This is a genomic window from Ensifer adhaerens (genome assembly GCF_002940685.1).
GTDB classification, from domain to species: Bacteria; Pseudomonadota; Alphaproteobacteria; order Rhizobiales; family Rhizobiaceae; genus Ensifer; species Ensifer adhaerens_E.
In genome coordinates, this window is record NZ_PNFP01000003.1 from 170,491 (window position 1) to 228,161 (window position 57,671).

Annotated in this window: 44 protein-coding genes, 2 pseudogenes and 1 riboswitch (2 of these 47 only partly in view); of the genes and pseudogenes, 32 read left to right on the forward strand and 14 right to left on the reverse strand. The window is 62.6% G+C overall.

Translation table 11 applies throughout. From position 1 onward, the window contains the following. The 7 genes from C1A35_RS06910 to C1A35_RS06940 form a co-directional block, all read left to right on the forward strand. Nucleotides 1-835, forward strand: partial view of an ABC transporter ATP-binding protein gene (locus C1A35_RS06910; protein ID WP_104663614.1) — the 3' portion only. 248 nt of this gene lie to the left of the window's left edge; only the last 835 of its 1,083 coding nucleotides appear in the window; its start codon lies off the left edge, out of view; it ends in the stop codon at nt 833-835. 49 nt (nt 836-884) lie between these two features. After that, entirely contained in the window at nt 885-2,051 is a 1,167-nt protein-coding gene (locus tag C1A35_RS06915) for an ABC transporter substrate-binding protein (protein ID WP_104663615.1), read from the forward strand. Between the two features lie 549 nt (nt 2,052-2,600). Then, nucleotides 2,601-3,362: a GGDEF domain-containing protein gene (locus C1A35_RS06920; RefSeq protein ID WP_104663616.1), complete on the forward strand. Its 762-nt coding sequence runs from the start codon at nt 2,601-2,603 to the stop codon at nt 3,360-3,362. Between the two features lie 423 nt (nt 3,363-3,785). Next, nucleotides 3,786-5,171 (forward strand): TolC family outer membrane protein, encoded by a 1,386-nt coding sequence (locus tag C1A35_RS06925; RefSeq protein WP_104663617.1) that lies wholly within the window; start codon nt 3,786-3,788, stop codon nt 5,169-5,171. 33 nt (nt 5,172-5,204) lie between these two features. After that, nucleotides 5,205-7,382, forward strand: coding sequence for a type I secretion system permease/ATPase (locus tag C1A35_RS06930; RefSeq protein WP_104663618.1), 2,178 nt, complete (start codon nt 5,205-5,207; stop codon nt 7,380-7,382). Nucleotides 7,383-7,443: 61 nt separating this feature from the next. Beyond that, nucleotides 7,444-8,724 (forward strand): HlyD family type I secretion periplasmic adaptor subunit, encoded by a 1,281-nt coding sequence (locus tag C1A35_RS06935; RefSeq protein WP_104663619.1) that lies wholly within the window; start codon nt 7,444-7,446, stop codon nt 8,722-8,724. 39 nt (nt 8,725-8,763) lie between these two features. Beyond that, nucleotides 8,764-9,336, forward strand: coding sequence for a ribbon-helix-helix domain-containing protein (locus tag C1A35_RS06940; RefSeq protein WP_234822812.1), 573 nt, complete (start codon nt 8,764-8,766; stop codon nt 9,334-9,336). Nucleotides 9,337-9,405: 69 nt separating this feature from the next. Here the strand turns inward: C1A35_RS06940 and C1A35_RS06945 are convergent, their stop codons facing one another. Then, a complete protein-coding gene (locus C1A35_RS06945) occupies nt 9,406-10,332 on the reverse strand; it encodes a transglutaminase-like cysteine peptidase (protein WP_234822813.1) in 927 nt (308 codons plus the stop codon). A 481-nt stretch (nt 10,333-10,813) separates the two neighbouring features. Here C1A35_RS06945 and C1A35_RS06950 point away from each other — a divergent pair, with 481 nt between their 5' ends. From C1A35_RS06950 to C1A35_RS07005, 12 genes are all read left to right on the forward strand, one after another. Continuing rightward, entirely contained in the window at nt 10,814-17,563 is a 6,750-nt protein-coding gene (locus C1A35_RS06950) for a VCBS domain-containing protein (protein WP_104663621.1), read from the forward strand. Between the two features lie 77 nt (nt 17,564-17,640). After that, the gene (locus C1A35_RS06955; RefSeq protein WP_104663923.1) at nt 17,641-18,006 is read left to right on the forward strand and encodes a hypothetical protein; all 366 of its coding nucleotides are present in this window, start codon (nt 17,641-17,643) and stop codon (nt 18,004-18,006) included. 19 nt (nt 18,007-18,025) lie between these two features. Continuing rightward, a complete protein-coding gene (locus C1A35_RS06960) occupies nt 18,026-19,234 on the forward strand; it encodes an ABC transporter substrate-binding protein (protein WP_158665008.1) in 1,209 nt (402 codons plus the stop codon). Nucleotides 19,235-19,461: 227 nt separating this feature from the next. After that, complete coding sequence (locus tag C1A35_RS06965) at nt 19,462-20,511, forward strand: LacI family DNA-binding transcriptional regulator (protein ID WP_104663623.1); 1,050 nt, start codon at nt 19,462-19,464, stop codon at nt 20,509-20,511. Between the two features lie 3 nt (nt 20,512-20,514). After that, nucleotides 20,515-21,480 (forward strand): ABC transporter permease, encoded by a 966-nt coding sequence (locus C1A35_RS06970; RefSeq protein ID WP_234822814.1) that lies wholly within the window; start codon nt 20,515-20,517, stop codon nt 21,478-21,480. Beyond that, a complete protein-coding gene (locus C1A35_RS06975; protein WP_104663925.1) occupies nt 21,480-22,382 on the forward strand; it encodes a carbohydrate ABC transporter permease in 903 nt (300 codons plus the stop codon). Before C1A35_RS06970 ends, C1A35_RS06975 begins: the two co-directional genes overlap by 1 nt. A gap of 49 nt (nt 22,383-22,431) precedes the next feature. Beyond that, nucleotides 22,432-23,853 carry an extracellular solute-binding protein gene (locus tag C1A35_RS06980; protein WP_104663624.1) on the forward strand — a complete coding sequence of 474 codons (1,422 nt, stop codon included), beginning with the start codon at nt 22,432-22,434 and terminating at the stop codon, nt 23,851-23,853. After that, on the forward strand, nt 23,843-25,045 hold the full coding sequence (locus C1A35_RS06985; protein ID WP_104663625.1) for an ADP-ribosylglycohydrolase family protein: 1,203 nt from the start codon (nt 23,843-23,845) through the stop codon (nt 25,043-25,045). Before C1A35_RS06980 ends, C1A35_RS06985 begins: the two co-directional genes overlap by 11 nt. 17 nt (nt 25,046-25,062) lie before the next feature. Continuing rightward, nucleotides 25,063-27,162, forward strand: coding sequence for an ADP-ribosylglycohydrolase family protein (locus tag C1A35_RS06990; RefSeq protein ID WP_104663626.1), 2,100 nt, complete (start codon nt 25,063-25,065; stop codon nt 27,160-27,162). A 30-nt stretch (nt 27,163-27,192) separates the two neighbouring features. After that, complete coding sequence (locus C1A35_RS06995; protein ID WP_104663627.1) at nt 27,193-28,242, forward strand: ABC transporter ATP-binding protein; 1,050 nt, start codon at nt 27,193-27,195, stop codon at nt 28,240-28,242. Further along, nucleotides 28,239-29,456 (forward strand): CaiB/BaiF CoA transferase family protein, encoded by a 1,218-nt coding sequence (locus C1A35_RS07000; RefSeq protein ID WP_104663628.1) that lies wholly within the window; start codon nt 28,239-28,241, stop codon nt 29,454-29,456. The genes C1A35_RS06995 and C1A35_RS07000 overlap by 4 nt, the downstream gene beginning before the upstream one ends. After that, a complete protein-coding gene (locus tag C1A35_RS07005) occupies nt 29,453-30,304 on the forward strand; it encodes an HpcH/HpaI aldolase/citrate lyase family protein (protein WP_104663629.1) in 852 nt (283 codons plus the stop codon). Before C1A35_RS07000 ends, C1A35_RS07005 begins: the two co-directional genes overlap by 4 nt. Nucleotides 30,305-30,403: 99 nt before the next feature. Here C1A35_RS07005 and C1A35_RS07010 read toward each other — a convergent pair whose 3' ends face one another. The 6 genes from C1A35_RS07010 to C1A35_RS07035 all read right to left on the reverse strand — a co-directional run bounded on the left by C1A35_RS07010 (nt 30,404) and on the right by C1A35_RS07035 (nt 37,693). Next, the gene (locus C1A35_RS07010) at nt 30,404-31,705 is read right to left on the reverse strand and encodes a DUF882 domain-containing protein (protein ID WP_104663630.1); all 1,302 of its coding nucleotides are present in this window, start codon (nt 31,703-31,705) and stop codon (nt 30,404-30,406) included. A gap of 273 nt (nt 31,706-31,978) precedes the next feature. Further along, nucleotides 31,979-32,794 carry a carbohydrate ABC transporter permease gene (locus C1A35_RS07015; RefSeq protein ID WP_104663631.1) on the reverse strand — a complete coding sequence of 272 codons (816 nt, stop codon included), beginning with the start codon at nt 32,792-32,794 and terminating at the stop codon, nt 31,979-31,981. Continuing rightward, entirely contained in the window at nt 32,791-33,735 is a 945-nt protein-coding gene (locus C1A35_RS07020) for a carbohydrate ABC transporter permease (RefSeq protein WP_104663632.1), read from the reverse strand. The genes C1A35_RS07015 and C1A35_RS07020 overlap by 4 nt, the downstream gene beginning before the upstream one ends. After that, a complete protein-coding gene (locus tag C1A35_RS07025) occupies nt 33,732-34,754 on the reverse strand; it encodes an aldo/keto reductase (protein ID WP_104663633.1) in 1,023 nt (340 codons plus the stop codon). The genes C1A35_RS07020 and C1A35_RS07025 overlap by 4 nt, the downstream gene beginning before the upstream one ends. Before the next feature lie 67 nt (nt 34,755-34,821). Further along, on the reverse strand, nt 34,822-36,162 hold the full coding sequence (locus tag C1A35_RS07030) for an ABC transporter substrate-binding protein (protein ID WP_104663634.1): 1,341 nt from the start codon (nt 36,160-36,162) through the stop codon (nt 34,822-34,824). Nucleotides 36,163-36,520: 358 nt separating this feature from the next. After that, nucleotides 36,521-37,693, reverse strand: a complete 1,173-nt coding sequence (locus C1A35_RS07035; protein WP_199772881.1) for an MFS transporter — start codon at nt 37,691-37,693, stop codon at nt 36,521-36,523. Nucleotides 37,694-37,880: 187 nt separating this feature from the next. Between C1A35_RS07035 and C1A35_RS07040 the strand changes: the two genes are divergently transcribed. Both C1A35_RS07040 and C1A35_RS07045 read left to right on the forward strand, forming a co-directional pair. Next, entirely contained in the window at nt 37,881-38,783 is a 903-nt protein-coding gene (locus C1A35_RS07040; RefSeq protein ID WP_104663635.1) for a LysR family transcriptional regulator, read from the forward strand. A 168-nt stretch (nt 38,784-38,951) separates the two neighbouring features. Continuing rightward, entirely contained in the window at nt 38,952-39,389 is a 438-nt protein-coding gene (locus C1A35_RS07045; protein ID WP_199772882.1) for a winged helix-turn-helix transcriptional regulator, read from the forward strand. Between the two features lie 28 nt (nt 39,390-39,417). Here the strand turns inward: C1A35_RS07045 and C1A35_RS07050 are convergent, their stop codons facing one another. From C1A35_RS07050 to C1A35_RS37255, 4 genes are all read right to left on the reverse strand, one after another. Continuing rightward, nucleotides 39,418-40,047 (reverse strand): flavodoxin family protein, encoded by a 630-nt coding sequence (locus tag C1A35_RS07050; RefSeq protein ID WP_104663636.1) that lies wholly within the window; start codon nt 40,045-40,047, stop codon nt 39,418-39,420. Nucleotides 40,048-40,435: 388 nt separating this feature from the next. After that, a complete protein-coding gene (locus C1A35_RS07055) occupies nt 40,436-41,182 on the reverse strand; it encodes a GntR family transcriptional regulator (RefSeq protein WP_104663637.1) in 747 nt (248 codons plus the stop codon). A gap of 251 nt (nt 41,183-41,433) precedes the next feature. Beyond that, a complete protein-coding gene (locus C1A35_RS07060) occupies nt 41,434-42,507 on the reverse strand; it encodes a porin (protein WP_104663638.1) in 1,074 nt (357 codons plus the stop codon). Nucleotides 42,508-43,188: 681 nt separating this feature from the next. Next, nucleotides 43,189-43,593, reverse strand: a complete 405-nt coding sequence (locus C1A35_RS37255) for a hypothetical protein (protein WP_369126476.1) — start codon at nt 43,591-43,593, stop codon at nt 43,189-43,191. 376 nt (nt 43,594-43,969) lie between these two features. Here C1A35_RS37255 and C1A35_RS07070 point away from each other — a divergent pair, with 376 nt between their 5' ends. Then, nucleotides 43,970-44,470 carry a DUF1801 domain-containing protein gene (locus C1A35_RS07070; protein ID WP_234822816.1) on the forward strand — a complete coding sequence of 167 codons (501 nt, stop codon included), beginning with the start codon at nt 43,970-43,972 and terminating at the stop codon, nt 44,468-44,470. Between the two features lie 194 nt (nt 44,471-44,664). Here the strand turns inward: C1A35_RS07070 and C1A35_RS07075 are convergent, their stop codons facing one another. Next, a complete protein-coding gene (locus tag C1A35_RS07075) occupies nt 44,665-45,366 on the reverse strand; it encodes a DUF899 domain-containing protein (RefSeq protein ID WP_104663641.1) in 702 nt (233 codons plus the stop codon). Nucleotides 45,367-45,550: 184 nt separating this feature from the next. On the opposite strand from C1A35_RS07075, the pseudogene C1A35_RS07080 reads away from it, so the two are divergent. The 9 genes and pseudogenes from C1A35_RS07080 to C1A35_RS07125 form a co-directional block, all read left to right on the forward strand. Further along, nucleotides 45,551-45,856: pseudogene (locus C1A35_RS07080) on the forward strand (ArsR/SmtB family transcription factor); the annotation flags it as partial. A 208-nt stretch (nt 45,857-46,064) separates the two neighbouring features. After that, a riboswitch (cobalamin riboswitch) is annotated at nt 46,065-46,256 on the forward strand. A gap of 150 nt (nt 46,257-46,406) precedes the next feature. After that, nucleotides 46,407-47,423: an ABC transporter substrate-binding protein gene (locus C1A35_RS07085; protein WP_104663642.1), complete on the forward strand. Its 1,017-nt coding sequence runs from the start codon at nt 46,407-46,409 to the stop codon at nt 47,421-47,423. A gap of 50 nt (nt 47,424-47,473) precedes the next feature. Continuing rightward, nucleotides 47,474-48,472 (forward strand): FecCD family ABC transporter permease, encoded by a 999-nt coding sequence (locus tag C1A35_RS07090; RefSeq protein ID WP_104663643.1) that lies wholly within the window; start codon nt 47,474-47,476, stop codon nt 48,470-48,472. After that, nucleotides 48,469-48,978: pseudogene (locus tag C1A35_RS07095) on the forward strand (ABC transporter ATP-binding protein); the annotation flags it as partial. The gene C1A35_RS07090 and the pseudogene C1A35_RS07095, both read left to right, overlap by 4 nt. Nucleotides 48,979-49,241: 263 nt before the next feature. Continuing rightward, nucleotides 49,242-49,679 (forward strand): pseudoazurin, encoded by a 438-nt coding sequence (locus tag C1A35_RS07100; RefSeq protein WP_104663645.1) that lies wholly within the window; start codon nt 49,242-49,244, stop codon nt 49,677-49,679. Next, entirely contained in the window at nt 49,676-50,485 is an 810-nt protein-coding gene (locus C1A35_RS07105) for a class I SAM-dependent methyltransferase (protein ID WP_104663646.1), read from the forward strand. The genes C1A35_RS07100 and C1A35_RS07105 overlap by 4 nt, the downstream gene beginning before the upstream one ends. A gap of 274 nt (nt 50,486-50,759) precedes the next feature. Then, entirely contained in the window at nt 50,760-52,877 is a 2,118-nt protein-coding gene (locus C1A35_RS07110; RefSeq protein WP_104663647.1) for a carboxy terminal-processing peptidase, read from the forward strand. A gap of 876 nt (nt 52,878-53,753) precedes the next feature. Continuing rightward, nucleotides 53,754-54,425 carry a response regulator transcription factor gene (locus C1A35_RS07120; protein WP_104663649.1) on the forward strand — a complete coding sequence of 224 codons (672 nt, stop codon included), beginning with the start codon at nt 53,754-53,756 and terminating at the stop codon, nt 54,423-54,425. Then, nucleotides 54,425-55,813 carry a sensor histidine kinase gene (locus C1A35_RS07125; RefSeq protein WP_104663650.1) on the forward strand — a complete coding sequence of 463 codons (1,389 nt, stop codon included), beginning with the start codon at nt 54,425-54,427 and terminating at the stop codon, nt 55,811-55,813. Before C1A35_RS07120 ends, C1A35_RS07125 begins: the two co-directional genes overlap by 1 nt. A gap of 53 nt (nt 55,814-55,866) precedes the next feature. Here C1A35_RS07125 and C1A35_RS07130 read toward each other — a convergent pair whose 3' ends face one another. After that, the gene (locus C1A35_RS07130; protein ID WP_104663651.1) at nt 55,867-56,385 is read right to left on the reverse strand and encodes an RNA polymerase sigma factor; all 519 of its coding nucleotides are present in this window, start codon (nt 56,383-56,385) and stop codon (nt 55,867-55,869) included. Continuing rightward, on the reverse strand, nt 56,382-56,591 hold the full coding sequence (locus tag C1A35_RS07135; RefSeq protein WP_104663652.1) for a YgaP family membrane protein: 210 nt from the start codon (nt 56,589-56,591) through the stop codon (nt 56,382-56,384). The genes C1A35_RS07130 and C1A35_RS07135 overlap by 4 nt, the downstream gene beginning before the upstream one ends. Nucleotides 56,592-56,884: 293 nt before the next feature. On the opposite strand from C1A35_RS07135, the gene C1A35_RS07140 reads away from it, so the two are divergent. Next, a protein-coding gene (locus tag C1A35_RS07140) for a TolC family outer membrane protein (RefSeq protein ID WP_104663653.1) crosses the window boundary here: on the forward strand, nt 56,885-57,671 show its 5' portion. 512 nt of this gene lie beyond the right edge of the window; the window shows 787 of its 1,299 coding nt (coding positions 1-787); it begins with the start codon at nt 56,885-56,887; its stop codon lies off the right edge, out of view.

The following is a 57,671-nucleotide window of genomic DNA, read 5'->3' on the forward strand; positions in this document are numbered from 1 at the left end:
TGGCATGGGGCTGGTCTTCCAGAACTATGCGCTGTGGCCGCACATGACGGTCGAACAGAACATCGAGTTCGGGCTGAAGCTGCGCAAGGTCCCCAAGGCCGAACGCGACGCGATCATCGGCGAGGTCCTGAAAAAGCTCGCGATCGACCGCTATCGCACGCGCCTGCCGTCGCAGCTCTCCGGTGGCCAGCAGCAGCGCGTCGCGCTCGCCCGTATGCTCGCGCTCAAGCCCGACATCATCCTGCTCGACGAACCGCTGTCCAACCTCGACGCCAAGCTGCGCCTGGAAATGCGGGCGGAACTCAAGCGGATCCACCAGGAACTCGGCTCCACCATCGTCTTCGTGACCCATGACCAATGGGAGGCGATGACGCTTGCAACCACCATCGCCGTCATGAGTGAGGGCCAGCTGCAGCAGCTTGGCACGCCCGACGACATCTACGAGCGCCCGGCCAACCGCTTCGTCGCCGAATTCGTCGGCAACCTGCCGATCAACATCATCGAACTCGGCAGCGGTCGATCCGGCGCGCTGGTCGGCTGGATGCGCGACCGCCTGGCCGCAAGGACACTGCCGCAGCCGGCGGGCTCCGTCGGCATCCGCCCGGAATCGGTCCGCCTGACGCGCTCCATCGTGGAAGGCGCAAGGGAAGCACGGGTCGTCGAGGTGGTGCCGACCGGCGGAAGCTGGATCGTCGAGCTTTCGGTGGACGGCGAGCAGTTCTTCGCGATCGCCGGCGAGCTGCCGGACGCGACGCGGGGCGACCAGGTGTTCTTCCACGTCGAGCCCCAGCACCTGCACATCTTCGATGTCGATGGCCGGCGTATCGCCGCCTGAGACGATGCCATCCCATCCCGACACAGCAATTGACCGTAAGGAGGATAAAATGCTGTCAATACAAGAAGGTAGACTGCCAAAATCCGTTCGCCGCGCCATTCTGGCCGGCGTATCGCTGGTGGCGCTCGTCGCACCGGCGGCGGCTCAGGACGCAGCCGAGATCGGCATTTCCGATGCCGACTACACGCTTGAGGCCCTGATCGAGGCGGCAAAGAAGGAAGGGCCGATCACCGTCGTCGACGCGACCGGCAAGATCGTCTCCATGGCCGAGAACTTCACAGCGAAATACGGCATCCAGGCGACCGGCGTGAAGCTGAGCGGCCAGGATCAGCAGCAGGTCATCCTGCGTGAAGCCGCAGCCGGAAGCGTCCGCTCCGACGTCTTCAACATGAGCAACCTGCCGTCTGTCACCTCGGAGATCATTGCGCAGGGCGCCGGCGTAAGCTGGATGCCGCCGGACCTGATGGCCGTCGTGCCGGTCCAGTATCAGACGCCCGCCATCACCAGCCTCAACCCCTGGGTCTGGGCCTACAACACCGACGTCCATGGCGACAAATGCCCGATCGACAACGTCTGGGCGCTGACGACGGAAGACTGGAAGGGCCGTGTCGCCATTCCGGATCCCCTGCTGCGCAACGAAACGATGTTCTGGTTCAACCAGATCCAGGCGCATGACGACGACGACATGCGCAAGGCCTATGAGGCCTTCTTCGGCAAGCCGCTTGAAACGGAAGAAGCGAGCGCGACGGCCGAATGGGTCAAGCGCCTTGCCAAGAACAAGCCGAGCGTGACCCGCAGCGACACGGATGTCGGCCCGATCATCGGTGCGGCCGGGCAGCAAAAGCCGTTCATGGGCTTCCTGAGCTCCGCCATTTTCCGCGACGCGAAGAAGAATGGCTACGGCATGGGCATCTGCGCCGGCCTGAAGCCCTGGGTCGGTCAGTTGACCCCGCGCGTGGCGGTGATCGCCTCGGGCTCGAAGCACCCGAACGCGGCCAAGCTCTTCGTTCACTTCATGATGACGGAGGAGGGCATGGCGCCGCAGCTCGCCGACGGTAAGATCTCCTCCAACCAGGAAGCGAAAATCCCGAAGGAAGAAGCCTCCGGCGTCATCGACGTCGTGCACGAACTGCACGTCCCGCATTCCGAGACGTCGAAGGACGATTTCGCCAAGCTCCAGGACTGGCAGGATTTCTGGATCGTCAATTCACGATAGGCAGAACAACGCGAGTGCCCGGGCTACCTGCGCCGGGCACCTGTATCCCTCACTCGCCCGCCCTCATCGAGAGCGTCGCGATGCGCTCAAGGCCGATCGCCTAGTGCGCCATTGGGTATCCCGTTTCAGCCTGGCGCGCCTGTTGCTCTTCGGGACCTTCGTCGAAGCGACGGCGATCCTCGTGATGCTGCCGCTTCCGCGCGAGGGCGGGCTCTTGCTGGTCCTTGCATGGCGGAGGTCGAGGCGAACTTCTACCGGAACGCGATCAACTGACGGACCCGCCGCCAGGAACACGCGCGCGACTTGTTCCTGCAGCACGCGGCAACTCGCTGGGGGGTCCCTCCGGTCCCCAGCGAGATTTTTGCGTGAAGCCCTTTGGTCTGATGTGACCGGGCACGGTTCGCCGCGCAAGCACTTACCGTGCACATCCCGTTTTGGAGCATTTTTTTGGGAGAATAGGCGCACTGCATAAAGTTGTAGGTACCATCGAAATGGAATATCCATAAACTCGCGCTAGACCGATCGACATTCGTGAATCGGGAGCGAGGCATGCAAAGAGACGTGCAGTTCAACGGGCAGAAAGATTGGCGGATCGCGCGATATGCCATCGGTGGCATCGTTGGGTTCGCGGTGCTTGCCCAGCTCCTGGTCTATCTCAGCCTGGTCGCCCTGGTCGATCGGCCCTATGCGGCTGCCATGGTCGGCGCAGCGCTGATCTCTCTGCTCATGGGCGTGCCGCTGATTGTCCTGGCGGCGACGCAGTTTCGCCGGGCGCAGCGCCTGCGCAACCAGATCAATCACGTCGTCGCCCATGATGCCACGACGGGCTGCGTGACCGGTCGTGGGCTCGTGCAGCAGGTCAATGGCCTCGAACGCCGCCGCCAGCACACCGGCGAGGAGCTTCACGGCGCGCTCATCCACCTCAGGATCAACAATCTCGATGACGTCGGCGCAGCTTTCGGCCCGGCCTGGAGCGAGGAGCTGCTGCAATTCGTCGCCTCGACGATCAGCACCTCGGTGCGGCGCGACGACATCGTCGCCCGGACCGGGCCTGCAAGTTTCGACGTCGTGCTCGTCGGCGCAACCGAGGCGGATGCGGAGCATGTTTCCAACCGCCTGACAAAGGCCCTGTCGTCGGCGCATTTTTCGGCCGATGGCAGCAAGGTCGACCTTGAACTCAGCGTTGGCGGAGCCCTGTTCGATGGCAGCGTCGATCTGGAACGCCTGCGCCGGGCGGCGGCCTCCGAGGCGGTCATGGTCGCCGCCCAAGGCGTCCAGCGCGTCGATTTCGTACGCCTGCCTTCTGCCTGAGGAGTTGGGGCCGCCGTAGCTCGTGCCGGAGCGGCATGCGACGATCGCTCGCAGCGGCTGATTGCCAGACCTGGATACCGCTTTAAAGTTGCAGAACGCATGCCCCGCTTGTTGCGGCCGGATGTCCGCCACCAAAGCTGCTGTCGCGGGCGCCTTTTTCTTTCAATAGGTTACCGGAGTCTTTCGTTGCGACGTTGCTGTTCCATTTTTGCAACATAGCCGTGCGAAAGCTTGGGGCTTTCCGGGACCACCCCAAAATTGGTCACCGCCTTATATTACCTCTGTATTATCTGTCGACGAATTGGGGCAGTAGCGACGTACGCTTGGATTAGCCGGCATGACGTACTGATTGCGAGGGGGATAGTATTGAAAGCGGGGAAAACTTTTAGGGGCGGGCTGTTTTCTATCCTGCTCGCATCGACCATGTTCGCGAGCGGTGCGGAAGCCATGACGCTGAGGGAAGCGCTTCAGATCGCGATGGAATCGAATCCGGAAATCGGTCAGTCGATCGAGAACCGTGAGGCGATCGAGTTCGAATTGCGTCAGGCGCGTGGTCTGTATCTGCCAAGCGTCGACGTCGAAGCTTCGACGGGCGTGCGCCATCTCGAAGACAGCAGCCGTCGGCTCGGCTCGATCGAGAACGACCCGCTTTATCCATCCGACGTCGGACTGACCATCACGCAGAAGCTCTTCGACGGCGGTGGCCGTCGTGCCGAGCTCGAGCGTCAGGCAGCACGCGTCGACAGCGCGTCTTTCCGTGTGCTCGAGCGCTCGGAAACGATTGGCCTGCAGATCGTTCGCGAATATTTCGAATATATTCTCCAGCAGCAGATCGTTGCGGAAGCACGCAAGAATGTCGGTGTGCACCAGTCGATCCTGTCAGATATCAGCTCGCTGATTTCAGGCGGCGCCTTGACCGAGGCGGATCGCCAGCAGGCAAGCGAACGCCTGCTGGCGGCCAAGGCACGCCTGCAGGAAGCGGAAGAAGCGTTCGATACGGTCAAGATCAGCTTCAACCGCCTGGTCGGACAGCCGCTCACCAACCCATCCATGCCGAAGTCGGTCGCCGGCGCCCTGCCGAAGACGCTCGAGACGGCGATCGGTATCGCCCGCACCAACAATCCGCGGATCAAGGCCGCCGACTCCGACATCAACGTCGCGGACTCGCAGGTCAAGGCGGCGCGTTCGAACATGCTGCCCGAAGTCTTCGCCGAGGGCCGCGTACGCACGGGCAACGATATCGATGGCTCGACCGGCAACACCTGGGACGCACAGGGCCGGATCGTCGCGAAGTGGAACCTCTATCGCGGCGGCATCGATGTCGCCAACGAGCAGGAGCAGATGCGCCGGGCGAGCGAACAGCGGCTGGTCTTCCACCAGGCGCATCGCGAAGTCGAGGAAGCCGTGCGCATTTCCTGGGAGCGCCGCAGCAGCCAGTACGACATCGCCCGCACGCTGAACGCGCAGGCGCAGATGAACGTGCAGCTCGTCGAATCCTATCGCGAACAGCTCAAGGTCGGCCAGCGTTCGCTGCTCGACGTGCTCGGCGCGCAGAACTCGCGTTTCAACGTCAGTGTGCTTGCGAAGACCTCGCAGTATGCTGCGTTGTTTGCCGAGTACCGGCTGCTGGCAGCAACAGGCCAGCTGCTGCCGACAATGAAGATCAAGGCGCCGGCGCAGGCGGAAGCCTACGCGCGCAACGAGTTCAACGTCCCGGATGCCCCGGCTACGGAAACCTATCGCCGTGTGCCTTCGCGTCAGACGAACGACTTGCCGCTCGACTTGCTGGCGCCGATCCGGCAGAAATGATAGTCCTCGTCAGGGCGGACACAACCGGTGGTGATGCAAGGCATTGACAGGCATGTGCAGATTGGCCCGTCTCTGACCGGCTTTTCCGAGGCGTTCAAGGAGATTTGCATCTTCTTGAACCGCCCCTCGTCAGACAGCGTGCTCTATTCGGACGTACCCTTCGACCCTCGCTTGCCGAGCGCCGAGGACGTCTCCCGTATCGCAGAGCGGGTCGGCCTGGAAACGGAGCTCGTTTCCGCGCGCGCGATCGGCAATCGCGATTTCGTCTATCCGCTGCTGCTCGTCTTTCGCGACGGCCGTGCCATGGCGCTTCTGGAAGAGGCGCCCGACGGCACGCTCAGCCTTTCCAACAGAATGGCGCCGCCCGGCGAGGCGGCGGTAAGGCTGGCCGACCTTAAGGTCGACGGGCTCGCCTATGCCGTGTCCTTTTCGGCCACCTATCTCAACACGGCGTCCGGCCGCGGCGTCGGCGAGGCGCGCAGCATCGACCGCCGCCACTGGCTGACCGCCACAATCAAACCGTTCTGGCAAGCCTATGTGCAGGTCGCAATCGCGGCATTCTTCATCAACGTGCTGGCGCTCGCCGCGCCGCTCTTCACGATGAACGTCTATGATCGCATCCTGCCGAACAAGGCGATCGCGACGCTCTGGGTGCTGGCGCTCGGCATCAGCACGGTCATTCTCTTCGACTTCCTCTTGAAGACGGTGCGCGCGGCGCTGATCGACTATGCCGGCCGCAAGGCGGATCTGAAGCTCTCCTACATGCTGTTCGAGAAGATCCTGCATGCGACCATGGCGTCGCGGCCGCCCTCGACCGGTGAATACGCCAACCGGGCGATGCAGTATGAGTTCGTGCGGGAATTCTTTACGTCGAATACGCTGAGCACGATCATCGACAGCCTTTTCGTCTTCGTCTTCATCGCAGCCGTCTATGCGGTGGCGGGCTGGATCGCGGTCATACCGGCGGTCGCCTTCCTGTTTAGTCTCGTGATCGGCTACGTCGCGCAGTACAAGATCGGCAACCGCGTCGCCGCCGCATCGAATGAATCGGCCCAGCGCCAGGCGCTGCTGGTCGAAACCATCAGCGCGATCGAGACGGTAAAGACGCTGCATTCGGAAAAGCAGTTGCTCCGCCGCTGGAACGAGCTTGCCAAGCACTCCTCGAACACATCCGAACAGATCAAGGAGATTTCCTCCTGGGCCTCGCATGCAACGCAATTCGTGCAGCAACTGGTGACGGTTTGCATCGTCGTGGCCGGCGCTTACGCGTTTACCGAGGGCAAGATTTCGTCCGGTGCCATCATTGCCGCCAGCATGCTTGCCGGCCGCGCCGTCGCGCCGCTCGGCCAGATCGCCATGACACTGGCACGGCTGCGCCAGGCCATTCTGTCGCTGCGGATCCTCAATGCCGTTATGGAGCAGCCGGAGGACCGGCCCGACACGATCGGCTTCGTCAACCGCGAGATCCGCAACGGCAGCATCACCTTTGCAAACCTCGACTTCGCCTACCCGGAAACGGACCACAAGGTGGTCAGCGGCATGAACGTCACGATCAAGGCGGGCGAGCGCGTCGGCATCATCGGCCGCATCGGCTCGGGCAAGACGACGATCGGACGGCTTCTGGCGGGCCTCTATCCGCCGAGCGCCGGCCGCATCCTGCTCGACGGCATCGATATCCGGCAACTGCATCCTTCCGTCGTTCGTTCGGCGGTCTCGTTCGTGTCGCAGAACTCCGACCTCTTCTCCGGCACCATCAAGGAAAACCTCCTGATGGCGAACCCGACCGCGAGCGACGAAGAGGTGGTTGCGGCCGCAAGACTTGCCGGCGTCGACGATTTCGTCTCGCATCATCCGCGCGGCTACGACATGCCGGTCGGTGAGCGCGGCTCCCAGCTTTCCGGCGGGCAGCGCCAGGCGGTCGCCATCGCCCGGCTCCTGTTGCGCAAGCCGAAGGTGGTGTTCCTCGACGAGCCATCCGGTGCGATGGACCTCGCCAGCGAACGCGAGTTGATCAACAAGCTATCCAATGTCTTCAGCAGCGACGTGACCCTTTTGATCTCGACCCACCGCCACAGCATGCTAAGCCTCGTCGATCGGCTGCTGGTTCTCGACCGGGGCCGTATCGTCGCCGATGGACCGAAGGCGGCCGTCATCGAGCAATTGCAGCGGCGTTCCGGTCCCGCCGGGCCGACGGAAGGGGCGGGGCTATGATCGACCCCTGTCCATATGATGGCGACGCAATGCCGGTCCCGACGTCGGGGAGGGCGCCGAGATGACTGAGAAACCGCCACTGGCCGCGCGTGCCGGGCTGCTGGTGATCGGCCTGCTGATCAGCTCCTTTGTCGCCTGGGCGGCGATCGCCGAAGTCGACGAGATCGCCCGCGGCGAAGGCAAGGTCATTCCCGTCTCGAAAACGCAGATCATTCAATCGAGCGAGCCCGGTATCGTGCGCGAGATCGCGGTGCAGCCCGGGCAGGTCGTGCGCCGCGGCGATCTGATCCTGCGGCTTGACGATACGGCGAGCGGCTCGTCACTGGGTGAGCTCGAGGCCAAGGCCCGCTCGCTGCGCGCACAGATCGCGCGGCTGGAACTCGAGGAGACCGGCGCCTACGACAGCAAGTACATCTGCCCCGACGATATCGCAAAGGTCGCTCCGGCCATCTGCGCCAACGAGGAGCAGCTGCTCCAGGCCAAGGCCGGCAATTTCAACAACAAGCTGTCGGTGATGCAGGCCCGCGAGGGCCAGCGTCAGAAGGAGCTGGCGGAAGCGGAGGCCAACATCACCCGGCTGAGCGCCAGCCTGCAGGTGACCGAGCGCGAGCTGGGGCTGCTCGAGCCGATGGCCAAGCGCAAGCTCGTCGCGCAGACGGAACTCCTTCGGGTCGAGAAGGAGCTGACCGACACCAGGGGGCAGCTTGCGCTTTGGAAGGAATCAGTCGGCAAGCTCGAGGCGGCGCTCAAGGAGGCATCGCTGCAGGTGACGGAGCTGTCGCTGCAGCTGAAGCAGGAGGCCCTGGCGGAAAAAACCGAGGCGCTTTCGCAGCTTTCGGTGATCGAGGAGACCATTCGCGGCGCGACGAGCCGAGTTGCCAATACCGATATTCGCTCGCCGGTCGACGGCATCATCAATACGCTCGATGTCAATACGGTCGGCGCCTACGTGACGCCGGGTGCGGTGATCGGCGGCGTCGTGCCGACCTCGGAGACGCTGCTCGTCGAGGCGCGGCTTTCGCCGCGGGACGTCGCTTTCGTCCGGGCCGGCCAGCCGGCGCTGATCAAGATTTCGGCCTATGACTTCTCGATCTACGGCGGGCTCGGCGGCGTGGTCGAGACCGTCAGCGCCGACAGCCTCGTCGACCAGAACAGCGGAGAGACCTACTATCTCGTGCGCGTCAAGACCGACATGGCCGCGCTTGTGAAGGATGGACGCGAATATGCGATTATGCCGGGCATGATTGCCTCGGTCGACATCATGACCGGAAAAAAGACGATCCTCGCCTATCTGATGAAGCCGATCAACAAGGCCCGCGAGGAAGCTCTGCGGGAGCGCTGACCCATGAGCGAAACGCGGCCTCCCGCGCCCGAAGAGGACATGAGCACACTGCGGTTCCGCGTCGTTACCGTCGACGGTCAACGCCGCGGCATCAAGCTCGAGGAAATCTATTGGCGTAGTCTCGGCGAGCTTGCAGCACGGCAAGGGCGCCGGCTCGCCGATATCGTTGCGGCCTGCGAAAGGGAGCTCGAAGGTGAAGGCAACCTGACGGCACGTCTGCGCTATGTCGCAACGCGCCACCTTCGCGATCGGCTCGAAGCGGCCAAGACGCGCAGCAGCCTCGCCGCTGTCGGCAGTCAGGTACGCGCCAGCCCATCGCCAGCCTTCGCGCTCACAGGCAGCAAGCACATCGTCGCCTACAACCCGGCATTTCTCGCCTTCGTCCAGACGCGCGTGCTGGGCTCGCAGCAGCCGCAGGCGGCACATGGCTTGAGGCTTTCGTTCGACGTACAGTTCGTCGATCTTGTCCAGCGCTTGAAAGCGGCGCCGGGCGAGCCGCAGCCGGCGGGCTTCACCATCGGCGTGCAGGGGCAGGTCACGCGCGGCAAACTCAACGCCGCACTCGCCCCGCTCGCCGACCAGGACGTGATTATCGGCTTCATCCTGGGTTAGTGGGGCGCAACGCCGTCGCCGTTGGCGAAACCGTCAGGACGCCTGCGGCCTGAAGGGCGGGGCTCGCTCTCAGCGGACAGCGATGCCTTCGCCGGGCATGACATCCGCAAACGGTACGGCGGACGCGACCTTGTCGCCGGTGGTCTTGATGCCGTGGATCCAGGAGCGATCGGCGCTGACCGAAAACAGCGGCTGATAGTTCGGCAAGGCGCTGTCGAGTTTTACCTCGTCGCTGAGGTTGTCGAGAATGAAGTGGCCCTGGCTCGTCGTGATCGCGAGGACGGCGTGATAAAGGTTGCGCCGGACATCGCGCAGAACCACGATCGACATCGCCTCCGACGGCAGGCCCGCCGCCTTCAGGGCGGCCATCTTCAGAATGGCATAGTCTTCACAGTCGCCCTTGCCGCGGGCAAGAATTTCGTCCGGCGTCGCCCAGTAGTCCTTGGACCCGTAGTTTTCCGCGTCCGGTTGATAGCGAACGATCCGGTTCACCGTGCGATTGATGCCGCTGATCTTCTGGCGGAAGGCGAGACCGTCGGCATTTTCCACGGCCTTGCCGAGAATGTCGCGCGCGGCGCAACCGCTCTGCTCAGCGCACTCTTTGAAGTCCGCCGCCACGACTGCCGGGTAGACGGTTTTCCATGTACGGGCGACCGGGATCGATGACACCCGGAACGCAACGGAGTGGAAAACGGCCGATGGTTTCGACTGTGCCGGCATCCGCGCGCCGAGATCCGGGCGGGCCGCCAGCGCTGCTTTCTCCACGTGCTGGCGCTTGAGGACTTCCGAGGCCTGCTTCGACCAGATGTCGATGGTCTGCGTCGCAACGGCAGCGAGCGGGCTTGCCAAGCTCACCATCTGGTGCAGGAGACCGGCGCTGAGCACGCGCGCTTGGCTAGCCTGCGCGGGTGTCGTTGCCAAAACTGACACGAGGCCGATCGCGAAGGCAGAAGTCTTCAGATATGCCCCGCAGTGCTTCCAGCTCGTCTTGTTCATCGCCGTGTCTCTCGGTTTCTTGAGAGCACCGTACAAATGAAAAGAAAAATGCAGGTAAATCCGTATGCATTATTTAGAGTGCCTCAGAAAAATACGTTTTGCCTAAAATTTTATTCAAATTTTATACTTGTGTATTCTTTTGGAGCGGGAAGCTCTTTTACAGGGAAGGCGTCGTGGTCATGGTCGGTGCCCGTCATGACGGTCACATTCGCCTGCTTCCGGCGAGGCGTAGCGGTGCCGCGGAGCCACGGGGGTTTGCGGTTCGCCAAAAGCGGCGACGCTACCACCTTCGCGAGGCGCAGGTCGCCGGAATGAAATTGGTTTCCGGGAGATGACTAGAATTACTAAATTTGTACTAACGTCACCAATTTTGGGTGCTAGCATAATATATTATGCCGTTTCAGGCGAAAGCCCTGCAGGACCGATTGCGCTCTTGGAAGCTTGATGTTTTCGTCCCCCGCAAAGGTCGAGGGGTATTTCCATGGCAACCGAAGGTACCGCAATTTCCAACGAAGCCGCCGCAACGCCGGCAGAGGCAATCGAGTTCCGCAACGCGCCGGATGGCAAGGCTGGCCGCCTGGTCGCGCAGGCCGCTCCGGCAGGGGAGCCGGAACTGATTGACCCGGCAACCGGCGCCGCCGTGAAAGATGCGGGGACCGCACCTCAGACACCGCCGATGCCGACCGAGGTCAGCGCCGACGCTTCGAATGTCGTGCACCTGCCCGCCGGCGCGTCGATCGAGAAGATCAAGGTCGTTGGCACGGATATCGTTTTGGAACAGCCGGACGGTTCCACGATCACCATTCACAATGCGGCATTGAAGGTTCCGACCTTCCTGATCGGCGATGCAGAAATCCCGCGGGAAACCCTCGTGGCGGTGCTCGGAGAAAACGGCATCAACGTCGCCGCCGGCCCGGACGGCAGCATCAGCGTCGTGTCGAACCAGAGCAGCGGCGGCGAATTCGCCGGGGCCAACGGCGACATCGGCGAGGCTGGCCCGGCCATAGGCTTGCTCGCGGCGACCGCACTGCAGTTTCCGACGCTCGAAACGGTCGAGTTTCTGCCTCCAACCCTCGACCCCAACGATGCGCCCTCGATCATTCCTGACGGCAACAGCGACCCCAGTGGCATCTTCGTCAGTGACCGGCAGGTCGATGAAGCGGGCCTCGCCAGCGGATCGCGCGCCGGCGACGGCAGCGCGTCGGTCACGGGCATCTTCACCATTTCCGATCCTGATGGTGCCGGTGACGTCGCCAGCCTGACGATCAACGGTCAGACCTTTGCCATCGGCGGTCTCGTCGGGCAATCGGTTGCAGGCCAGTTCGGCGTGCTGACCATCACGGCCTACGATCCCGCGACCGGTGTCGCGCAATACACCTACGAATTGACGCGTGCGGTCACCGGATCTGGCGTCAACCCGGGCGCCAATGTGGAGCAGGACCGAGACATCTTCACCCTGACGGTTACCGACGGTGACGGCGCGACCGGCACGGCCACGCTACGGGTCGATGTCGTTGACGACATTCCCGTGATCGGCATCACCACTCCGGAACCGGGGCAGGTTGCCGAGGGCCAGACGCTGAACGGCAACTGGACGCTGACGGCGGGTGCCGACGGAGTCGGCACGGTGGACGTGACAGTCGGCGACACGACGCAGACGCTTACTCTGAGCGCAGGCGAAAAGGTGGTGTTCACGATCGCCGAGGGCACGCTGACGGTCAATGCGGACAAGACCTGGTCGTTCAAGGCGGCGAGCAACCTCAACAATGCCAGCGGCCTCGACGTGACGTTCTCGCTGTCGGCGAAGGACGGCGACAACGACACGACGAGCGACAGCCAGACGATCAAGGTGACGGACGGCGACGGCCCGTCGGTTGATCCACGGGCTGCGTCCGCATCGCTGACGCTCGACGACCAAAACCTTGTGAACGGCTCGACGCCGGCCGGTAGCGCCGAGACGAGCAGCGGCACAATCGGCTTTGTCGCGGGTTCGGACGCCATTGCGAAGATTGCATTCGGCGACACCAGCGGGCTGAGCGGTGCGCTGACGTGGGATCGTGTTTCCGATACCCAGATCATTGGCCGGGCAGGCGGTGTGGCGATCGTCACGCTCGACTTGGTGCGCGCCGGCGACAGCGCGGCGGTGACGGCAACTTTGAACGGCAACTACGCCGGCCACCTCGGCATCACCACCGACGACCTGGCCGAACTGGGTCAGGTCAAGGTGATCGCGACCGACACCGATGGCGACAAGGCCGAAGGCACGGTGACGGTCTCGGTCTCCGACGACATGCCCCTTGCTGCTGCGGACGTGGACAGCGTGTCGGAAGACGGGGCGGTTGTTGCCGATGGTAACGTGCTCACCGGTTCCGGCGGTTCAGATGCGAACGGCACGGACGGTGTGAAGGATGTCGCGGGTGCTGACGGCGTATCAGTGACGTCCGTTTCATTTGGCGGCACGGCAGGCCTCGTCGGCGGCTCGACGGCGGGGCAGTACGGCACGTTGGTACTTAATGCCGACGGCAGCTACACATACACGCTCAACAATGCGGTTGCCGGTGTCCAAAGCCTTGCTGCAGGCCAGGTGGTAACGGATACGTTCACCTATGAGATCACCGACGGAGATGGCGACAAGTCGTCGACGACGGTCACGATCACGGTTACCGGCACGAACGACGCACCGATCATCACGTCGGGTGTTCAGAGCGGGGCCGTCACGGAGATCACCGACAAGGCGGATGGCGAGAACAAGGTAACGCACACGCAAGAAGGCACGGTCGGCTTTTCCGACGTCGACACGCTGGATCAGCACGGCGCCAGCTTCAAGGCGAACGGCAACGGTTATCTCGGAACCTTCTCGCTCGACCCGGTGGACCAGGGGAACAATTCGGTCGGCTGGAGCTTCAAGGTCGCCGACCGCGTGCTGGACTCGCTGCAGGCCGGCCAGATCCTGACGCAGACCTATGACGTCACCGTCGCTGACGGCAAGGGCGGCACGGCGACCCAGACGGTGACGATCACAATCACCGGTACCAACGATGCCCCGGTGATCACGTCCGGCTGGCAGGTCGGTGGCGTGATGGAACGCTTTGACGGCTTTCCGGGCGAGAACAAGGTCACGCATACGCAAGACGGCACGATTGGCTTTCGCGACGTCGATACGCTCGACACGCACACGGCGAGCTTCACGGCCGGCGGTAATGGTTATCTCGGTACCTTCTCGCTTGACCCGCTGAACCAGGCAACCGACAAGGTCGGCTGGAACTTCCAGGTCGCCGACAGCGTGCTCGACTCGTTGCAGGCCGGCCAGATCCTGGTACAGACCTACAACGTCACCGTCGATGACGGCCACGGCGGCACGGCGACGGAGACGGTCACGATCGTGATCGCCGGCACGAACGACGTCCCGGTGATCACCTCCGGTGCGCAGAGCGCTACGGTGACGGAACTCGCCGACAACGCGACCGGCGAGACCACGGTGACGCATACGCAGGGCGGCGAGGTGACGTTTACCGACGTCGATACACTCGACACCCACAGTGCCAGCTTCTTGCCGCAAGGCCGTGGTTATCTCGGTACCTTCTCGCTGGATCCGGTCGATCAGACAACTGACAAGATTGGCTGGAACTTCAAGGTCGCCGACGGCGTCATCGACTCGCTGCAGGCCGGTCAGACGCTGACGCAGAAGTACACCGTGTTCGTCAATGACGGCCATGGCGGCATCGCGACCCAGACCGTGACGATCGTGATCACCGGCACCAACGATGCGCCGGTGATCACCTCCGGTACGCAGAGCGCTGCGGTGACAGAGCGTGGCGACGGTGCGGATGGCGAGAATTCCGTGGTGCATGTTCACGACGGCAAGGTTGGCTTTGCCGACGTCGATACGCTGGACACCCACAGCGCCAGCTTCAAGGCCGGCGGCAACGGTTATCTCGGCAAGTTCTCGCTCGAGCCGGTGAACCAGGGGGGCAATTTCGTCAACTGGACCTTCAAGGTTGCTGACGGCGTCATCGACTCGCTGCAGGCTGGTCAGACGCTGACGCAGACCTATGACGTGACCATCAACGATGGCAAAGGCGGTACCGCGACACAGACGGTAACGGTGGTCATCACCGGCACGAACGACGCACCGATCATCACGTCGGGTGTTCAGAGCGGCGCCGTCACGGAGATCGCCGACAAGGCGGATGGCGAGAACACGGTCACGCATTCGCAGGGCGGCACGATCGGCTTCTCCGACGTCGACACGCTGGATCAGCACGGCGCCAGCTTCAAGGCGAACGGCAACGGCTATCTCGGAACCTTCTCGCTCGACCCGGTGGACCAGACGGGTAACTCCGTCGGCTGGAGCTTCAAGGTTGCCGATGGTGTGCTGGACTCGCTGCAGGCCGGTCAGGTACTGACGCAGACCTATGACGTCACCGTCGATGACGGCAAGGGTGGCAAGGCGACCCAGACGGTGACGATCACGATCACCGGTACCAACGATGCGCCGGTGATCACATCGGACAAACAGTTTGGTGCCGTCGCGGAGATCGCCGACAAGGCGGATGGCGAGAACACGGTGACGCATTCGCAGGGCGGCACGGTCGGCTTCTCCGACGTCGACACGCTGGATCAGCACGGCGCCAGCTTCAAGGCGAACGGCAACGGCTATCTCGGAACCTTCTCGCTCGACCCGGTGGACCAGACGGGTAACTCTGTCGGCTGGAGCTTCAAGGTCGCCGACAGCGTGCTCGACTCGCTGCAGGCAGACCAGATCCTGACGCAGACCTATGACGTCACCGTCGCTGACGGCAAGGGCGGCACGGCGACGCAGACGCTGACGATCACGATCACCGGCACGAACGACGCACCGGTGATCACATCGGACGCCCAGAGTGGTGCGGTTACGGAGATCGCCGACAGTACGGATGGCGAGAACACCGTGACGCACATGCAGGGCGGCACGGTGACGTTTACCGACGTCGATACGCTGGATACGCACAGCGTCAGCTTCACGGCGCAAGGCGGGGGCTATTTGGGTACTTTCTCGCTCGACCCCCGAGCCGAGACAAGCGACTCGGTCGGCTGGCGTTTCCAGGTTGCCGATGGCGTGCTCGATACGCTGAATGGCGGCGAGACGCTGACGCAGAAATATGATGTGATCATCGATGACGGCCACGGCGGTACGACCAAACAGACGGTAACGATCACGATCACAGGCACCGATGACGGTGTCAGCATCAACGGGCTGTCGTCCAGCGCCGAGGAGACGGTTTACGAGAAAAATCTCTCGGATGGCTCATCGCCGAATGTGGCTGCACTTACGCAGGTCGGAAGCTTCTCCGTGACGACGCCGGACGGGCTCGCCGGTCTGAAGATCAATGGCACCGCGGTCGTGACGGGGGGCGCCTACGCCGTAGGCACCACGGTGGACACGGCACTTGGACTTCTGACGATCACTGGCTACTCGCCAACGACGGTCAACGGTACGGTGACGGGCGCAACCTTCACCTATAGCTATCTGCTGCAGGACAACAGCTTGGGGCACGATGCCGCTGGAGCCGACAGCGGGGTCTTCGATAACTTCGTCGTCGAAGTGGCCGATGAAGATGGCTCGACGAGCGATGCCACGCTCAACATCCGGATCGTCGACGATGTACCGACCATCCAATCCATCAGCAGCGCCCACATGGGCAACGGTATCGGCGCACTGGAAGGCCTCATCAATGCGACGCCGGGTGCCGACGGGATCAAGATTTACAAGATTGACAGCGTCGGCGGGCTGCCGAGTGGCTGGGCCGCCACGGGGATAGGCACCGGACAGGTGCTGGTCAAGGACAGTCTCGGCACCAGCATCTACCGCCTGACGACCAATACCGACGGCACCTATCAGCTGGAGCAATTGAAGGATCGCCCCGGGGCGGAAAAGACCGTCGACGGCAACAGCGAGATCCCAAACAAGCCGCAGGAAGAATATGAGTTCGACTTCGCGACCTTCGAGGCGCTGGCAAGGTCCGGAGGCTCCGATCCGAAGTTCAATGCCTATTCCGTCAAAGATGGAAATGAGTTTGGCATCGGCAACACCTCATTCACGGCCAACGAGAAGTTCAGCATCACCCTGGACGCTGACGTCACATCGTTTACGCTCCAGCTCGGAAAGGTTCAAACCGGCGGGACCCTCGAGATCAAGGTCCGGGACGGCAACGGTGCGCTGGTTACCCTTCCTGGTCCCATAACCGTGGCCAAGGGCCAGGAAAGCATAACGATAACCTCAAGCGTGCTTGGCAAGTTCGACTATATCGAACTCGTCGGCAAGGGCGACATCGATGTCGCCTTCAAGCCGGTGTTCAGCTACGTCGAGGCTACCTCCACGTCGGATCTGACATTGACCTTCGGAATTACCGGGCAGGACAAGGATGGCGATCTGTCGAACGCCTCGACACTCACCTTCGTGTCCGATGGCTCCGGGAGCATCACGGGCAGCGCCGGGAACGATGTGATCCAGGGCGGGGCTTGCGATGACGACCTTTACGGCCAGGCGGGCAACGATATCATCTATGCAAGCGCCGGCGATGACGACATTGATGGCGGCGCGGGCACGGATCTGCTCAATTTCTCCGATGCGACGAAGGGTATTACCTTCACTCTGGATCAAGGCAGTGACGAAGTAGACCTTTCCAGCGTCGGCCTGGGCGAAATAGACTACCGCGACATGGAAGGCGTCATTGGCTCGGACTTCAATGACAAGCTCTACGGCAGCAGCTATGGCGACATTCTCGCCGGCGGTGCGGGGAACGATACGCTTTCGGGCAACGGCGGAAACGACACGCTCTATGGCGATGCCGGAAACGATACGCTGAGTGGCGGTTCCGGCAACGATACTCTTTACGGCGGCACGGGCGTCGACAGGCTGACGGGCGGCTCGGGCGACGACACTTTCGTGCTCGATGCGAAAGACCTTGAACTCGACATCGCCGACGTCATCACCGACTATGACGGCAACGACGATTTCGTCGATCTGTCCGCTCTGCTCGGCAATCTCCCCGCCAACACGCAACTCGATGGCGACTATGTCCAGGTGGTGCAGGACGGAAAGAACGCCAACCTGCAGGTCGACACTGATGGCAGCTCCGGCAGCGGCGGCTGGCATACGGTTGCCGTGCTGGAGAACTTCCAGGTCTCGAGCGAAGCCGTGAAGGTCCTGTTCAACGACAACGGGACGAAAACGCAGCAGGACGTTTGATAAGCGCAACGTCGATCTCGACAGTTCAGCGGTTCTCGGCAATCATCCGGGAACCGCATATCCAGGGGGAGCTTTTCATGAGCAGAAGCATGCTGGCGGGGGTGATGCTCGCACTGATGCCCGTATCGAGTTTCGCGGCCGATCTTGTCGGCGACTATGCGCCGGCGGCCAGACAGTGCACCGAGCTCAGCCAGTCGACGCTCGCCGCCGACCAGGACGTTGCCACGCTGACAGAGGCAGTCGTGGCGCGCATGGACGAGGCGATCGCCGTCGCCGACGATCCGCGTTGGATCTCCTCGACGCGGCCGGCCTTCGTCTGGGCGTCCGAGACCAAGGTCGCCTGCGGCAAGGCCTATGGTTACCTGCAATCCAGCTGGCGTGACGAGGACTACATTGCCAAGTGCGATTGCTTCTACGCCAAAATGCGGCACTTCATGAATTGAGACGACAGGTATGATCGTCATGCCCCACGTTGTGGTTTCACCGGCACGGCGGGTGCCGTCGTGCCGGCAATGGCTGGCACTCGGCGTGCTCGCGCTTGGCGTTCTCGCCGGTTGTCAGGGCGCGCCCACCGCTCCTGAGGTGCTTGACGTTGAATCGCCGCAGGCAAGGCATGCCCGGCGCGCCGCCGAGCACGCGGTGAAGCCGCAGGAGAGCTTCGCGAGCGGTCCGACGCGCATCGGGCTGATCACCGCCCTGATGGCGCCCTCGGGCGAAACGGTGCGCGAACGTGATATCCGCGACGGGGCGTCGCTCGCCGTGGACGAGGTCGGCGGCGGCCAGCTTTCGCTGCTGGTCGAAAATACCGACGGTTCGCCACAGCAGATCCAGGACGCGGCCAAGCGCCTCGCGGGCCAGAACGCCGCGCTCATCGCGCTTTCGGTCGCGGACGTGCCGGTCAGCACCGTCCGCCAAGGGCTTGGCGCTTCCCGGTCTCCGTTGCTGGTGCTGCGCGGCAACGGCGCCGAGCGCCCGGCGGGCACCTACACGTTCGTTTCCGACCGCATCGACAGTGCGGTCGAGGGCGCCTCCTACGCATTTGCTTCCGGCCGCAAGCGGCTGGTCGTGCTCGTGCCCAGCGATGTCTCCGCCGCCGAACGACAAAGGCTGGATCGCGGCCTGGCGAGCTATGGCGTCAAGCCGGAGCTGGTCGCCGTGACGGGCACCACGACATTTTCCGGCGACGCGGCGACCAAGGCAAAACTCGAGGACATTGATGCGGTTCTCCTCATCGGATCGGAGGGGGGCGAGGTCGGCTCACTGTCGCAGCTCAAGGCCAACGGCTATCTGAAACCGAATGCGATGGTCGTCGGAAGCTCCGGCTGGACGAATGCCGCCTACAAGCGACCCGAATTTGCAGGAAGCCATCTCTGCCTCTTCGGCCCGGAGAACGGTTCGCGGATGACGTCACGCTTCCTTGACCGTTATGAGCGTGCGGCAAGTGCAGATGCGGCCTATGGCTTCGACGTCATCGCCCTTGCAGCCGGCCTGGTGCGCACCCAGGGGGAAAACGCCATCAACCAGGAAAGCATCCGCGCGCCAAACGGTTTCGTCGGTGCGGCCGCCACCTTCCGGTTCACGCGGGACGGCTCGGTGCAGCGAACCTGCGCGATCTACCAGGTGACCGCCGGCAGCGTGAAGCTTCTGGACCCGGCACCCCGCTCGTTCTGACCGGACCTTCTTCGTGCGTACGGGCGCGGCGGTAGCGGCCTGCCGCGCTTTTTCGTGTCGCGACCGTTTTGCGGTCACGGCTGATGGATAGCTTCCTTCAACGTTCTTTTGCAGATGCGGCCATCGGCGCTCGGGGTCCTCTCTTGCCAAGTCGTGAAAGTTCATGGTAACGTTCCCACGAGCTTGAAAGCCACCGTCATAAGGCGGCTTTCTGCCCGGGAGGAAACATGAAGAACGGACCCAGACAACGGGCCACCATCATCGACGTTGCGGAACGGGCGGGGGTCTCGAAGAGCACGGTTGCGCGTGTTCTGGCCGGGTCCGCCAGCATTTCCGACGAGGCACGCGATCGTGTGCTGAAAGCCGTTGCGGTCACCGGTTACGAGCGTAATCACCTGGCCGTCGGCATGCGCTCCGGGCGCAGTGGCCTGCTCGGCCTGGTCATTCCCGATATCACCAACCCATTCTGGGCCGAAGTCGCCCGCGGCGCGCAGGACCGTGCGGCGAAGGACGACATTTCGCTTCTGGTCTTCTCGTCGGACTGGGATGCCGGGAAGGAAGCGACGCATCTGCGTGCCCTGCGGCGAGCCCGCGTCGACGGCGCGATCATCAATCCGGTCGCCGACAATTTCGATGATCTCGACCGCTTCGGCTTGCCCTTCGTCTTCATCGGGTCGAGCGCCGAGCGCTTCCCCGATACCTTGAGCGTCGGCTCGGACATTGCCCAGGCGGTCCGTCTCGGCATGGATATCCTCGTCGAGCGCGGGCACCCGGCGCCGGCCCTGATGCTCGGCCCGCGGTCGCGTCTCGCACGTGCCCGCTTCCTGCGCGCCGTGCACGAGCATTGCGTCGCGCGCGACCTCGATCCCGACATCTTGCTGGCCGAAGAATCCGACTACACGGTCGAGGGCGGACGAAAGGCCATGGGGCGCTTGCTTGCCGGGCCGTGGAGAGGCAGTCGCGCCGTCTTCGTCGCCAACGATCTGATGGCACTCGGTGCCATGATCGCCGTTCGCGAGGCGGGGCTCCGGTGCCCGGAGGATATTTCCATTCTCGGCTTCGACGGCATTCCGGCGGGTGCTTTCTCCTGGCCCGGTCTGACGACGATTGAAAAGCCCGGCCGGCAGATCGGTATTCGCGCGGTCGAATGCCTGCTCGATCAGATTTCGGGCCGTCCGGAACAGGGGCGGATTTTTCTGCCGTGCCGGCTGGTCGAGCGCGGCTCACTCGCTGATGTTTCGGTCTCGGCACCCGCGCGCGCGGCGGCAGGGAGGTAAACAGTGACGGTAAGCAACGAACTCGTGGCGGACGCAGCCATGCCACAAGATGGGAACGTTCCCACAATTCAGCGGCGGAGCGTCGCCAAAGGCATGCGCCAATGGTGGCCCTATTACCTGATGATGGCGCCCGGCCTGATCTTCTTCGTGATCTTTCACTATTTTCCGATCTGGGAAGCCAAGATCGCCTTTGAACAGCTGCGCATCATCCCGCCGAACATCTGGGTCGGGATCAAGCATTTCCAGACGCTGTTCTCCTCGCCGATCTTCTGGCAGGTGCTGGTCAACACGCTGATCATCTCGACGATGAAGATCGTCTTCGTCTTCCCGGTCCCGATCATCGTTGCGCTCCTGCTCAACGAGATCCGGGGCGGCGCCTTCCGGAAATTCATCCAGTCGGCGATCTACCTGCCGCATTTCCTGTCCTGGGTGGTCATCGCCGGCGTGTTCATCGCGGTGCTTTCGCCGAGCGACGGCGCGGTCAACGACATCATCGGCTTCTTCGGACTGCAGCCCGTCTCCTTCATGACCGACACCGGCTCGATCCGCTGGGTGCTGGTCTTCTCCGAGATCTGGCGCTCGGCCGGCTGGGACAGCCTGCTCTATCTCGCCGCCATCATCGCCATCGACCAGGAACTCTATGATGCGGCCGAAATCGATGGCGCCAACCGCTGGCAGAAGATCCGCTACGTCACCATTCCCGGCATCGTGCCGACGATCGCGACGCTGTTCATCCTCAACGCCGGCATGTTCCTGAACGCCGATCTCAACCAGGTGATCAACTTCTCCAACGACGTGGTGCGCAGCAAGATCGATATCATCGACACCTATGTCTACCGCATCGGCCTGCAGACCGGCGAGTATTCGCTGGCAACGGCCGCCGGCCTCTTCAAAGCGGTGCTCGGCATGCTGATGATCGTCGCCGCCCACCTTCTGTCCAAACGTCTTACCGGCAAGGGGGTATGGTGATGGCCGCCCACAACGTCCGCAGAACGCCGCTCGAGCGGCTCGAATATGCGATCATCGTCTCGACGCTGATGTTCCTCGTCGTGCTGACGGTCCAGCCGCTGCTCAACCTGCTCGCCATCTCCTTTTCGGATCCGGGCAAGGTTGCCGGCATGAGCGGCCTGACGGTCGTCCCCAACGGGTTTTCGACAGAGGTCTGGAACCTGCTGATCAACAACCCGGCCGTCCAGCGCGGCCTCCTGAACTCGATCTTCATCACGCTGGTCAGCACAGTCCTCGGCGTGGTGCTCACGGCGCTGATGGCCTGGGCGCTATCGCGCCCCGGACTGCCGGGTCGGCGCGCCATCTTCGTCTTCGTGCTGGTCACGATCGTCTTCGAGCCCGGCATCATCCCGGATTATTTCATCAACAAGCGCCTCGGCCTCCTCGACAGCTACTGGTCGCTGATCCTCTTCAAGGTCGTCAACGCCTGGTACCTGATCATCCTGGTGCGCTTCTTCGAGGAAGTGCCGAAGGAACTGATCGAGGCCTCGGAACTCGACGGCGCCAATCCCTTCCAGATCTTCTGGTACGTGGCACTGCCGCTTGCCAAATCGGCGCTCGCCACCATCGCGCTCTTCTACTTCGTCTTCCACTGGAACGAGTTTTTCCGCGCGATGATCTACCTCAACGACCAGTCGAAATGGCCGCTGCAGGTGGTGCTGCGCCAGTTCGTGGTCGAGGGCGACAAGCTCGCCATGGTCGGCGTGGTCGACAGCAACAACTACACCGGTGCCAGCCAGATCAACATTCGCGCGCTGAAGGCCGGCATGATCCTGCTCACCATCGCGCCGATCCTCGCGATCTATCCACTCATCCTGAAGTTCTTCACCAAGGGCACCATGAGCGGTGCGCTGAAGGGCTGACGATGTTGAACCGAACCATAAAAGCCAAAGCATATTGGGAGGAACAAACATGCTTGGAAAACTGATCCTTGGCGTCACGACCGCCGCCGCCCTGATGGCGAGCGTCGCCATGCCGGCCTTCGCCGATCCGGTGACGATCCGCGTCGTCTCGAAGGACCTCACGACGAGCAATCCGGACGACGTGAAGCTGATGAAGGCCTACGAGGAGGCGCTGAAGGCCAAGGGCACCGACATCCATATCCAGGTCGTCGATCTGCCGTCCTCTGGCTATGCCGACAAGCTCAGCGCCATGCTGCTCTCGGGTGACATCCCCGATCTCATCTATTTCCAGGGCGGCGACGCCAAGATGGCCGAACAGGGCGTCCTGGAGGACTGGAACACCTGGCTGCCGAAGACGACCTATCTCAAGGAAGCGCTCTTTCCGCACAATGTCGAGCGGCTGAAGAACTATCCCTACCTGCTCTATGTCTATCCGCCGCGCATGCCGCAGCCGGTCATCCGCGCGGATTGGCTGGAGAAATCGGGCGTGGCCGCGCCGAAGACGACGGACGACTACGTCGCCCTCTTCAAGGCGATCAAGGACGGTGACCTGGACGGCAACGGCAAGGCCGACAGCTACGGCGTGACGACCGCCGACAATACCCAGGAACTGGACGCCATTTTCAACCAGGCCTTCGGCGTGACCGGAACCTGGCTGAAGAACGATGCCGGCGAGTGGATCCATGCCCGCGTCTCGGCTGCGGAAAAGGCGAAGATCGCCTTCTACGCATCGCTGCGCGAGCAGGGCCTTTATGATCCGGAATTCATCACCACCAAGTGGGACGTGAAGGAGGACAAGTTCTATTCCGGCCGTGCCGGCGTGATCTTCGGTTCCTCCACAGAGGTCATCGACATCTATGGCGGCAAGATGCGCCAGGCCCACCCGGATGTGACGCTGAGCCTGCTGTCGCCGCCGAAGGGGCCGGCCGGCCAGGGTCTGATGGCGCTCGACGTTTCCAAGGAAGCGCGCGGTCTCGCGATCGCGACGACCTCGGAACACAAGGAGGAAGTGGTCAAGCTGCTCGACTTCATCGCCAGCCCCGAGGGCCAGGCGATCGAACGCCTCGGCTTCGAGGGCGAGCAGTACACCAAGGACGGCGAGACGATCAAACCGACCGACAAGCTCGCCACCTGGTATGCCCGCTTCCTGGTCGCCGCCAACTGGCAGCCGCCGGTGCAGTGGCTGAGCGAGGCGGCACAGCAATCGCTGAAGACGATCTCGGCCGATTTCAAGCCGGACAATGCGTTCGTCTGGCCTGCCGAATACGCAACCGACATCGATGCCACCGAAAACGTCTACCGGGCCTGGGTCTACAAGTTCGTCTCCGGCGAAGCCAAGATGGACCAATGGGACCAGTTCGTTTCCGAATGGAACGCTGCCGGCGGCGAGAAAATGACCGAATATGCAAGGACGGTTCTCAATGACAAATGATGCTGCTGGGCTCTCCCTTCGGGGACGGGTTCGGGCGCTTCTCTTTGGCGTCGCTTACGGCGACGCCATCGGGGCGCCGGTCGAAAAACTCTCCGCCGCGCAAATCCGCGAGCGCTATGGCCGGGTGACGTCGCTCGACACCGAGTGGCACCGCATGAAACAGAGCGACGCGGCCCGCAACGGCCGTGTCCGAGGCGGCGGCATCGTCACCGACGACACACTGATGACCCTTTGCGTGATGTCGATCTACGACGACGTCAAGCGCCATCTCGATGCCTGGGACATGGCGTCGGGCATGGTGCGGGAAATCGCCTGGACACCGCGCTGGGTACCGGAACTGCAGCGCGAGACGATGCTGATCGAGCGGCTGTTCTATCCGGAGAAGTGGATCTTCCAGCGCCACCAGCTCTCCGGCTGCGACCCCCGCCAGGGCGGCGTCGGCAACATGGTGAACTGCGGAGCGGCGATGTATATCGCGCCGATCGGCGTCGCCAATGCCTGCGATCCGAAGGCGGCCTATGACGAGGCGATCGCCTTTGCGTCCGGCCACCAGCAGAGCTTCGGCCTGGAGGCCGCCGGCGTGCTTGCCGCGGCCGTTGCCGCCGCTTTCGTGCCGGGAACCACACTCGATACCGTCATCGAGGAAGTGCTCGCTGTCGCCAAGGATGGAACACGCGACGCAATCGCCGACATCGTGAAGGCTGCACGCACACTGAAGGGTGCCGATCACGCGACGGTTGTCACCGAGTTCCACCGGATCATCGCGCGCTATTCGCCGATGGGCGACGATGTGCAGCACACGCCGCAAAAGGCCGGTCTTGCGACCGACGCCTACCAGCCGTCGCGCCTGCACGCGATCGAGGAACTGCCGCTGGCGCTCGGCTTTGCCGTCGTCAATGACGGCGATTTCTACAAGACCATCGTCGACGGCATCAATTCCGGACGCGACACGGATTCGATCGGCGTCATGGCCGGCGCGATCCTCGGCGCCATGCAGGGCGAAAGCATCATCGACCGGTCGATGGCCTCCCAGCTCGACCGCGTCAACAGGCTCGATCTCTTCCGCTCCGCCGATGCCTTCACCGAAACGGTGAACGCAATCCAGGCGGCCGACCGCAAACGCGAAATGGCGCGGGCGCAGGCGCGCGCGGGGCTCTTTTCAGCTCCCGAACTCACCCTTTCCAGTCTCTAAGTTTTTGAAAGTATCCGATGCTCAGCACCACAGAAATCTTCGAGCGTATCTATTCCGGCTTCACCGGCAAGGCGATCGGCGTGCGCTTGGGCGCACCCGTCGAGCCGACGATCTGGAGCTATGAACGCATCCGGGACACCTATGGCGAGGTGACGGAGTATCTACGCGATTTCAAGAATTTCGCGGCGGACGACGACACCAACGGTCCGGTCTACTTCATCCGGGCGCTGCGCGATTACGGCCCCGGCGCGACCGCCGAGGAGGTCGGCAAGACCTGGTTGAACTACGCGGCCGAGGAGCATGGCATGTACTGGTGGGGCGGCTTCGGCAACTCGACCGAACACACCGCCTACCAGAACCTGCGCGCCGGCATCCCGGCGCCGCAGTCCGGCTCGATCGCCCAGAACGGCGCGACGGTTGCCGAGCAGATCGGCGGCCAGATCTTCATCGACAGCTGGGGCTGGGTGCATCCGGCCGACCCGAAGAAGGCGGCTGAAGCATCGGCACGCGCGGCAAGCGTCGCCCATGACGGCGAGGGGCTGAACGGCGCACGGTTCTGCGCCGCGGCGATCGCTGAGGCCTTTGTCGCGAAGAACATCGAAGAGGTGATCGAGGCGGGCCTCGCGACGATTTCGGCCGATTCCCTCTATGCCAAGGTTTCCCGCGCGGTCCTTCGTTTCCACGACAGCAACCGGAGCGACTGGCGCGCCTGCCGCGACATGCTGACGGCGGAATGGGGCTACGACCGCTATCCCGGCGTCTGCCACATGATCCCGAACGCCGGCGTCCTCCTCATGAGCCTGATCTATGGCCAGGGTGATCTGCCGCGCACGGTCGAGATCGCCACCATGGCCGGCTGGGATACGGACTGCAATGCCGGCAATGCCGGCGCGATCGTCGGCACGCTGCAAAAAGTGGAGCCGGGCTGGGACAAGTATCGCAAGCCGATCAACGACTTTGTCGTCGCGTCGGGTGTGACCGGTTCGATCAACGTCGTCGACATCCCGTCCTTTGCCCGCGAGCTGACCGTGCTCGCGCTCCGTCTGCAGGAGCGGGAAGTGCCGGCGCTCTGGGTCGAGGATTTCGAGCGCCGCGGCGTGCGCTTCGATTTCGACGCGCCCGGCGCCACCCATGGCTTCCGCACCGAGCCGTTCAACCAGATCGCCGTCAAGGCATCGGCGGAACGCCATACGGAGAATGCCAGGGGATCGCTGGAAATCCTGCTCGACCGGCTGGAGCGCGGGCAGGGCGGGAGGATTTTCTGGAAGCCCTTCTATCGCCGCTCAGACTTTGACGACGAGCGTTATCGCCCAATGTTCACGCCGCTTGCCGATGACGGCCAGACGGTGAAATTCAAGCTCTGGCTCGACCCCTGGAACGGTGACGGCAACCTGCGCGTTGCACCTTACGTCCGTCGCGCCATGAGCGGTACCATCCAGGAAGCAGGCGCGTGGCACGTGCCTTCGGCAAGCGGCTGGCAGGACTATACGTTTACCATCCCCGACGGCAATGGCGAGGCGGTAGACGAGATCGGCATCCTCGTCGAATATTTCGGTCGCCTGAAGTTCCTCGGTCGCTTGTTCCTGGCGGACTTCTCCGTGTCCGGCAAGGGCCGCGCCGTCATCGACCCGGCAAAGGAAGCGCACGAATGGGGCGGCATTACCCGCTTCACCTGGAACCGTGGCCACTGGAGCCTACAGCAGGGGCGCATCCATGCCCACACGGCAACCGACGCGGACGCCTGGACGGGCAACGCCTATCTGCGTGATGTCAGCGTCACCGCCGAGCTTCAGCCGCTCTCCGGCGCCTCGCATCTGGTGGTGGCACGGGCGCAAGGCACGAGCCGCTTCTATGCGGCCGGCTTCGAGAACGGCGAGGCCGTGATCCTTCTGGAAAACCACGGCACGAGGGTGCTTGCCCACAAGCCGTTCAGCATCGAGTACGGCCGGAGCTACGCACTCGACCTTACGGTCGAAGGCGGCAAGCTGACGCTCTCCGTCGATGGCGAACGTGTGCTGCAGGCGGACGATGCGACGCTCAAATACGGCATGGCCGGGCTGCGCATGGCTCGTGCCGGACGCATGTCGATCGGCCGGCTCGAGGTCGCCGAGCGCTAACGGCGCGAGGCAGAAAGGACGGGAGGAAACATGTCCGAGATAGAGCTCAGAAGCGTCGGCAAGAGTTATGGCAGTGTCGCCGTGCTCAACGACATCTCGCTGGAAATGGGCGATGGCGAATTCGTCGTGCTCGTCGGCCCCTCGGGCTGCGGCAAGTCCACGCTGCTGCGCATGATCGCCGGGCTGGAGGATATTTCTGCCGGAGAGATCACCATCGGCGGCAAGGTCGTCAACGCCATGCCGGCGAAGGAGCGCGATATCGCCATGGTCTTCCAGTCCTATGCGCTTTATCCGCACATGAAGGTGTCGGAAAACATGAGCTTCGCACTGAAGCTTGCCGGGGCGCCGAAGGCGGAGATCCAGAAGCGCGTGGCAGAGGCGGCCGAAATCCTCGGTCTCGAAAAGCTGCTCGACCGCTTGCCGCGTGAGCTTTCCGGCGGCCAACGCCAGCGTGTCGCCATGGGCCGCGCCATTGTGCGCGACCCGCGCGCCTTCCTGTTCGACGAGCCGCTGTCGAACCTCGACGCCAAGCTGCGCGTGAAGATGCGCGGCGAAATCAAGAAGCTGCACCAGCGGCTGCGCCGGACGATGGTCTATGTCACGCACGATCAGACCGAGGCCATGACCATGGCCGACAAGATCGTGGTGATGAACGGCGGCAGGATAGAACAGGCGGGTGCGCCGCTCGACCTCTACAACGATCCCGCCAACCTCTTCGTTGCAGGCTTCATCGGTTCGCCGGAGATCAACCTCATCGAGGCGGTCGCCGAGGGCGAGACGGCGTTGACGCGCGGCGGCGTATCCCTGCCGCTAGGCAGACGGGTGCAGCCGGGAACGCGGATCGTCTGCGGCATCCGCCCGCAACACATCACGCTTGGAACAACCGGCGCGCCGGGCCGTATCAGCCTTGTCGAGCCGACCGGCGAGGACCAGGAAATCGTGGTCGATATGGGTGGGGAGGATATCTCGGTCGTCGTCCATGGCGGCAAGCTGCTATCGGCCGGGCAGGACGTGAGGCTGACGATCGATGCCGACAAGGTTCTGCTCTTCGACAGGCAAACCGGGGAGCGCATTCGATGAGCGGTTACGCCAAGCGGCATTTCGATCCGGCCGCCAGGGGGCCGCTTGCCGGCACGCGCGTGCTTGATCTCTCGCGCCTCGTCGCCGGTAACATGCTGTCGTTGCAGCTTGCCGACGCCGGCGCCGACGTCATCAAGATCGAGCCGCCGGCCGGCGATCCGCTGCGCGACTGGAAGGATGACGGCCACTCGCTCTACTGGAAGACCTATAGCCGCAACAAGCGCTCCGTCGTCCTGAACCTCAGGCATGAGCCGGCGATGGCAGCGCTTTGGGCGCTGATCGAAACGGCCGACGTCTTCATCGAGAATTTTCGGCCGGGAACGCTGGAGCGCATGGGGCTTTCGCCGGAAGCGCTGCACGCCCGCAACCCCAACCTCATCATCGTGCGCATTTCGGGTTTCGGCCAGACCGGCCCCTATGCGCAGTTCCCCGGCTTCGGCACGATCGTCGAAGGCATGAGCGGATTTGCCTACCGAACCGGCTTTCCCGACCGCGAGCCGGTGCTGCCGCCGCTGGCGCTTGCCGACATGATTGCCGGCGTCTATGGCAGCTCGGCCACCGTCACGGCGCTGCTTGCGCGCGATCGCGGCCATGCAAAGGGGCAGGTGATCGACCTCTCGCTGCTCGAACCGATGTTTTCCGTGCTCGGGCCGGAAGCGGCGATCTACCAGACGACCGGCAAGATCAAGGAACGCGTCGGCAGCGCCTCCAACACGGCTGCACCGCGCAATGTCTATCGCTGCCGCGACGGCAAATATGTGGCGCTGTCCGGATCGACGCCACAGGTGGCAAGGCGGATTTTCGAGATCATCGGCCGCGCCGACATGAACAACGACCCACGCTTCGCCACCAATTCGGAGCGCGTCAGGAACCGCGAACTCGTCGACGAGGCCGTTGGCGGTTGGTTTGCCCGGCACGATCACGATGAGGCGCTGCAAATCATGCGCGATGCTGGCGCAACTGTCGGGCCGATCTATAACATCGCAGATGCGGCGTCTGACCCGCATTTCGTCGAGCGCGAGATCATCGTTGATGTCGAGGATGCCGAGTTCGGCAGCCTGCCGATGCACAACATCGTGCCGCGTCTCTCAGAAACGCCCGGTGTCTGGCGGCGGCCGGCACCAACGCTTGGGGAACACACGGCCGAGGTTCTGGCCGAAGCGGGATTGGATGGCAACGCGATCGAAACGATCCTGCAGGGAGAGGCCGGATGAGGCTTCGCTCCCTTCTCTACGTTCCAGCCTCGTCCGAGCGGTTCATTGCCAAGGCGCACGAACGCGGCGCGGACGCGATCATTCTCGACCTGGAAGATTCCGTTGCTCCGGACCAGAAGCAGGCCGCACGGGACGGGCTGAAGCACGCCGTGGCGCAGGCGGGACGCGGTGGCGCGACCGTTTTCGTCCGCATCAACGCGGCGCCGGCGTTGCGCATGGCAGATGCCGAGGCCGCCTGCCGTGCCGGCGCCTTTGGTCTCTACGTCGCAAAAACCCGGTCGCCGCAGGAGCTGAACGAGATTGCATCGCAACTCGCACCGATCGAGCAAGAGATTGGTCGGCCGCCGCTCGCCTTCGTGGCGCTTATCGAGGATGCCGGCGCCATTCTCGATGCCCGCGCGATTGCCCGCGTCGAACGGGTGATCGGCCTTGCCGCCGGCGGTGAAGACATTGCGACCAGCATGGGCGCGGAACCGCTGCCGGACGTGCTGCGGCTTCCGAAGCTGATGGTCCATCTTGCCGCCAAGGCGGAAGGCAAGCTGTCCTTCGGCATGCTTCCAACGGTTGCGGACTACCGGCGGCTGGATGTGCTGGAGGCAGCCGCGCGTGAGGCGAAGGCCCATGGGTTCGACGGCGCGAGCTGCGTCCACCCGTCCGTGGTTCCGGTGCTGAACGCGTCTTACGCCCCGAGCGCAGAGCAGATGGCCTGGGCAAGGACCGTGCTCGACGCCGCACAGGCGGCTGAAGCGGTGGGGCGGGGCGCCTTTGTGCTGAACGGCACCATGGTCGACGCGCCAATCATCGAACGCGCGCGCCATGTTCTCGAACAGGCAGGCGACCTTCGCTGACGCATGTCGATGAAGCGGGCGTCGGCTGCACGCGGGCCGGTCGATGCGGGTCCGACTTGGGTCGCCCCGCCACAGGTCATCTCCCCGCATTCAGTCGGATCAGAAGCGTTGTGTGTCGAAGGTCTTCTTTTCCTTGCCGACCGGGGGAACGCCTTTTTGAACGCGCGGCCCATCGTCGGCGCTTGCCACCGTAAGCTCAAGGTTTGCCGTAAGGGCCAACCGTTCGAGATCCTTGGCCGGCGCCAGCGCCCACTTGAAGAGCGCGGCGTCGCCAACAGTCCATTCGGTTTTCGTGGGCGTCGGTCCGGTGAGGCTGGTTTCATGCGCAGCCGGTGGCCGCATCATGCCCACGCCAAGCGCGACCTTGAACGACGAGGAGGGAATGAACGCCGAGACATTTGTGGGGAGAGTGCGCTCGGTTGTGACGGCAGCCGCGGCGGGCGCGGCATTGGCCGTGGCGCGGAGCGTCGGCAGCGGCACGGTGATCGCCGCAAGATCGAAGAACGGCGGCTTTTCGGCTGCCGCCTTCCTCATGGTCTGTAGCTCGAGGGCTTCTTCTCCACGGCTCTTGCGCGTCGGAAGCATCGCGGTCAGCAGCGTGTTGCCGGAGGATTCATCATTCTTGAGTTTGGCCGTGCCGGCGCTGTTTGCAGCCACGATCGAGGTCGCCTTGACCCGTCGCTTGTAGTCGGCCATCGCCTGGTCATACCCCGGCAAAGCCCCGCCGCTGGCCGGAAGGTGGAGCGTCTGCCCCTTCGGGAAGATGCGGGCGAGCTCCTGGCGCGACATGCGCGGCCACGCCCGCACGTTTCCGACGTCGAGATGCACGAAGGGAGATCCAGACGTGGGGTAATAGCCCACCCCGCCGACCTGCATCTGCATGGCGATCTCCCGCAGTCGGGTGAGCTTCACGCCGGGAATATAGAAGTCCATCGCCTTTCCGAGCATATGCTGGCTGTTCTTGGCGACCCCGGTGCTGCGCGAGCGACCACGCAGCATGCTGTTGGTGGCCGGCGAACGGTAGGCCGAGACGACGTTGATATAGTCCTTCGCACCGGCGCGCTGATAGACCTCCCAGACGAGGTCGAGAAGGCGCGGGTCCATGCGGGCCGGTTCGTTCCGGCGCCAGTCGCGCAGGAAACGGTTGATCTGCGTGAGCCCCTTCTGGTCGTATTTGCCGTCGCGCTTGTAGGTGATCGTCGCGCGTTCGCCGGTGTGCGTAAAGAACAGCTTCAGCGACCGGACTTCTGCCGAAGACGCGGTGCTGCTGAAGGTGATCGTGGACGCTGCTATGGCCGCGGTTGCGGCGGCTCTCGCAGCCCACCGGGCGATGCGCTTCGCGCCCCTGACGATGGCAGGTGAGGCACGCTCTGGAGACGCAGTTACAGGATACTCAGACACGGCGGTTTCCGATTCAAACGAGGTACAATCCACCGGCGGCAACGGCCGGCGGCTCGGCTCTTCGACGGAGATTATGGTCAACAAAGGATTAAGAAGCGGTTGATGCCGCCAGCCGCACGTCCTGATGCCGGATTGTTTCACTCGCCGGAAACGGGATCGCTGCCAGGCCGCGCCCAGAATGCACCGCTGCGCCGGCCGGGTGGCGAGGCATGTGGCGGCAGCGCCGTCATCCGTCGATCTTGCGGCGCGGCCTCTTGGCAGCCCGTCCGCTGCCTACTTCACGCCGCCATGGGCAAGCCCGCTCACGAGATAACGTTGCATGAACAGCGCAACCAGATAGACGGGCGCAATGCCGGCGAGCGATGCGGCTGCCATCTGGCCGAAATTCACCAGCCTGTCGCCCTGAAAGAGCGAGATGCCGACCGGCAAGGTTCGCGTGGCGTCGGAGAAGGTGAAGGCCGAAGCAAACAGGAACTCGTTGTAGGACAAGACCGTGACGATGATGAAGGTTGCGACGATGCCGGGCGCGATGATCGGCACGACGATCTGCAGCAGCGTGCGAAACGGTCCGGCGCCGTCCATCGCCGCAGCCTGCTCGATTTCGATCGGCATGCGGCGCAGGAACGGCATCAGCAGCCAGAAGGCGACGGGCACGTTGGCGCAGCCGTAGATCAGCACCAGGCCAGCGCGCGTATCGAGCAATCCCGTTGTCTTCAGAAGGAAGAATAGCGGGATGAGCGCCACGATCGGCGGCGCCATGTAGCTCGAGAGCGTCACGTCCGACAGCCATCTGCCGCCGATCTTCAGCCGCAGGACGGCATAGGCCGACGGCAGCGCCAGCGTGATGGTGACGAGGCCCGAGAGTAGCGAGACGATTACGGAATTCAGGATGAAACCGAGAATGTTGGCCGCTTCGAAGGCCGCGGGCCAGTTGGCAAGACTCGGCGTCGTCGGCCAGAAGCGGCCGTCGAGCACGTCGTCCTGCGTCTTCAGCGAAACGGCGATCAGATAAAGGAAGGGCAGGGCAAAGAAGCCGACGATCGGCGCCGCCGCAAGGCCTAGCCACAGATGCCGTCCGGCAGATCTCATAATTCTCGCCTTTCGAAGTGCTGGTGCAGCCGCACGACAGGCAAGGTCACAAGCCCGATGACCAGCGCATAGATCATCGTCTCGGCCGCTGCGCGGCCGACGTCGAACTGCTCGATCGCCCGTCGATAGATGGCAAAGCCGGCCGATGTCGTCGCAAAGCCCGGTCCGCCGAAGGTCAGAATGTAGACGAGGTCGAAGAGCTTGAACGACAGAATGAGCTTCAGCAGGTAGATCGACGAAAGCGGCGCGGCGACCAGCGGCAGCGTGATGTGCCAGAACCGCTGCCAACCATTCGCCCCGTCCACCATCGCTGCCTCGTGAACGCTCTCGGGAATCGTCGAAAGAGCCGCGAAGCAGAGAATGACGATGAAGGGCGTCCATTGCCAGAGATCGGCGACGCCGATCGCGAGCCATGCGAGTGTCGGATGACCGAGAAAGGAAATCGGCTCGGAGATCACGTTGTAAGTGATCAAGGTGCCATTCAGGAGGCCGCCGGCCGGCGCGAAGATCAGCTTCCATGCGATGCCGACCATGACCGGCGGCGTCATCAGCGGCAAAAGCACGAGGCTCATCAGGAAGCGGCCCGCTTTCAGCAACGAGGTGAAGAGCAGTGCAATCAGGAAGCCGAGCGCGAGCTGCAGCAGCGACGTGGAAAGCGCATAGGCGACGCTCCTGCCGATGGCCGAAAGGAAGATCGGATCCTGCAACGTCGTTGCGAAGTGCTTGACGCCGACGAAGCCGCGGAACGGCTTTCCGAGCGTGCTTTTGCTGAAGGCAAGCGCCAGCAGAAAGATGGTCGGGTAGAGCGTCGTGACGACCAGCGCGACAAGAACCGGCGCGATCCAGGTGAGACGGGCGAGACGCGCCCAAAGGGCGTGCCGGCGCGCGGCAACACCGGCCGCGCTACCGGGCTCCAGCGCCTCGACGGTAAAGGCCGTCATGCGGCCCGGGCCAGATCCGGGCGCGTCGGCCCGCTGCCGGCTCGGGTCGCCAGCAACATGTCCTCGATATCGTCGAGGTCGCGGGATGTGAGCGTAAGGGTTGCCGCGTCGATCCAGCCGTCGATCTGCCCCGGCTCCCGCGCGCCGATGATGGCGCCGGTAACGCCGGGCCAGGAGATCGCCCAGGCGGCAGCGATCGCAGCGACGGTCGTCCCGTGCCGCGCGGCGATCGGCCGCAAGCCTTCGGCGAAGGCCAGGTTGCGGTGAAGCGCTTCGCCTGAAAACTCCTCGTCGCGCGATCGCCAGTCGTCCTTCGGGAGAGCCCGGGCGCGCGCCGGCGTGAAGGCGCCGGTGAGCAGGCCGGATTGTAACGGGCTGTAGGCGATGACGCCGCTGCCATGTGCCTGGACCCAGGGCAGGTCCGTTTCGGCGAACTGGCGCTTGATAGCGGAAAAGGGCGGTTGCACCACATCGACGGGCGCGACCGTTGCCGCGCGCTCCAGAAGCGCCCTGTCGTGGTTCGAAAGCCCGATGGCCCGCACCTTCCCCGCCTTCTTGAGCTCCGCAAAAGTCGCCCAATCCTCGACCGGCGTGCCATCATTGGCAGGCCAGTGCACCTGGTAAAGGTCGATGACGTCGACGCCGAGCCGCTTCAGGGAAGCTTCTACCTCGCGGCGAATGGACTGGGCATTGCCGATGCGGGCGGGAAGGGCGTTGCGGTTGTCCGGGTCCCAGATCAGCCCGGCCTTGGTGAAGATCAGCGGACACTCGGATCGCGGGATGGTCGAGAGCGCCTCGCGGACGATCTCTTCGGAATGGCCGAGCCCATAGACGGGTGCCGTGTCGATCCAGTTGATGCCGCGCTCGACCGCGTGGCGGATGGCGGCGATCGACCGGGTGTCGTCCTGGCTTCCCCAGCCCCAGTCGGGGCCGCCGATGGCCCAGGCGCCGAAGCCAACGAGGGTGATGTCGAAATCGGTTTTGCCGAGCCTGCGCTTCGGCAAGGATCTTGCGCTCATGGTCTTTTGCCTCGTTGGGAAAAATGGCGGGGCGGTGCCGGGAGGAAGCATGCCGCCCCGCAAGCAATCAGCCGTTGGTCTCGATGATCTCGGTCCAGGCCTGGTGGGCGTCGGCGATCGCCTGTTCCGCGCTCTTGGTGCCGGCGAGCGCCAGGGCCAGCTCGTCGGTCAGCGCATTTTCGAGTTTCGGGGCATAGACCGCGGTCGGCCAGGCCAGGCTGTTTTCCAGCGCGCCATCGTCGAGCAACGGCTGAACAAGCGGCTGGAAGTCCTTGAACTTCTGCGATTTCAGCCCCGACTGGCGGTCCGGGTCGATGCCCGATCCGGTGAGCGCCAGAAGCTCCTGATGATAGTCCCTGCCGGTCGCAAACTTGATCAGGTCCCAGGCGACGTCCTTGTTCTTCGATCCGCTGGTGATCGCAAAGCCGAACCCGGCATTGAAAGCGAGGCGCGGCGTGGTGTTACCGCCGCCGACGGGGATGCGCGCCACGCCCCATTTGTCGACGATCTTCGAGCCCTTCGGGTCCTGGGCGTAGCCGCCAAGGTCGGTCCAGAAGTCGATCTGCGCCGCCTTTCCATTGAGAAAGGCGGGCAGCCCTTCCTCGAACCGCGTTTCGAGCGGGGTCGGCAGCGCGTGAGGCGCCGACGCAAGCAGCGACTTCAGTGCCAAAACGGCCTCTTTGCTGTCGAGCGCAGACGTGCCGTCCGGTTTCAGGAAGTTGCCGCCGAAGCCGGTGAGGCGGTTGGCATAGGTGGAAAGGATGATGACCGGGATCTTCGCGCCCAGAACCGCAGCACCATAGATGCCGTTCTTCTTTTCCGCCTCGGTGATCACCCTGGCGTTCTCGTTGTACTCGTCCCAGGTGGCCGGCGCCTTCAGACCGTGGCGGTCGAAGAGCTCCCGGTTATAGAACAAGAGATGGCTGTCGCCGTCATAGGGCAGGCCATAACGGCGGCCGTCATGCAGGGTGTATTGATCGTAGATCGTCTTTATGAAGTCTTCCGGCTGGATTTCGGCCTTGTCGCGCTCGATGAGATCCGTCACGTCCTCGATCACGCCATCTTCGGCGAGCTGGCCCTTGTAGGTGTAGAAGTAGTCGATGACGTCGAACTGGTTGGCGCCCGACTGCGCGTCGAGCGTGGCCTTGACGCTGACCTGGTCGTAGGGGACCGCCGTGACGTTGACCTTGGCGCCGGTCAATTTCTCGAAATCTTCGGCGATCTTCTTGCCGGTGACGACATGCGGCTGGATGATCAGGAGATTGATCGTGCGGCCGGCGTATTTGTTGCCGGACGCCAGGGCCGTCGAAGAGGCAAGCGGCGCGATGAAGGGAAGGGTGCCTGCGGCCGCGAGCGACTTCAGCACGCTGCGGCGGCGATAGGCCTGACCGAAAATGGAACTGGACATGGGATCCTCCGTCGAAATCTGGGCTGGCCAGCGTTGCCGTCCGTTGCGCGCCGGGCAGGGCCCCGGTCTGCGCGTTTGCTGCCCAGCATCATGCGCAAGAAGCGCCAGCTTTCACACATATAGTCTATATATTTTATGCTCTATTTAGGAACGATTTTCCTGCTTGCTCCCGGCGGACGGGGCACGAATTTCTTCGAGACATCGTTTCCGGAGCGATGAAACCGAGGACCAGGGCGCGCCGATTGCATGTCTGCGCGGCGGTTAAGCGCCAAATGCCGCCAACCGACGTCGGCGGTCCACGACAAAAACCGAAGATGGCGAGCAACATATGGTCGCCATGCTTCGTTGATCGGCCTGGTCAATGGGCCGGACGTTGAACTTTCAACGAGAGCAGAATGCCGAGGGATGGCAGGACACCCGCCAAAAGAAGGTTGGTGCCGAGATTGAACTGATCGACAATTCGACCGCCGGCCAGAGACCCGGCGGCAATACCGATGTTGAAGATTGCGACGAACAGGGCCGTCGCCACTTCGACGTCGGATGGGGCTGACTTCATCATCCAGGTTTGCAAGGAGACCGAGACGCCGCCATAGGCGAGGCCCCACAGAATGAGGATGATCGCCCCGCCGAGGGGTGAGTTTCCGAAGAAGGCGAAGGCGAACAGGACGGAGGCAAGAGCGGTCGCAATGGCAAGGAGGGTCGCGCCGACGCGTCCGGCGGCGACGGGGCCCGAAACGAAGTTTCCGCCGATGCCCGCTGCTCCATAGGCAAAAAGCAGGAGGCCGATCCATGCCGCGTCGATGCCCGAAACAATCTGCAGAAGCGGGCGTACGAATGTGTAGGCCATGAAATGACCCGCAACCAGCAGGAACGTGATCGCGAGACCGAATCGGATCCGGCGGTTCAAGAGCTGATTGCCGAACGCGCTCAAGCGGACGGACTGGTGGACAGGCAGTGCAGGCAATGTCCCGAGGTTGATCACCAGCACGATCCCGCTAAAAAGCGCCATGGCGGCGAACGCCATGCGCCAGCCCGCCGCGTCGCCGATGACGGCTCCGACGGGAACGCCGAGTACCGAAGCTGCCGCGACGCCGCCGAAAATGATCGCTGTCGCGACGCCAATCGATCGGCCCGATACCAGCCGCGGAGCAAGCCCCCCGGCAATCGCCCAGATGCCGCCCATGCAAAATCCGACAATGACGCGCGCCGCCAGAAGCAGACCGATCGAACCGGCAAGCGCCGAAACAACGTTCGCAACAACCAGCAGCAAAAGAAGGGCGGTCAGGATGCGCCTTCTGTCGAGCCTGCCGGCCACGAGCACCACGGTGGGCGCAAAGAGCGCGGCCAGCAGCGCCGGCAGCGACAGCGTCAGGCCAGCGGTCCCCATCGACGTTTGAAGATCGTCTGCGATCGGCATCATCAACCCGACGGGCAGCATTTCGGTCGTCACGACGCAGAAGGTCGACAGGCCGGCAGCATAGACGGCGGGCCAATCTTCCCTGTCGGCGCTTTCCATTTTGTGGAGACCCACGGTTTCTTCCTGAAGTTTCATTCGCTTGCCTCTTCACTCTCGAGCGGGGCCGCACAGCGGCGCGCGGCCAATTCTTCATGTCCCGTTGCGGGAACGTCGGGAGGCATTCTTTACTGCTTCTGAAATTCGGATAAATTGCCGCCATATGGAAACAAAGGGGACGAATTGTCCCCAATAGGATATTGCGATGCTGGATCATCTCGGAGATGTGCGCGCCTTTGTTCGTGTCGCAGATGACCAGAGCTTTACCCAGGCGGCGGAACGGCTCGGCCTCTCGCGTTCCGCGGTCGGGAAATGTGTCGCACGTCTCGAAGACAACATCGCAACGCGGCTGATCCATAGAACGACGCGCAGCGTCAGCCTTACGGAAGAGGGGCGGCTCTTCTACGAATACGCCGTCAGGATCCTGTCGGAAGCGGACGACGCAGAGTCCGCGTTGGCACAACGCCATCAGGCACCAAAAGGGCGCCTTCGCATCGACTTGCCGATCGCCATCGGCCGGCTGCACATTCTTCCGGTTCTGCAGCGGTTCCTGAAACGATGGCCCGAGGTCGAGGCGGACGTCTCGTTTACGGATGAGTATCGCGACATCGTCGGCGACGGCATCGACGTTGCCGTTCGTATCGGCGGGCCGACCGACAATCGCCTGATCCGGCGGGTACTGGCCTCCCATCGACTGATAACGTGTGCCGCGCCCGCCTACTTGCAGCAGCGCGGAACGCCGCAGTCCATCGAGGAACTGGCGCGTCACGACCGGATCGGGTTCAAACACGCAGGCGGACCTGTCGCGTGGCACTACAGGATCGGCGGGGAGGACCGGGACGTCGGCGTCAAGGGAAACCTGCACCTTGGAAACACCGAGGCAATTCGCGACGCCTGTCTCTCGGGGATGGGTCTGGCGCAGCTGAGCGCGTTTCTGGTCGGCGGCGACATCAGGCAAGGCAGGCTTGTCCCGGTCCTTGAAGAATTCGAGCGCGACGAGCCGCCCGTTTGCGTCGTCTATCCGACACGCAAGCATGTTTCTCCGAAAGTCCGCCTCTTTATCGAGGCCATTCGAGCGGAATGGGCGAACGGTGCGCCTTGGGCATGAACCGTTTCTGCCCTTCGACGCAGCCTCATTTGTACCGCCATAGGTCGATGGGGGCCGCAACCCGACGCCCATGCCGACTGCTGCAATCTCCTCGCGGGTTGCGAGCCACCGTCATGCGCACTACCTGTGATGCGCCAACAGCAGCCGCAACGGCCTGTCCTTGAGGTGATGATGAAACTGCCCCCGCAAGCCGGCGGTCCGCCTGCGAGCAATCCCGACGTGTTCGACGCATCCTGCTCGGCCCGGCATGCGCTCGAGTTGGTATCGACGAAATGGGCGATCCTCATCATGTCTGCGCTCGCGACTGGCTCGATGCGCAATGGCGCCTTGCTGCGCAAGGTCGACGGCATCTCGCAGAAGATGCTGACACAGACGCTCAAGGACCTCGAACGCAACGGGCTCGTGCAACGCCACGATCAGCAGACAATTCCGCCTCATGTCGAATACAGCCTGAGCGCGATCGGCCTCTCGCTCAGCGAAACGCTGATCAGCCTGGACCGATGGGCGGAGCGGAACTTTCCGGAGCTGGACCGCTTCAGAGCCCAGTTTGATACCGCCACTGGCGCGGCGAAGGCGGCCAAGCGGCTGAAGATCCGCGCACCGTAGCAAAGGATCGATTGCCGTGCGGGTGTCGCTACGCCCAGACGCGCCCCGATCGCGGCGTGTCGATCTGGTAGTCTGAGGTGTGAGCGCTGAAGAAGTCCCGGCCGAAAAGGCGCGCGCGCCCGATCGGATCGCTCGGGTCGCGATGTATGTCGCTGCGCGCATTGCCATGGCCATGAACGACGCCGACGAACGTCGAACGCGTATAGCGGCTGAATTCCTGCAGCTGATGCTCCGGTCCAGCCGAAACGGTGGGGTAGGTCTCTTCGGAGCTGAGAACGAGGCCGATCCGTTTTCCGGTCATCTGCGCGACCACGGACGCCGAACGCGGATGCGACGCGGCGACGTAGCAGAACATTCTGTCGAAGAACGCCTTCAACTGCGCCGAGACGCCATACCAGTAGATCGGGCTTGCGGCCACGAAACCGTCGGCGGGAAGGTAAGAACCGAAGAACGCCCGCCGGAAGCCGTCACCGATCGCGCATTCGCCATCGCTCGACCGGCATTGGCGACAGTCTCTTAAGAGGGCCGACAGGATGTCGTCGGCATGAACGGTCTCGACCTCGTGGCCTGCCTCGCGCAAGCCTTCCGCCACGGCATGTGCCATCGCCGTGGAGTTTCCGTCGCGTCGCGGGCTGGAGCAGAGAACCATTGCCTTCATCGATACCATCCTCAAACAGCGGGGCCCCGGAAAGACTGATATCCCGGTGCTCTGCTGCATGCCTATTTGGCTGGGGGCTCTTCTGACAAGTACGCACCTTGCGGTGCCTATGTCGCGCTGCGTTCGCGTGATTGAAGCGAATGCGGTCGGGCGGACCCGTTCCTCCTGCAAAGCCACGGCCTGCGCTCGCTCTTTCCCCGTGCGTTCCGGCACCACCGATCCGCTATCTGAGTTGAGGTCAGCGACGGCCAGTTCGATACCTGTCGGGCAGGGCGCCGCGATGCGTCGGCAATGAACTGGGCGGCGATTTCATGCAGTCAATATTCAGAATGTGATCCTGAACATCGCGGCGATTGGGTCCGCTGCCCTACCGCCCTCGCTCGCCTCGTCAATGCAGGCCAAGGATCTCGCGCAGGTTCACATTCTCGCCATCGGACCGGGTATCCAGCGTGCCTCTGAGTTGGCCTATCCGGTCGCGCACAAGTGCAAGCGCGCCCGCCGCATCCCCGGCGGTCAATCGTGCGAGCATCTGGCGCGTGTAATCCGATTGCCGGCCTGCGGGCTGGACGCTCTGGTGAAGCGAAAGCGCAAGTGCCAGGCAGGATGCGTTTCGTTCCCATTCCCTTGCGAGCGTCCCGTTGCCATGGACCAGGCAAAGCAGGCTCCCGAACTCGATGTCGAAACGGCGCAGAAGCCGGAAATCATGTGCCGCCTCTGCCTTTTCTTCCGCCTTGCCGTGCTCGGCGATCCGGTCGAACTGGGAGGAGGAAATCGACGCGTGGTTTGCCGCAATTCGCTGGACGACGAACGTCTGCAACGCCTCGCTCATTTCGAGCATCTCCAGGGCCGATGGGAGCGTTGGGGATGCGACATAGGCGCCCTTGTTGGGTGGAAGGAAAACCAGCCCGTCCTGCTCCATGACCATCAGAACCTTGCGCATGACCGTGCGGCTGATGCCGTAGATGTCGCACATCACGAGCTCTTCCAGTTTGACTCCTGGCTTCAGCTTGCGGTCGATGATGGCATTCCAGAGGTCAACGTGGATCTTCGCCTCGATGCCGCTCAAGGGCGCGCTCTGCATCAAGGCGGCATCTTCGCTCTGCAAGGCAGGAGAGAGGTAGTTGAACTTTGGCATCCGGGACCCGATTGTTCGTAAGGCGTTTGATAAGCTTTACATGGTTCAGCAGGCGCAAATCAATCGGTGCGGTCTTTGTTGCGCAAAACTGTATCGACGGATTCCGATTCCAGCTCAATCAAGGGCCATCCAGGTGATACGGCAGCGGATCGCGTGCGTGCAATCGCGTCCGGAGTTTCGATGACTTTTCCATACAAAAATGCCCGCAACCAATACAGATTGCGGGCATTATGACTTGACGATGCCTTTCGTCAGAAGCTGCGCTGCAGGCGGACGAAGCCCGTCACGTAGTCGTCATCCTTGAACTTGGTGTCGTAGTCGACCTTGACGTAATTGACGGTTGCACGAGCATCAAGACCTTCGGTGATCTTGTAGTCCGCGGTGACGCCAACCTTCCAAGCATTGCCGTTGCCGAAGCTCTCGTTGGGCGACGCAGCGCCCCTCCAGGCGGCGTTGAACAGAACGTCCCGGCGCAGATCGCCGAAGTACTGGGCTCCGGGCGTGATCGCCAGCCTGTCGGTGACGTTGAGGCGATAGGCGGCCGCAACGCTCCACTTGGAGGTGGACCAGTAGGCGTTCGGATCCGACGACCAGACGGCGAAGCCCTGGAGCACGCCCGGGCCGAGATCCGCCGAAACCAGGCCGCGGATAGCGCCCTGTTTCACCTCGGTATCATAACCGCCGAGCAGGTCGAAGGAGGCGCCGCCGAGGGAGACAGAGGCAATGGCTTCAACGCCAACGCCGTTGTTTTTCGAGGTTACGCCTTCGAGTTCGTCGACGGCGATACCAGCCTGGAACGCACCGGCGTCGTAGGTGTAGGCGATCGAGTTGAAGACGGTCGTGTCGTTGCCTGTGATGTCGGTTTCGCCGTTCAGGCCCTTGTCCCACCAGCTGGCGAAATGGCCGGCGCGCAGGCCAGCGAGCTGGATGTAGGCTTCATCGAGCTTGAAGTTGTTGTGGGCGTCGTTGTCGGTATCCGCCTGGATGGCGATGTAGCTGGTGAGCGCGCCGTACTCGGTATCGTTCTTGGCCTCGAGGATCAGTTGCGCGCGAGCGAACGCATCCCAGTCGGACGTCGATGGCTTGCCTTCCCAGCGGCCAGCGCTTTCACGCGGACCGAAGTTCGTCTGGAAACGAACGTAGCCGCCGATGCGCAGGCAGGTTTCCGTTCCGGGAATGTAAAAGAAGCCGGTGCCGAAGGCGTCGCAGACGCGGACATATTCCGTCGGCTCCGGTTCGGCCGCGATGATCGCGTCCGCCGCCTGGACGCCGGATGTTGCTGCGATCGCAGCGGCCGAACCCAAAAGTATGCTTTTCATAGTCATGGGAAAATCCCTCTCATTGGTCCTTCGATCAGGCAAGTTGGCTGCTTCACCCCTATCGATTGGGATGCGCGACATACTTGCTTCGCGCTGTGGTTGTTGGCGCCACCCGATCTTCGGTTGGCCAGCGCAGGCAATCGGGTATCACGATTTCATCCAAAGTGAATTCATAAAATTCACAATCTCAATTCAAATTTACAGCTTCTGCGATCCATATTGCAAAATAGATACACTTTCTGGCGGCTGCGCGTGTTGAAGCCTACTTCGCGGCGTTCGCCACGACTGATTTGCATTTCTCAATTGAGATTTGTTTATTTCTGTATTGACATTGAGTTGGGTGGTGTTAGAAAGACGCTGCCTTGAGAAGAAGGCGATCTCCAAGTGGTCAACGCCGCCAGTCCATCCCTGCGACTGGCGGCGTTTGCTTTTGCCCGTGAGCAGCAAAGCGAATCGTCCGGCTCTTATCCTTCGATCGTGAAGGCGCATGCCGCGGGTCCGGCGATTGGGTCGGGAACGCTCGGCCTGCCGCGCAGGCAGCGGAGACTGCACGCGCCGTCCCCTGTTTCCGCGGCTGGCGCGGGCTGTGATCCGGCAACTTTGAGATTCGGCAGGCATCGCCCGATACCAGCGGTTACGTGCAGGCGCGTGGACAAAGCGACGCGCGTGGCCGTACGTGCCAGGAACCTATGCTCTGATCAGTCGGTCTACGGCCGCTCGGGCGTGCTCATAGGGGCTATAGCATTCGGATTTCTGGAAACGCGCCACAACGGCTGCAAGATCCCAGATCGGATTTGTTTGAACCATGAAAAGATCGGCAGACTGTCGGCAATCCTGCGCCTTGAAGTGGCTGTCGCGGATTCCGCCCTCGATCACGCCGGCAACAATTCCGTTCAGTCGCCCGAGATGTTTGCGGAGGGCTGGGCACTGCCGATCAATGGCGAGGAGCAGAACGTCCCGGCGTGGCGATTGCAGCGTCAGGAAGTGCAGGCTGAGGCGATACTGGTCCAGAAGATGATCGACAAGCTTCTCGGGCGCTTCGACGGATCGGCGCGCATTCGCTGTCGCAACCTCAATTCGTTCCTTCAGCATCCTGATGACGATCGCATCAAGCTGCTGTCCGGCGGTCAAGGCGTTGGTGGAGAGCACACTCGAATTCCCGAAAATGGCGGCTCTTCATGAGAGCCGCTGCCGCAAGCGTTCAGGGTCGAAGCCGGAACGTCTGCATGCCATGATCCTACGGTTATGGAGAGATGCCGTGCCAATTGCCAACACTTGGCGAAGCGCGCTCCAGATCGGGTTGAGTCCTGCCGATCAGATGGATTCGGCGGTTTGCCCTTGACCAACAAATAGCCAAATGGCTATGTATTTGCGTGTCGCCATTTGGGCAGAGGTTCCGCGCCGGCGTCCCGCGACTCGCCCTGGCGGCGGGACCGCGCCGAGCCGACATGCCAATAGAGGTCCGCGCGTGTCTGAGAAAAAAGTCGGAAAGAGCGCATCGAAAACGGCGTCCGATACGCCAGAGGCGCGGAAGGGACGCAAGACGCCGCCGACAAAATCGGCTGACGGCGTCATCCTGCTTTCCGGCGGCAATCCGCAGATCGCAAAGGGCTACGGCGACGCGCCGGTGCAGCAGTACATTGCCGCAATGCCGGAATGGAAAGGTGACCTGGGCAAGCGGCTCGACCGGTTGATCGTCAAGGCCGTTCCCTGCGTCGAAAAGGCGGTCAAATGGAACTCTCCCTTTTACGGCATGGAGAAGGGCGTCTGGTTCCTCAGTTTTCATTGCATGACGAAGTACGTGAAGGTCGCCTTTTTCCGTGGGGCGCAGTTCAGCCCGATGCCGCCCGGCGCTTCGAAGCAGCCGGATGTGCGTTATCTCGACATCTACGAGGCGGATGAGCTCGACGAGGCACAGTTGCTGGACTGGATCAAGCAGGCCAGCGAGCTGCCGGGAGAGCGGATGTGAAGTCCTGCCCATATACAGGCGATCTGCATCCCGAAGGGACCGGACCTGCGGATCCTAGGAGCTGCGGGGCGCCGCGGCGGCCTTTCGCCCACGCAAGTGGATAAGCAATCCGTGTCGCCGGCCGAGAGAACCTCGATGACCGCGACATTTCGGTGGCATAGCCGGCGTAATTCCATGTCCGCAGCCGGCGGACGTCAGGAACCTTGCTCGGTCCCATATTCGTCGTGACGCCGGTTCCACACGTAGGGCTCGGTCTGCGGCCATCCCGCGGGTGAATCTTCCCATGTTTCCTGCCGACCGTATGGCGTCAGGTCCAGATACGTCCACAGGCTGCCGAGATACTCGACGCCTCGTGCGCCGTTGAAATAGGTGCGGTAGATACTATCGCCGTCCCTCAGGAAGACGCTGACGCCATGGCGTTCGCTCGTTCTGCCTGGATCATCCGGATCGGCGACCGTGGCCCCCATGTCGTGGTTGAAGTCGCTGGCCATGGAAGAGTACCAGATCGGGTGCTGCCACTGCATCCGGGCCTGGTATTTCTGCAGCTTCTCCAGCGATGCGCGCGAAATCAGAACGATCGAAGTATCGCGTGCATTGAGATGGGCTGGATGGGTCATCGCGTCCACCACCCAGGAACAGCCGTCGCAGCCCGCCTGCCATCCGGGCGCAAACATGAAGTGATAGACGATCAACTGCCGGCGCCCTTCGAAAAGGTCGGCCAGGCTTACCGTGCCCGTGGGCCCCTCGAAGGAATACTCCTTGTCGATCCTTACCATCGGCAAGCGCCGACGCTTCGCGTTCAGGTCATCCCGCGCGCGGGTGAAAGCCTTCTCCCTGGCAATTTGTTCCTCGAGCGCCGATTGCCACTCATCCATTGAAACGATCTCAGGCAGCATTCTCAATTCTCCCTTGTTGTGCGGATTGCTGGCCCGCGTCGTTGCAGCGCTGAGTTCTCTCAGCGGCAACGGGCGCATCACAACGCGGCGGCCCGGCTTGGTCGCCACATCAAAGCTTCAAGACCGGCCTCATGAGCGCGCCATCTCCTTTGCGCCTGCCTTCAATATGTTGCAAAAACATAACATGTCAAGCGAGTACGAAGACGACATGATCTTCAAGGCGTTGGCTCACCCCCGACGACGGGCGATGCTTGATCGCCTGAAGGACCAGCCGCAGACCACGGGCATGCTTTGCGCGGCCTTCGCGGACATGGATCGCTGCACCGTGACGCAGCATCTGAAAGTGCTGGAAGACGCAGACCTGATCCTGGTCCGGCGGGCAGGGCGGGAGCGCTGGAATTCTCTCGATGCCCTGCCGATCTAGCGTATTCACGACCGCTGGATCAGCGCGTATGCCGGACATGCGGTCAACATCCTCGACCGGCTAAAAGCCGTTTGGAGGAATAGGCGCCGGCGCGCACTCCAACATGGAAATCTTATGAAGTTTTATTTGCATGTCGTCGCCGGCTTTTGGATACGTTATTATGTTTGAATAAGATAATATTTGAAAAGGCTATGAGGAATGGACGAACTTCTAAAGTTCCTTGTGATTTGCCGGTAATAATCCATCATCCATGCTTGCGCTCCGCGCGTTCGTTGAATAGGGAATTCTCGTCGGTTTCCGAAAGGAAGTAACAGGGAATTCGCCGCGGCCTGCCGCGAAACGAAACTGCCCCCGCAACTGTAGGCGGATAGTCCCCTCTCGAAATACCACTGGACGATGGTCCGGGAAGGTGGAGAGGGTGCCAAGACCCGTCAGTCAGGAGACCTACCGACACCTGGAAATGAACAAGCCGGGCGGGGTGTCCGGGGAGGTTGTCGATGTCGTTGGTCGCGCCAGAGTGCCGGCTGTCGATGCTCTCTTGGGCATTGTATCGATCATTGTCGTCCTGGCTCGTCCCCTCCGATCCGCGCGATCAACAGATCGGAGACAATGTGCCATGACCGCTTCGCGCTTCCTGCTTGCCGCCTCTGGCTTCGCTTTCTTCGCCACCGCGGCTGCCGCCGAACCCACCACCTATCCGCTGACGCTCGAAAATTGCGGCGAGACGATCACGTTCGACAAGGCGCCGGTGACGTCTGCGACCGTCGGGCAGGCGGCAACGGAGGTCCTCTATTCGCTTGGCCTCGGCGACAAGGTCACGGGAACGTCAGTCTGGTTCAACGACGTGCTGCCGGAATTCGCCGAGGTCAATGCCAAGGTTCCGCGCCTGGCGGACAACGATCCGAGCTTTGAAAGCGTCGTCGCCAAGAAGCCGGGCCTCGTCGCCGTGCAGTTCGTCTGGCATGTCGGCCCTGAAGGTATCGTTGCGACCCGAACCCAGTTCCATGAGGTGGGAATTCCGACCTATGTCCTTCCGGCCGATTGCGTCGCCAAGGACAACTCGATCGGTGTGGACGGCACGCGCAGCGAACTCTTCTCGACGGCAAGCATCCATCAGGGCGTGCGCGAACTCGCACGGATCTTCGACGTTCAAGACAGAGGCGCGGCATTCGTCGCAGAGCTCGTCAAGCGCGAGGCCGACGCCATCGAACGCGCCAAGGCACTCAATCTGACGGATGTGTCCGCAGCGTTCTGGTTCTCCAGCGCGGAGATGGACATCGATCCCTATGTGGCCGGTCGCAAGGGGGCACCCGCCTACATGATGGACAAACTCGGCATCCGGAATGTGGTCGAGTCGGACGAGGAATGGCCTGTGGTCGGCTGGGAGACGATCGCCAAGGCCAACCCGTCCATGATCGTCATCGCCAAGATGGACCGGCGCCGCTTTCCTGCTGACGACTACCTGAAGAAAATCGAGTTCCTGAAGAGTGACCCCGTTGCCAGCCAGATGGACGCCGTGAAAAACAACCGCATCGTCATTATGGACGCGCACGCGATGGACGCCACGATCAGAACGATTGCCGGCATCGAAGTCCTGTCTGCCGCCCTCAAGGATTTTGGATTGGCGAAGTGAACTTCTGCTCCGCGCGGCCGACCCGTGCTTCCCGGCTTGGCCGGGGAGCCATGGGAGCGGCAGCACTCTTTGCCGCTGTTCTTGCCGGCACCTGCATCGGCGAAACGCCGATACCCGTTCTGACGGTTCTGCAAACGTTGGCGAACAAGATCTTCGGTGCGGCCCACGTTGTCGATCCCATCGACGTCGGGATCATCTGGAACTACCGCCTGCCGCGGGCGATCGTCGCCGCCTGCTGTGGGGCAGGGCTCGCGGTTTCGGGGATGGTGCTGCAGTCGCTCCTGCGCAACGCCCTGGCGGATCCCTATCTTCTCGGCATCTCTGCCGGCGCTTCGACGGGAGCGGTGGCCGTCACTGTCGCCGGCCTCGGCGCCGGCGCGGTCTCCATGTCGCTCGGCGCCTTCATCGGCGCCGTGACGGCCTTTCTGATGGTGGCGCTCCTTGCCCGCGCCGCGGGAGGCGGGGTTACTCTGCGCGGTACCGGCCAGATCGTGCTTGCCGGCATTGCCGGATCGCAGCTTTTCAACGCCCTGACGTCGTTCATCATCACCAAGTCGGCGAATGCGGAGCAGGCGCGCGGCATCATGTTCTGGCTGCTCGGCAACCTTAGCGGCGCCCGGTGGCCGGACGTCTGGCTGGCTGTGCCGGTGGCCATTGTCGGGCTTGGCGCATGCATCTGGTACGCCCGCGCCCTCGATGCCTTTTCCTTCGGGGCCGAATCCGCGGCGTCTCTCGGCGTACCCGTTCGCGTCGTCCAGGTCGTGCTGATCGGCCTCACCGCGCTGGTGACGGCCGTGATGGTCAGCATCGTCGGCTCCATCGGCTTTGTCGGGCTCGTGATCCCGCACGCGGCCCGCTTCCTGGTCGGCGTGCGGCACGGACGGCTCGGCCCGGCAACCGCTCTCATCGGGGCGGTCTTTCTGATTGCGGCGGATGTCCTGTCGCGGACCATCGTTCCCGGCCAGGTGCTGCCGATCGGCGTGATCACGGCCCTGGTCGGGGCTCCGGCCTTCGCCTTGATCCTTGTTCGCGGGAGGCGCCGGTCGTGATCCTGGAAGCGCGCAATCTCGGCTGGTCCGTCCGCGGCCGGGCGATCGTCTCCAACGTCGATCTTGCCGTGAGAGAGGGTGAGACGCTTGGCCTCGTCGGCCCCAACGGCTCGGGCAAGTCCACCTTGATGCGGCTGTTGGCTGGCATCGTCAGGTCAACTTCGGGCGAGGTGCGGATCAGAGGGCAGAAGCTGCATGGCATGCCGCGCCGTCAGGCCGCGCAGTTGATTGCCTTCCTGGAGCAGCAAGCCGAGACGACGGAAGCGATCTCGGTTCGCGATGCGGTCGAACTTGGCCGCACGCCCTGGCTCACGCCGCTGCAACCATGGTCGGACGAGGACGACCGGGTTGTCAGGCAAGCCCTCGCCGATACCGATATGGAGGGCTTCGAATGCCGTTCCTGGGCGACGCTTTCCGGTGGAGAACGCCAGCGGGTTCATCTGGCGCGGGCCCTGGCACAGCAGCCTCAGCTCCTGTTGCTCGACGAGCCGACAAATCACCTGGACATCCAGCACCAGCTTTCGATCCTGAAGCTGGTGGCAGACCTGCCGATCACCTCGGTCGTCGCCCTGCACGATCTCAACCAGGCCCTTGGCTGCGACCGCGTCGGCATGATGTCCGCCGGCCAATTGGTGGCGCTGGGACCGCCGCGTGACATCCTCACCGCCGAACGGATAGCTGCCGTCTTCGGCGTACGTGCCACCATCGTCGTCGATCCCGAGGACGGCACCTCCATCTTCCGTTTTCACACTGCCTAGCAAGGAACTACATGCGCCCGCTTCTCCTCGGATTGTCCCTGGCTTTCACCGCACCTCAGTTCGCCCAGGCGGAAATGCACGAGGTGAAAATGCTCAACCGCAACGCTTCGGGCCCCATGGTCTATGAGCCGGATTTCCTGCAGGTCGCTCCCGGCGACACGGTGAAATTCATCGCCGCAACCAGCGGGCATAACGCGGCGACGGTCGACGGCATGGCCCCCGACGGCGCGCCTGGCTTCAAGGGCGGCATCAACGAGGAGATCGAAGTCAGGCTCGACGAGGAAGGGTTCTACGGGATCAAGTGCTCGCCCCATTTCGCCATGGGCATGGTGATGGTGATCCGCGTCGGCGACGCGGAGATCGGCGAGGGGTTTGCGCGGGCCAAGGTTCCGGCGCGTGCACGGCAGCGGTTTGACGAGATCCTTGCCAGGAATGGTTTCGGCAAGTGACGAACGACACCGCAGAAAGGACCGCGAATTTTCACCTCAAGGAAGCGATCCGATCCTACTGGTCGGAGCGTGCAAGGACCTTCGATCTCGCCTTCGGCCACGGTATCCTGTCCGAAGCGGAGTTTTCCGCCTGGCAGGAACCGATCCGCAGCACACTCGGCGCGAAGCCCCTGCGTGTGCTTGAGCTCGCCTGCGGCACGGGTGAGGTCACCAGGCTCATTCATGAACTCGGTCACGACGTCACGGCACTCGACTTCTCCGAAGCGATGCTCTGCGTCGCCAAGGCGAAACACGCCGGCAAACAGCGCCTGCGCTTCATCCTCGCCGATGCCGAAAACACGATGGAACCGGACGCCGCCTACGACGCGATCGTCTGTCGCCATCTCGTGTGGACGCTCACCGAGCCCGAAGCGACGTTTCGCGAATGGCACCGCCTGCTGAGGCCGGGCGGCAAGCTCGTGATCTACGACGGTGACTGGGCGCGGCCGTCGCCGATCGGGCGCCTCGCCGAGCGCCTGGTCGCATTGATCGACAGGTTTTCCGGGCCGGATCCCTATTACGACGGCTCGCTCAGCCAACGCCACGCCGAGATCATGCAGGCCCTGCCTTTCGGTCGCGGGCTGAGGTTCGAACGGCTTTCCGATCTGTTGCGGGGAGCGGGGTTCGAAGGCATCGAGAAAGTGTCCCATGGCCCGATCGCCCGCGCGCAGCGCAGGTCCGCCGATCTGCGAAACTGCCTGCGCACCTTCGTCTACAGGCGCTTCATCTTGGTTGCGCATGCATCGGCTGGGCGCGAGCCCCGCTAGGCCCGCGGTTTCAGCTCGCCTTCAACACGGATCGCGAGGCATCGTCTCAATCGGAGACGCCGCGCCAGTGCGATCGTACGCACGCCCGGATAGCGGGAACGGCGGCTCCGGCAGGCGCGTTTCGAGCGGCAGCTTCAACACCTCATGTTCACGCAGAATTTAGCCCTGCCACCGGCCCGCCGCCTGCTTCGAACCTACCCGGTTGCCAAAAAGCCATAATTGCTTCACCTAGATCCTCTTTCGACACGCGGCATTAAGAACGGATCAACGCTGAATGCGCATTTCATACGTCTTCCTTGGTGCATTTCTTGCGATCGCACCGTCCACCTATGCCGACGTTGCTTCGCCTCCGGTTCTGGAGCCGCTGAAGCAGCAGGCCCAGGCCGCTCAATTGAGCGCAAAGTTTCTGACTCGCTACAGCTACAAGCCCGTTCCGCTCGACGACGCCCTCTCGGCCAAGATCATGGACAGCTTCATCGACTCCCTCGATCCGGATCGCGGGCTCTTCCTGCAGGCGGACATCGACAGCTTTAAACCCGACCGCAACGAGATCGACGACGCCATCAAGCGCAAGGACCTGAAGATCCCGTTTGCAATCTTCAACGTCTACGGAAAGCGTGTCGTCGACCGCATGACCTACGCGCGCCAGCTGCTGAAGCAGGATTTCGATTTCACGGCGCAAGAAGATTACTCCCTTTCGCGCGAGAAGGCGCCGTGGCCGCGGTCGGAAGCCGAGAGCAACGAACTCTGGCGCAAACGCGTGAAAAGCGACTGGCTGCGGTTGAGACTGAGTGGCAAGGCCGATGCCGCCATTCGCGAAACGCTCGACAAGCGCTATGCGAACGCGCTCGAGCGCGCTTCCAAGTACAAGAGTGACGACGTCTTCCAGTCGTTCATGAACGCGTACACGACGTCGGTCGATCCGCACACGGATTATTTTGGCGCACGCGCCTCGGCCGATTTCGATATCGCAATGAAGCTCTCACTGGTTGGAATCGGCGCGGTGCTGCAGGAACGCGACGACTATACGACGATCCGCGAGCTCGTACCCGGCGGGCCGGCGCAGCTGTCCGGCAAGCTCTCGGTCGGAGACCGCATCACCGGCGTCGGGCAGGGCCACGATGGCCCGATAAAGGAAGTCGTCGGCACGCGCATCGATGAAGTCGTGCAGTTGATCCGGGGGAAGAAGGGATCGGTCGTGCGCCTCGACGTTTTGCCGGCCGATGCCGGAGCAGACGCCGCCCATCGCGTCGTTACACTGGTTCGCGACAAGATCAGCCTCGAAAAGCAGGCGGCGCAGAAGACCGTTCTGTCCGTGAAGGCAGGCGATGCGACGCGCAAGATCGGGGTGATCACGCTGCCGGCATTCTACGAGGATTTCGAAGCCCGGCGCAAAAGAGAGAAGGACTACCGCAGCGCCAGCCGCGACGTCGCAAAGCTTCTCGAAGAGTTGAAGCAGGAACAGGTCGATAGCGTTCTTGTCGACGTACGCAACAATGGCGGCGGTTCGCTGGACCAGGCAATTGCCCTGACCGGCCTGTTCATCGGCTCTGGACCGGTCGTTCAGCAGCGCAGCGGCGACGGCAAGGTCATCGTGACCAGCTCGGAGTTTCCAGAACCTCTTTGGTCGGGCCCAGTCGGGGTTCTGATCAATCGCGGGTCGGCGTCGGCCTCCGAGATTTTTGCCGCGGCGATCCAGGACTACGGCCGGGGGGTCGTCATCGGCGAACCCAGCTTCGGCAAGGGCACCGTTCAGACCGTCGTCGATCTCGACCAGATGGTTCGCAACAGCAAGCCCGAATTCGGCGAACTCAAGGTGACGATCGCCCAGTTCTTCCGGATCAACGGCGGCACGACGCAACTGCACGGCGTGACGCCGGATATCGCCTTGCCTGGGCTTTCCGATCCGACACGCTTTGGCGAGACGAGCTACGACAACGCCCTGCCGTGGTCAGAGATCAAGCCCGCGGATTATGCGCCCGCCAACACCATCACGGCGCTGCTGCCGGCATTGCAGGTTCGCCATGAAGCCCGCGTTGCAAGCGACCCGGATTTCCAGCGCCTGCTCGAAGACATCGCCGACATCAAGGCGCAACGCGAGAAAGGCGCCGTCTCCCTCAATGAAGCCGAACGTCGCAAGGAAATGAAGGATCGCGAAAATCGCCTGAAGGCTCGGGCGCAGGGAAGCGATGGCGAGGATACCGGCGAAGACGACGGACTGAATGCGGACGAACGCAGCCTGAGTGCCGATATCGCCATGGAGAAAGCCCGCAAGAACGCAAAGGACGTTCTGCTGGCTGAGGCGACCGCCATTCTCGCCGATGAGGCGGACCTGCAGGGAGGCGAGCTGAAGGCAGCCACGCAACAGCCGGCAAGCGCCAACGGAAAGTAGTCCGCCCGGCCAACGGCCGCGGCGATGCGCTCCCTCGGGAAAAGGTCGACAAAGCGTCTGTTTTGTCGACCTTCTTCTTTCCTGCGCTCGGCGCCAATAACCCAATCTATAAAATATCGTCGGCGTCGCTGAGCTGCGAGTACATCGAGTATGCGCTCAAGAATAGAATGCTGCTCACAATTGTCGCTATAAAGAACATAAAAAGGTACATGCATACGCTCCAGGTAAAGTCGTTGTGCATCTATGTCCTATTGTTCTCTTGCAGGGACATTACGGCGTCTGAAATCGGATCGTTCTGATTTCCCGGATATCGAATTCACGCGAGCGCCGCCGGCAAAGAGCCCGGAAATTTTGACATTCATACATCGCTCGGCGGGAACTTCGGTCGTGCGCGAGGCGTCGTCGCCGGAAAAACAAACTCTTCCATTGGCGGCCGCGAATGCGGCCCTCGTGCCGGAACGTAATATTGTCGCAAGGTCGCAATGGGATCTGAGCGCCAGGAAAAATGGAAACGTGCCGAGGTAATATTATGCGTCTTTTTATTGCAGCGAGCCTGCTGACTGTGCTGGCGGGATGCGAGACTGCGGAATACAGAAACCGTTGCGCCGAGTATGGATTCGTGCCGGGAACGGATGGTTATGCCAATTGCGTGCAACGGCTTGACATGTCCGATGAAAACCGTAGAGGACGACACTATGATCCTCCTGTCTATGCTTACGATTGATGCCGCGGAGATGCGGGTGTTTTAGTACCGGCTGTTTCAATTGGACAACTTTTGGCCTGAGCAACTGCGCATTACTTAGAACATCCTCTGAGCATCCTTCGAAAAAACGTCTATTATTTAGAACTCAATCATATTCAACATCGAGCAGGCACATGCGAATTCTGATCGTAGAAGATGATCGTGAACTGGCGTCTTCGCTCAAGACCATGATGGAAGCCGCAATCGGCGTCGCGGATGTATTTGAAACGGTTGCGGATGCCGAAGCCGCATTGCTCGCCTTCAAGTTCGACCTCGTCATCATCGATCGCAACCTTCCGGACGGAGATGGCCTGTCGCTCCTGCCGACGCTGCGACAACTCCGTCCGCGGCCGGCAACGGTCGTTCTGACGGCTTTGGACGACCCGATCGACATCGTGTCTGCGCTCGACAAGGGTGCTGACGAATATGTCGGCAAACCATTCGAGCCCATGGAACTGATTGCACGAGCGCGGGCAGTTCTTCGCCGCTACAGCCTGGACGAGACCGGCTGCACGCAGTTCGGCAATCTGTCGTTTGATCTCACCAACCGTTCCGCCCTGATCGGTGAGGATGTCCTGAGCCTCCCAAGACGCGAACTCGCCGTCCTGGAAGCTCTGATCCGGCGCGCGGGGCGCGTCGTGCAGCGCGATAACCTGGAAGCCGCCGTCTACAATATCGATGAGGAGATCGAGTCCAACGTGCTCGATTCCCATGTATCGCGGCTGCGCAAACGGCTGCGCGAGGGCAATTGCAACGCGACGATCCGGACCATTCGCGGCATCGGTTACATGCTGGTGCAGGAATAATGAAGCGTCCGAATTCCATCGCCTTTCCGGTGGCGACCGTGCTCATATTGGGCATGGCGCTGATGATGGTGATAAGCACAGTCGTCACCGTCACGGTGTTCCTGTTGACGGACGCGCAGAGCAGGAAGCAAGTCGCAGTCGAAAGTGTCGTCGAACTTCTTCAGCATGGAGGGGGTTACGATCATACCGGCAAGTTTGTCCTCGAGGTGGATGGGGTCATCGCCGAGAAGCTTATCAGGCTTTCCGAGGAGCAACCCGACTTCTGGTACTTTGTCAGTGATGGTGCGCAATCCATCATTCACGGTGCCGTGCCGGCATCGGTCCAACACGTCATCGATATGACCTCTCCCCAGATTTTCTCCTCGCAGTTTTATTACTTCAAGGGCGATGAGCGGCTTCTGGGGCTGCGAAAATTGAATGCGGACGTTCCCGCTAAACTGGTTGTTGTCGGTGGAGCCTCGTTTTCGAACCTTGAAACACTCCTCGTGGTCCTACGCGAAATCTGGCCGCAAGGGCTCTACCATCTGCTGGGAATTGTTCTCGTTGCCACGGCGACGATTGCTGTCGTTGCGGTCAAGCGCACGATCGCAACCCCGGTAAGAAGGGTCGTAGACTCTGCCGAACAGATAGACGGGCTTCCCAATGGTCGTCGAATATCGGACCGGGACACACCGATAGAACTGAAGCCGATGGTCGCTGCGTTCAACTCCGCACTCGGTTGCATCGACAACGCCTTTGAAGCGCAGCGCAACTTTCTTGCCAATGCATCCCACGAACTGCGCACGCCGCTGACCAAGCTGCGATTGAAGCTTGATCTGGTCCGGGATCTGGAGGTGCGGAACGTCCTGGTTCGCGATACGGCGCGGCTGGCATCGATCGTGACGACGTCATTGCAGCTGGCGCGTTTGTCAGGCCAGGCGCTGACCTTCAGCGAGATCGATCTCGCAGCCGTTGCGCGCGCGATCATTGCCGAGCATGTGCCGTCCGCGATGAAGCAGGGCATGGACATCGAATTCAAAGCGCCCGAGGGGCGGGTCATGATCTCCGGCTCCGAACCTGCCATCCGCGTGGCTCTGGACAACCTGATTATCAACGCGATGCGACATGCGCACGGAACGGAGGTGCTCGTGGTCGAGGTGCTGCAGTCCTGCATCCTGCGCGTCACGGATGGCGGCCCCGGGATCCCAGCGGCGGAGCGCGAAAAGATGCTGAGGCCGTTTGTCCGCGGCAGCGCGAGCGCGAGCGAGGGAACAGGCATGGGCCTGGCCATCGTCAGCCAGATCATGATGGCTCACACCGGCTCCGTGGCACTCGGAGAGGCAACGGGCAACGGTTTGGTCGTCGATCTGGCGTTTCCGAAAATTGCGAAGGCGCCCCCGTCTTCGTGACTGCCCGTGCGACCGTTTCGTGAAACCACGCGCGCTGCATCTCTGCGGGTCGGTCACCCCGCCAGATATTCGCGCAACAGCAGGCGTGCACGGTGCAGCCGTGCCTTTACCGCCTGCCGCGAGAGATTGAGCGCGGCTGCGATTTCGTCGATCGTCATCTCCTGCAGGTCGCGCATCAGAGCCACGTCGCGATAGTGCGGTGGCAGGGCCTCGAACGCGGCCGCCAGATCGAGCCGCAACACATGTTCTGGCCGCTGCACCAGGCTTGTCTCAAGCGCGTTCTCATCGATGTCGGCGATGAGACCGCTGCGTCGAGCGAGCCTCAGGCATTCCCGCCGGACCACGCTGAAAAGCCAGTTTGACAGGGTCGCCAGCGCGCGGATCGCGCCGACATGGCGTGACAGAAGCCAAAGCGCTTCCTGTGTCGCATCGTCGACATCCGCGGTGCGGCAGGTTGCTCGGGCGTACCGGCGAATATCCGGCTGCGTCCGCTCGAGCAGCCGGACGATCGCATGGCGATCGCCCTGGCGGGCGGCTTCGAAAGTATCGCTCGTCACCGCCCTGGCGTTCATGGCTTGCTCCGATCGTGGACCCCGGCAACGGCGCAGGCCGGGCAGTAGCCGACAATGCCGGTGAGCGCGAAGGAAAGAGACGACACACCCACCAACAGAGCGAGCCAGCCGTTCAGAAAACTGTATGCCAGCAATGCGACGCCGACCCCAATGCCAATCCGCACTGCCTGCTGCCCTTTACCGATATTCTTGCGAAAAAATGCCATGCAACACCTCCGATGCAAACCGAGACCCGTCGTCTCGGTGATAAGAGGCGCGGAACCTGAAAAAGGATTCGCGGCGGCACGGTTTTTTCTTGGCTTCCGGTACATCGGTGAGGGCAACAGGGGGAGGGAACGGCGCCAAATGCGGGCAGTGGTATTCCCGCCATGGCGTCGGTCAAAAGCCATCCGGTTGCCGACCGTCTCTCGACACGATCCGAAGAGCGTTTCCGTGCCCTTAGTCCCGACCGCTTCGCCTACCGGCGGCGATCCGGATTCCCAACGGAGATTTCTGTTCGATGAAACGAATACTGGTGGCCCTGGTTGCAATGATTGCGCCGATTGCCGTGGGACAGGCTCATGCCGAGCCGCTTTCGAGCGCCCTGGCGAAGGCTTACCGCTACAACCCCACGCTCAACGCCTCAAGAGCCGGGGTGCGCGCGAGCGCCTACGACATCGACATCGCAAGATCGGCGATGCTGCCAAAGATCGCCTGGCGCAACGGGATCGGCTACGATTCCAGTGCCGCCACCAATCGCGGCACATTCGGCATCCTTCTTGATCAGACCCTCTTCGACGGACTGCGAACGACGAACAATGTCGAGGTCAACAAGGCGCGGCAGCGCGCGTCCGAGGAAAACACCCGCAACACCGAACAGAACATCCTGTTCGAGGCAACCGAGGCCTACATGGATGTGGTGCTGGCGCGCCGCATCGTCACGCTGCGCAAACAGGACCTCGATTTTCTCAAGGCGCTCACGCGATCCGAGATCGCCCGCCACGCCGCCGGAGAACGGACGCGAACGAACATCGCCCAGGCCGAAGCCCGCCGCGCCGCAGCGCAGGCGGCGTTGAGCCTCGCACACGCCGAAGTCAAGCGCGCTCAGGCCACCTACAGGCAGATCATCGGCGACGAACCCGGGAAGCTCACCGGCGGAAAGGTTCCATCAAAAATGCTGCCTGCCAATCTCGACCGGGCGCTGGCGATCGCCGCCAGCCAGCATCCCGCCCTTCTGGCAAAACGGCACCTTGCCGAAGGGGCCATGTTCAATGTTGCCGTCAGCGAAGGAAAGCTCCTGCCCACCG

Coding starts and splice junctions, on each gene's coding strand:
- C1A35_RS06915 (WP_104663615.1), top strand. CDS start 885: ATGCTGTCAATACAAGAAGGTAGACTGCCAAAATCCGTTCGCCGCGCC.
- C1A35_RS06920 (WP_104663616.1), top strand. CDS start 2,601: ATGCAAAGAGACGTGCAGTTCAACGGGCAGAAAGATTGGCGGATCGCG.
- C1A35_RS06925 (WP_104663617.1), top strand. CDS start 3,786: ATGTTCGCGAGCGGTGCGGAAGCCATGACGCTGAGGGAAGCGCTTCAG.
- C1A35_RS06930 (WP_104663618.1), top strand. CDS start 5,205: ATGCAAGGCATTGACAGGCATGTGCAGATTGGCCCGTCTCTGACCGGC.
- C1A35_RS06935 (WP_104663619.1), top strand. CDS start 7,444: ATGACTGAGAAACCGCCACTGGCCGCGCGTGCCGGGCTGCTGGTGATC.
- C1A35_RS06940 (WP_234822812.1), top strand. CDS start 8,764: ATGAGCACACTGCGGTTCCGCGTCGTTACCGTCGACGGTCAACGCCGC.
- C1A35_RS06945 (WP_234822813.1), bottom strand. CDS start 10,332: ATGAACAAGACGAGCTGGAAGCACTGCGGGGCATATCTGAAGACTTCT.
- C1A35_RS06950 (WP_104663621.1), top strand. CDS start 10,814: ATGGCAACCGAAGGTACCGCAATTTCCAACGAAGCCGCCGCAACGCCG.
- C1A35_RS06955 (WP_104663923.1), top strand. CDS start 17,641: ATGAGCAGAAGCATGCTGGCGGGGGTGATGCTCGCACTGATGCCCGTA.
- C1A35_RS06960 (WP_158665008.1), top strand. CDS start 18,026: ATGCCCCACGTTGTGGTTTCACCGGCACGGCGGGTGCCGTCGTGCCGG.
- C1A35_RS06965 (WP_104663623.1), top strand. CDS start 19,462: ATGAAGAACGGACCCAGACAACGGGCCACCATCATCGACGTTGCGGAA.
- C1A35_RS06975 (WP_104663925.1), top strand. CDS start 21,480: ATGGCCGCCCACAACGTCCGCAGAACGCCGCTCGAGCGGCTCGAATAT.
- C1A35_RS06980 (WP_104663624.1), top strand. CDS start 22,432: ATGCTTGGAAAACTGATCCTTGGCGTCACGACCGCCGCCGCCCTGATG.
- C1A35_RS06985 (WP_104663625.1), top strand. CDS start 23,843: ATGACAAATGATGCTGCTGGGCTCTCCCTTCGGGGACGGGTTCGGGCG.
- C1A35_RS06990 (WP_104663626.1), top strand. CDS start 25,063: ATGCTCAGCACCACAGAAATCTTCGAGCGTATCTATTCCGGCTTCACC.
- C1A35_RS06995 (WP_104663627.1), top strand. CDS start 27,193: ATGTCCGAGATAGAGCTCAGAAGCGTCGGCAAGAGTTATGGCAGTGTC.
- C1A35_RS07000 (WP_104663628.1), top strand. CDS start 28,239: ATGAGCGGTTACGCCAAGCGGCATTTCGATCCGGCCGCCAGGGGGCCG.
- C1A35_RS07005 (WP_104663629.1), top strand. CDS start 29,453: ATGAGGCTTCGCTCCCTTCTCTACGTTCCAGCCTCGTCCGAGCGGTTC.
- C1A35_RS07015 (WP_104663631.1), bottom strand. CDS start 32,794: ATGAGATCTGCCGGACGGCATCTGTGGCTAGGCCTTGCGGCGGCGCCG.
- C1A35_RS07020 (WP_104663632.1), bottom strand. CDS start 33,735: ATGACGGCCTTTACCGTCGAGGCGCTGGAGCCCGGTAGCGCGGCCGGT.
- C1A35_RS07025 (WP_104663633.1), bottom strand. CDS start 34,754: ATGAGCGCAAGATCCTTGCCGAAGCGCAGGCTCGGCAAAACCGATTTC.
- C1A35_RS07030 (WP_104663634.1), bottom strand. CDS start 36,162: ATGTCCAGTTCCATTTTCGGTCAGGCCTATCGCCGCCGCAGCGTGCTG.
- C1A35_RS07040 (WP_104663635.1), top strand. CDS start 37,881: ATGCTGGATCATCTCGGAGATGTGCGCGCCTTTGTTCGTGTCGCAGAT.
- C1A35_RS07045 (WP_199772882.1), top strand. CDS start 38,952: ATGATGAAACTGCCCCCGCAAGCCGGCGGTCCGCCTGCGAGCAATCCC.
- C1A35_RS07050 (WP_104663636.1), bottom strand. CDS start 40,047: ATGAAGGCAATGGTTCTCTGCTCCAGCCCGCGACGCGACGGAAACTCC.
- C1A35_RS07055 (WP_104663637.1), bottom strand. CDS start 41,182: ATGCCAAAGTTCAACTACCTCTCTCCTGCCTTGCAGAGCGAAGATGCC.
- C1A35_RS07060 (WP_104663638.1), bottom strand. CDS start 42,507: ATGACTATGAAAAGCATACTTTTGGGTTCGGCCGCTGCGATCGCAGCA.
- C1A35_RS37255 (WP_369126476.1), bottom strand. CDS start 43,593: ATGCTGAAGGAACGAATTGAGGTTGCGACAGCGAATGCGCGCCGATCC.
- C1A35_RS07075 (WP_104663641.1), bottom strand. CDS start 45,366: ATGCTGCCTGAGATCGTTTCAATGGATGAGTGGCAATCGGCGCTCGAG.
- C1A35_RS07085 (WP_104663642.1), top strand. CDS start 46,407: ATGACCGCTTCGCGCTTCCTGCTTGCCGCCTCTGGCTTCGCTTTCTTC.
- C1A35_RS07090 (WP_104663643.1), top strand. CDS start 47,474: ATGGGAGCGGCAGCACTCTTTGCCGCTGTTCTTGCCGGCACCTGCATC.
- C1A35_RS07100 (WP_104663645.1), top strand. CDS start 49,242: ATGCGCCCGCTTCTCCTCGGATTGTCCCTGGCTTTCACCGCACCTCAG.
- C1A35_RS07110 (WP_104663647.1), top strand. CDS start 50,760: ATGCGCATTTCATACGTCTTCCTTGGTGCATTTCTTGCGATCGCACCG.
- C1A35_RS07120 (WP_104663649.1), top strand. CDS start 53,754: ATGCGAATTCTGATCGTAGAAGATGATCGTGAACTGGCGTCTTCGCTC.
- C1A35_RS07125 (WP_104663650.1), top strand. CDS start 54,425: ATGAAGCGTCCGAATTCCATCGCCTTTCCGGTGGCGACCGTGCTCATA.
- C1A35_RS07130 (WP_104663651.1), bottom strand. CDS start 56,385: ATGAACGCCAGGGCGGTGACGAGCGATACTTTCGAAGCCGCCCGCCAG.
- C1A35_RS07135 (WP_104663652.1), bottom strand. CDS start 56,591: ATGGCATTTTTTCGCAAGAATATCGGTAAAGGGCAGCAGGCAGTGCGG.